Origin of the sequence: Pseudomonas sp. NFPP24 (genome assembly GCF_900112095.1) — a bacterium.
Classification (GTDB): domain Bacteria; phylum Pseudomonadota; class Gammaproteobacteria; order Pseudomonadales; family Pseudomonadaceae; genus Aquipseudomonas; species Aquipseudomonas extremorientalis.
Window position 1 is genome coordinate 55,964 of record NZ_FOKD01000008.1, and the last position, 53,939, is coordinate 109,902.

Consider the following 53,939-nt stretch of genomic DNA (forward strand, 5'->3'; position numbering starts at 1 on the left):
CAATGGCACAGTTAATCCGTGACGGTTGCGCGATGAACCCGCAAAATGCAACGATTCTGACAAATACCTGAATAACCTTCGTTCCAACAGACCGGGCCTGCTCAATCTATGCGAATGCGCCTTATGTTACTGGGCGGCGGGAATGCCCTCGGGCAGGCGCTGATTCGCCTCGGTGCAGAGGAAGACATCGGTTTCCTCGCACCCAAACCGCCCCAAGACGGCTGGGATGCCGCAAGCCTCACCCAATTGCTCGACGACACCCGTCCCGACGCGTTGATCAACCTCGCCTACTACTTCGACTGGTTCCAGGCCGAAGCGGTCAGCGAGCCCCGTCTGGCTGCCCAGGAGTTCGCCATCGAGCGCCTGGCCGAGCTGTGCCAGCACCACAGCATCACCCTGTTGCAGCCATCCAGCTACCGCGTGTTCGATGGCTCCCGCGCCACCGCCTACAGCGAAAAAGACGAGCCGGTGCCCCTGGGCCTGCGCGGCCAGGCGCTGTGGCGTATTGAACAGAGCGTGCGCGCCATCTGCCCGCAACATGTGTTATTGCGCTTTGGCTGGCTGCTGGATGACAGCGTCGACGGCACCCTCGGGCGCTTCCTGGCCCGGGCCGAGAAGCCGGATGAGTTGCTGATGGCGGACGACCGTCGCGGCAACCCGACACCGGTGGATGACGCGGCGCGGGTGATCATTTCGGTGCTCAAGCAACTCGATTGCGCGGCGCCGCTGTGGGGCACTTACCACTACGCCGGCCATGAGGCGACCACGCCGTTGGCGCTGGGCCAGGCGATCCTCACTGAAGCGCGCAACTACCACCCGCTGGCAATCGAATCCCCCACCGCCCAGGCCCACGCGGCCCGACCGGATGCGAGCGAAGAACCGCAACACGCGGTGCTCGCCTGCAAGAAAATCCTCCACACCTTCGGCATCAAGCCTCGGGCTTGGCGAGCGGGGTTACCGGCGTTGCTGGACCGGTTCTACCGCCATGGCTGACCCAACACAAAACCCAATGTGGGCATGAGCTAAATGTGGGAGGGGGCTTGCCCCCTCCCACATTGGTTTTTGTGTTGTTGGTCAGGTCGGTGTCAGAACTTGTAGCCGATACCCACCATGTAAACCATCGGGTCCACGTCCACATTGACCTTGGCGCGAGTGCCAGGGGCGACCGCGTTGTTTTCCACGGTGGCCTTGGTGCTGATGTCGATGTAGCGCGCCTGGGCGTTGATCATCCACTTGTCGTTGATCATGTAGTCGGCGCCGATCTGCGCGGCCCAGCCCCAGGAGTTCTCAGCCTTGAAGTTGCTGAAGCCTGCGCCTTGGGCACGGCTGCCGACGTGCTCGTCGTAGATCCAGGTGTAGTTGATACCGGCGCCCACGTACGGTTGGAAGGCCGACTTGTTGTCCAGCGGGTAGTACACGACGCTCAGGGTCGGCGGCAGGTGTTTCAGGGTGCCGAGCTTGCCGTTGGCGGCGCCGAGGGCGGTGCCCTTGATCTTCACGTCATGCTCGAACGGCGTGGCGGCCAGCAGTTCGATACCCACGTGATTGGTCAGCATGTAGGCGAAGTTCAGGCCCAACTGAGTGTCGCTGCTCATGGTCGCCTTGCCGCCCAGGTTGGCGCCGGCCAATGGGCCTTGGTCAACCTTGACGTGGCCGCTGTCGGCCTTCGGGTTCACGGTGATTGCACCAGCGCGAACCAGAATGTCGCCCGCTTCGTGAGCGTGTACGACGGGGGCAACGAGGGCGAGCGCGAAGAGGGACGCGCCGAGCAGAGACTTGTTCATGGGAGCTCCAAAGGACGTTTAAAAGTTGTACGTCCAATGGTAAAGATCGTTCCGTTCGGTCTTTTGACTCAGCTCAATGAAAGGGCGATAAGCGTTATTCGGGCAATTCGTACATGTAAATCTTCTCGGCCTCCATCTGGTAACCGGCATCGGCCAGTTCGCTGGTGGACGGTTTGACCTGCATCGCGCCCTCGATCCAGTACGGCTGATACAGCTCATCGAGCTTCACGCCGATTTCGCTTTTGACATGCACGATCTGGTTCGACGGCGGCGGTGGCACATGGATGCACGCGCCGAAATACGGCACCAGCAAGAACTCGGTGGTGCGGCCGTTTTCGCTGACCTCCAGTGGCACGATGTAGCCGGGCAAGCGAATGTGCTGGCCATCAAGCGCTGGCACCACCGGTGCGTTGGGCAGGTCCTGCTTGGCTGCGGGTGCCGATTCCAGTGCATCCGCCATGCTGGAGAGATTGTGCAGTGGTTGCATGTTCGGCACTTCTGGCGGGGCATCCGGCGGTATCAGTTCCGACCACGTCAGTTCTTTGGGCTCGGCTGCCCAGGCGGGCAGGGCAAGCAGCAGCAACAGTGCAAACAGGACGCGACGCATCAAAGCCTTCCTCATAAACGTATGGACAGGCCATCGGCCAGGGATTGCCGATAGGCGCGCCACGCGGGCACGCTGCCCATCAACAGCGCGGCGCCCAGGATACCGGCGAGCAGCGTCCATTCATATTCGCTCGGCCACGACATCGGTAGGTCCAGGCCGTAGTTGGCCTGCAGATACCCGCGCGACGCGGCGATGCACACGTAGAGCAAACCAACGCCCGCCACCACGCCGGACAGCGCCAGGGCGAAGGCTTCGAAGATCAGCAGCGTCGCGATATGCCAGGGCCGTGCGCCCACCGAACGCAAGATCGCCATTTCGCGGCGGCGCTCGTTGAGACTGGTGAGGATCGCCGTGAGCATGCCGATCAGGCCGGTAAGCACCACGAACAGCGAGATCACGAACAGCGCTTTTTCGGCGGTGCCCATCATGCTCCACAACTCTTGCAGCGCCACGCCAGGCAGGATCGCCAGCATCGGCTCGCCACGGAATTCGTTGATCTCCCGTTGCAGGGCGAAGGTGGAAATCTTGTTGTTCAGGCCGAGCATGAACGCGGTGATGGCCTGGGGCGTGAGGTCCATATTGCGCGCCTGGTCGGCGCTGATGCGGCCTTTGCCCTGGGCCGGTACGCCGTTGTGCCAGTCGATATGGATCGCTTCCATGCCGCCGAGGCTGATGTGCAAGGTGCGGTCCACCGGGGTGCCGGTGCGCTTGAGAATGCCGACCACGGTGAAGGGCTTGTCGTCGTGCTTGACCAGGCTGACCACTGCCACGCCATGGGCCAGCACCAGTTTGTCGCCAAGTTTGTAGTGCAACGCGTCGGCGACTTCGGCGCCCAGCACCACTTCGAATGGGTCGGTGGCGAAGGCACGACCGCTGGCCAGTTCGAGGTTCTGCTTGCGCCCGTACTGGTAGTGCTCGAAGTAGGACTCGTTGGTGCCCATCACGCGGTAGCCGCGATGGGAGTCGCCGAGGGAAATCGGAATCGCCCATTTCACCTGTGGGCTGGCGGCGAAGTGTTCGAAGCTGTCCCAGCGGATGTTGTTGGTGGCGTTGCCGATGCGGAATACCGAGTACAGCAACAGGTTCACCGAACCGGAACGGGCGCCGACGATCAGGTCGGTGCCGCTGATGGTGCTGGCGAAACTGTCGCGTGCTTCGGTACGCACCCGCTCCACGGCGAGCAACAAACAGACTGACAGCGCGATGGCGAACGCGGTGAGGATCGCGGTAAAGCGGCGGTTAGCCAGGCTGGCCATGGCTAGACGGAACAGATACATCTCAAACCTCTGCGAGCGTGGCGGCGCGATTGAGTTCGGCCAGCGACAGGTTGCGGTCGAACAGCGGAGCCAGGCTCTGGTCATGGCTGACAAACAACAAGCTGGCCCCGGCCTCGCGGCATTCGGCGAACAACAACTGAATGAACGCTTCACGGGCGTCGTAATCCAGGGCCGAGGTGGGTTCGTCGGCGATCACCAGTTCCGGTTGGCCGATCAGTGCGCGGGCTGCGGCCACCCGTTGTTGTTGGCCGATGGACAGTGAATCGGCGCGACGTTCCAACAAGCCAGGATCTTTCAAGCCCAAGTGCGCCAGCAAGGTGGCGGCGGCCTGGTCGACACTGCCGTGACGCTGCTTCGCCCGTTGTGCACGCAGCTTGGAAAAGTGACAAGGCAACTCGACGTTCTCGCGCACCGACAGAAACGGCAGCAGGTTGAACTGCTGGAAGATGTAGCCCGTGTGGTCGACGCGGAAACGATCGCGGGCGCCCGCCGACAGTTCGGTCAGCTCCTGGCCGAGCAGGCGAATGCTGCCCCGGCTGGGTTTCTGCACACCGCCCAGCAACCCGAGCAGAGTGGTTTTACCGCTGCCGCTCGGGCCTTTGAGAAACAGGGTTTCCCCTGCTTCCAGGCGGAAGGCGGGGATGTCCAGCAACTGTGGGTGACCGGGCCAGTTGAAGCCCAGGTCGGACAGTTCTATTAACGCTTGGGTCATAGGAAATCAGTGGTCTGGTGTGATTTTGATGATGACGCCGATCAAGTGTGGGAGCTGGCTTGCCTGCGATGCAAACGACTCGGTCCATCAGTAACACCGTGTTGATGCTTTCGCAGGCAAGTCAGCTCCCACAGTGATTGGGTTTTCAAATCAGAATTTGAGGGTGGCTGCCTGGTTCGTCGCTTCAACACCTTGCTGGCCGCTCGGGCCGATCAGTTGTACCTGAATTTTCTGGGTGGCGGGGAAGGTCCTGAACACCTGGGTCAGGTCCAGATTGCTCAGCGCCGTCGGTGTGGCGCAGGTGAACTGATAGTGGGCGTGGATTTCGCTGTGGTCGTGATGATGTTCGTGGGCGGCCGCGCCTTTACCGTCGGTGGCGTGGTCGTCATCGTCGGCATGATCGGCTTCAGGTTTGTCGCCGAACAGCGGGCTGTTGAGTTCCTGGGTGCTGACCACGCAGCCGGCGCCCTTGGGCAGGCTGAACAGGGCCTGTGGGTTCTCCAGCTGTTTGCGTGCGGCAGCGACCTTGGCTTTGTCGGCTGGGGTAGTGGCCTGGTGTTCGAAGCCCACGAGGTTCATGGCCGGGCTGTCAAATTCCAACTCCAGTGCCTGCCCGTCGAGTACGGCGTTAAGGCGGCCAACGCCATGTTCATGGGCGCCGAGGCTGCCGTGTTCATGCTCGTGATCGTCGTGAGCGTGGGCGACAGCCAGTGGCAGCAGGGCAAACGGCAAAGCGAGCAGCAGACGACGCATGAGAGGGCTCCAGAACATGAAAGTTTTGTTATGTGATCTTATAACAATAATGCCGGGAGTTTGAACGCCCGCTTGGCGTTGCGCAAGTCGCGTGGGAGCATGCCTGTCAGAAAAATGCAGGAGTAAGGACGATGTTGCGAATTCGTGGAACGGTCGGCGATCTGCCGGTGGATTTGACCTTGGAACTCGACGAGGGCGACTGGGCTCGGTTGGGCGCACAGTTGCAGGCTGCCCCCGCGCCAACGGCGACACCCGTTGCGCCAGTCAAACAGACCGATGATCTGTGGCAGAGCGCCCAGGAACTATTGCGCAAAGCCGGGCAGCTCAGCGGGTTGGAGTTGTTGGATCAACTGGAAGGGTTGGCCGGCGATGCTGCGTCCGGCAAGCGCTTGCTGGTGCGCTTGCGGCACAGTGCCAATGTGAAAGTGGCCAGCGGCGCCGATACGCCGCTGTACAGCTGGGTCGGCGCCTAGTACAGCGCGGCGAACAATTTGCGGCGATACACGGTGACCAGTGGATGGTCATTGCCCAGCAGTTCGAACACCTGCAGCAACGTCTTGTGCGGCAAACCTTCGCTGTAGCTGCGATTGCGGATAAACAGCTTCAGCAAACCTTCCAACGCCGCGTCGTATTGCTGGCGTGCCAGTTGTTGAATCGCCAGTTGATAGGCCGCTTCATCGTCTTGCGGGTTTTGCGCCAGGCGGCTTTTCAGCTCGGCGGCGTCGGGCAGGTCGGCAGCCTGACGCAGGAAAGTGATCTGTGCCTTGGCCCCGGCGAGCGCGGCTTTGTGATCGTCGCTTTTCACGGCATCCAGCACGGTCTGAGCTTCACCCAATTCACCGCGTTCAGCCAGGCAGCGCGCGTAGAGGATCAGCGCGGCAGCGTTGGTGTTGTCCTCGCCCAACAGCGCGACCAGCAGCGCTTCGGCATCGCTGATACGCCCATCGGCAAACAGCGCTTGAGCCTGTTCCAGTGGGTCGGCCGCAGCCGGCGGTGGCATCTGCACATGCGGCTCCAGCATCGCCCGCACCGCCGATTCCGGCTGCGCCCCGGCAAACCCGTCCACCGGCTGGCCATCCTTGAACAACACCACGGTCGGCAGGCTGCGAATACCAAAGCGCGCAACGATATCCTGCTCGGCCTCGCAATCGACCTTGGCCAGCAGCAGTTCGCCCTGATAACTCTCGGCGATCTGTGCCAGCAACGGCATCAGCGCCTTGCACGGCGCACACCACTCGGCCCAGAAATCCACCAGTACGGGCTTGTGGAACGAATTCTCGATCACCGCCTGGTCGAAGGTGGCAGTGGTGACATCGAAGATATACGGCGTGGGCTCACTCATGGGGCGTCTCGAATAAAGCGGGAATGGGGGCAACTATAAGGGCTGGCGCGGTTGGCTGAAAGCGCAAGAATCTACAGTGGGCTGATTTGTCTGGGGGGCGCCGATACCCTTTGTTGTTTTGACATGGAGTCGGGCCCTCAGGATAACTGTCTGTGTTATGAAATTACGTAAAAATTTCACAATGTAGACATAGGATTTAGGTGCGTAAAAAAATTAACTATTTACCACGATGCTCGGGAATGTTTGCGGTTCTATAAGGCTTCGTCGGTTAATGAGTTAGTGTTTATGTTTACTAAATTATCTGCATTTGTTTTTGTGGGGCTCAGTTATATATCGCAGCCTGTCAACGCTGAAATTGATATTGGCAGAGGAGTCGAGAATTTTGCGCCCGGCAGAGTACTGAATAATCAAGATGGGCTCTATGACTATTGGAGCGGTGTTGGGCGAATTCAAAGTCCCACCCGATGTGTTGGGACGCTGCTGGATACTAGAGTTGATGGAGTCGCCAAAGGTCCTGCTTATGTTTTGACGAATGGGCACTGCGTCAGTTGGGACGGGGGCGAGATTCTAAGAAATACCGACTTTGAGGGGACCATACAGTTCAAATTTTTTACAGGTCAAGAAAGTACCGCGAAAGCCTACCCGTTCAAGAAAGTCAATTGGAGCAGCATGCGCGGTGTGGATCTGGCCATTCTGGAGTTGCAGGCAAGCCTTGCCTCGGTGATTGAAGACGGTGTTCAACCTCTTTTATTTGGGCAGCGTCCTGATGAAGGCACGGATATTCTGGTGGTTGGCAGTAAAGGCATTGACCCCCTGCAGGTGGCCGCTTGCCAGTTGGAAAGCTCACCAGAAGTGGTTGAGGGTGTTTGGGTATGGCGCCATACCATGAAAAATAAGTGTAAAGGTATCGGGCCTGGCAGTTCTGGCAGCCCGATTATTGAGCGCTCTACCAATAAAATAGTAGGGCTGTTAAACACGGAGTATGATTACGGGGCGTATCAGTGTGGTATACACATGCCCTGCCAGATCAAGGATGGAAAATTTTACACGGAGATAACCAATTACGGGATTTCGACGGACAGGATCGACCGTTGCTTTGTTGACGGTGTATTTTCCGAAGACCCGGCGCGATGTGTATTGTTTCCCGCTTATTCGATTGTTGGCGATGTAGCGCGCCAACAGCAATATTATCTTCCTGAAGATTTAACTACGGGCTCGCCTGCCGTCTATCCAAAATGGAATATGCGATTCACCCTTGATAAACCGTTTTATCGCTACAAGGTGACCAGGCGGCCGAGGACGTGTGAGGTGGTGCATGGTTATAGCGACATAATAGACAGTGCTAACGCTTATATTAATGATGAGATTGGGCCGCAGGTGGGCATCCATACACTGTGTGTTATTGGTGTGGATAGTCGAGAAAGCTTGCCTTTTCCCGGGGTGATGAGAAATGCGCTGAATGCAGTGGTTGAGTTGAAGGCTGCTGATAAGAACGTTGAACCTTTGGTGCGATTTCGGAGCAATTGGTTTGGTAGATATGCTGAGTTTCGTCGTGCCCCGCCTTCGCGTAATCAATTCTTTATGAAGTACGGTCAGCCCGCGCAAGTGGATTGCACGACTCAGGATGGCTATACAGAGGTGGAATTTAAAGAGGGGCAAGGCACTTCTGTCGTTAAACTTGAGCCCCGGCCTGGCCTTGTGTGTGTCTATAGCAAAGACATCCGAGGCACTTCTTCACCGGTTGAGACTTATCCTTAGGTCCCACGTGCAAAGGCACACCGGCCTACCGTGTTAACGCCGTGAATGGTACAGGCTCACCTTGCGAAACTCCCAAGGCTCGGCCAGGTCCGGCAGGGTCAGGGCATCGAGGATGCCCAGGCGCTGATAATCCGGGTGTTGGAAGTCGCGCACGCGCGAATCCGCCACCAGCGCTTCGCGGCCACGGGTCAGGAACTGATCCAGCAGCGGCAGGTTCGCGCGGTCGTAGAGCACGTCGGCCACCAGGATCAGGTCGAAGCGATCGGCTTCGGCGAAGAAATCCGCCGAATAACCCAGCTCTACGCCATTGAGTTCGGCATTCGCCCGGCAGGACGCCAGCGCCAGTGGGTCCAGGTCGCAGGCCACCACTTCCAGGGCGCCCGCCTTGACGGCGGCAATCCCGGCCACACCGGAGCCGGCGCCAAAGTCCAGCACACGTTTACCGGCGACCCATTCAGGGTTCGCCGCCAGATAGCGCGCCAAGGCCAAGCCACTGGCCCAGCAAAAACTCCAGTAGGGCGGTTCATGCAGGATGCGCCGGGTTTCTTCGGGGCTAAAGGCGCGGTCCATGTTGTCCGCATCCAGCAGCCACAACGACAACCCAGTGCCCGGCAGCGGGCAGGGCGCCAATTGCGCGTCGCCGATCAGTTCGCTGAGGGCGGCTTGCAGGCCAAGCGGTGGTGTCATGGGGCCTTGACGAGTTGCAGGGGGCCGGTGGTCTGGGTGATCGCCTGGGTGATGCGCACGGCGGGCAGGTGCAGGATCAACTGGCCGGACTGGCTGGCGCGACCGCGCAATTCAACCCGGGCACCAGCCGGGAACGCTTCAGGATTGAAGCGCAGGCGGAAGGCCAGGGGCTTGCCGTTGCCGGTCAGCACGCTGCTGGCCAGCAGTTGTTGCGGGCGCGAGCGGTCATCGATCACCAACAGCGCCATCTCCACTTCGGCACCGGCCGGAATGTTGGTCAGGCTGCCGCTTATTTCACGCTGATAGGCGGGCAGGGGGCCGAGTTCTTCAATGCCCGGGACTTTTTTCTCTTGCGCGGGCGTCGGTTGAGGCGTGGTCGGTTTGGGGGCTTCGCTGCTGCAGGCGACCAGGAAACTGAACAGGGTGAGCAAAACAAGTGGTCGTAACTGCATGTACGGCTCCAGAAAGGACAAAATCCGTGGCTTAAAAAATATGAAACATAATAGTCAGCCTATATACCGTAAAGGCTATGGCTTGTCTTGCCACGGGGATGCGCTACCATGGCCCTCCCTTTATTTGTTGCCTGCCTACCATGCACTGTCCCTTCTGCGGTGCCAACGACACCAAGGTCATTGACTCGCGTCTGGTCGCCGAGGGCGATCAAGTGCGTCGCCGGCGCGAATGCCTGGCCTGCGGTGAACGTTTCACCACCTTCGAAACCGCCGAACTGGTATTGCCGCGCCTGATCAAATCCGACGGCAGCCGCCAGCCTTTCGACGAAGAAAAACTGCGCGCCGGTATGCAGCGTGCCCTGGAAAAACGCCCGGTGAGTGTCGAGCGGCTGGAGGCGGCGCTGGTGCATATCAAGCACAAGCTGCGTGCGACCGGCGAGCGCGAGGTCAAGAGCCTGGTGGTAGGAGAGTTGGTGATGGGCGAGCTGCAAAAGCTCGACGAAGTCGCCTACATCCGTTTCGCCTCGGTGTATCGACGCTTCCAGGACCTCAATGAGTTCCGCGAAGAGATCGACCGCCTGGCCCGGGAGCCTGCCAAAGAATGAACCCACCGTCTGCCGAACAAGCGGTGCTCGACGCCCATTACATGGCCCGCGCCTTGGAACTCGCGCGCAAAGGCTTGTACACCACCCATCCCAACCCGCGTGTAGGTTGTGTGATCGTGCGCGATGGGCAGGTTGTCGGCGAAGGCTGGCATGAGCGCACCGGCGAGCCCCATGCCGAACCCAACGCCCTGCGTGCCGCTGGTGACAAGGCCCGTGGCGCCACGGTGTACGTAACCCTCGAGCCGTGCAGCCACCATGGGCGCACACCGCCCTGCGCCGATGCTCTGGTCACGGCCGGTGTCGCCCGTGTCGTGGCCGGCATGCAGGACCCTAACCCCGAAGTGGCCGGGCGCGGCATGCAGCGTCTGGCGCAAGCCGGGATCGAGGTCTTGAGTGGCGTGCTGGAAGCCCAGGCCCGCGCGTTGAATCCGGGATTCCTCAAGCGCATGGAGCACGGCCTGCCCTTCGTGCGGGTCAAGCTGGCGATGAGCCTGGACGGCCGCACTGCCATGGCCAGCGGCGAAAGCCAATGGATCACCGGCCCTGCGGCCCGCGCTGCCGTGCAGCGCCTGCGTGCCGAGGCCAGTGTGGTGCTGACCGGCGCCGACACGGTGTTGGCCGACGGCGCCCGCCTGACCGTGCGCGCCGCCGAACTCGGCCTGGACGAAGCCACCACTGCGCTGGCCATGTCGCGCCCGCCGTTGCGCGTGCTGATCGATGGCCGTTTGCGCGTGCCGCTCAACGCACCGTTCTTCAAGGCCGGGCCGGCGCTGGTCATCACCTGCGTGACCCCGGAAAACCAGTTTCCCCGTGGCCCCGAGTGCCTGGTGGTGCCCGGCGTTGACGGCCAGGTCGACCTGCGTTCGGCGCTGGTCGCCTTGGCCGCCCGTGGCGTCAACGAAGTGTTGGTGGAGGCAGGCCCAAGCCTGGCGGGCGCCTTTGCCCAGCAAGGCCTGGTGGATGAGTACGTGATATTCGTCGCCGGCAAGTTCCTGGGCTCCGCTGCCCGGCCTTTGCTGGACTGGCCGCTTGAGAAACTGGCCGATGCCCCCCAACTCAAGATCACTGAAATGCGCGCTGTAGGCGACGACTGGCGAGTCACTGCCATCCCGCTTCCACCCGCGAGCGTATAATTCTGACCGGGCGCTCAAGTGCCCGTCCCGTTTTCCAGGAGAAGGCCATGTTCACCGGCATTATCGAATCCATCGGCAGCATCCGCGCCATGACCCCCAAAGGCGGCGACGTGCGCCTGCTGGTTGAAACCGGCAAGCTGGACCTGGGCGACGTCAAGCTGGGCGACAGCATCGCCGTCAGCGGCGTGTGCCTCACCGTCATCGACCTGCCGGGCAACGGCTTTGCCGCCGATGTCAGCCGGGAAACCCTGGACTGCACCGCGATGAACGACCTCAAGGCCGGCAGCCCGGTGAACCTGGAAAAAGCCCTGACCCCGACCACCCGCCTCGGCGGTCACCTGGTCAGCGGCCACGTCGACGGCGTCGGCGAAGTGGTAGCGCGCAGCGAAAACGCGCGTGCCGTGGAATTCCGCATCCGCGCGCCCAAAGAGCTGGCCAAGTACATCGCCCACAAAGGCTCGATCACCGTCGATGGCACCAGCCTCACCGTGAACGCCGTGAACGGCGCCGAATTTGAACTGACCATCATTCCCCACACCCTCAGCGAAACCATCATGGCGTCTTACCAGCCAGGTCGCCGGGTGAACCTGGAAGTGGACTTGCTTGCCCGTTACCTGGAGCGCCTGTTGTTGGGCGAAAAGGCCGCAGAGCCTGCAACCGGGAACATCACCGAAAGTTTTCTGGCCGCTAACGGCTACCTGAAATCCTGACCAAGGGGGTGCCGCGTGGCGCTCAATAGCATCGAAGAACTGGTTGAAGACATCCGCCAAGGCAAGATGGTCATCCTGATGGATGACGAAGACCGCGAGAACGAAGGCGACATCATCATGGCCGCCGAGGCCTGCAAGCCTGAGCACATCAACTTCATGGCCAAGTACGCCCGCGGGCTGATCTGCATGCCCATGAGCCGCGAGCGCTGCGAGTTGCTCAAGTTGCCGCTGATGGCGCCGCGCAATGGCTCGGGTTTTGGCACCAAGTTCACTGTATCGATCGAGGCCACTACCGGCGTCACCACCGGCATTTCCGCCGCCGACCGCGCCCGCACCGTGCAAGCCGCTGCTGCCAAGGACGCCAAGGCCGAAGACATCGTCAGCCCCGGCCACATCTTCCCGCTGATGGCCCAGCCGGGTGGCACCCTGGCCCGTGCCGGCCACACCGAAGCCGCCTGCGACCTGGCGCGCATGGCCGGTTTCGAGCCCTGCGGCGTGATCTGCGAAGTGATGAACGACGACGGCACCATGGCCCGTCGTGCTGAACTCGAAGCCTTTGCCGCCGAACACAACATCAAGGTGGGCACCATTGCCGACCTGATTCACTACCGCATGATCCACGAACGTACCGTTCAGCGGATTGCCGAGCAGCCACTGGACAGCGAACTGGGCCAATTCAATTTGGTGACCTACCGTGATTCCGTGGAAGGCGACGTGCACATGGCGTTGACCCTGGGCACCATTTGCGCCGAAGAGCCGACCCTGGTGCGTGTGCACAACATGGACCCATTGCGCGACCTGCTGATGGTCAAGCAACCGGGTCGCTGGAGCCTGCGCGCTGCCATGGCTGCGGTCTCCGAGGCCGGCAGCGGTGTGGTGCTGCTGCTCGGTCACCCGCTGGATGGCGATGTGCTGCTGGCGCATATCCGCGAAACGGCGGACCACACGCCGGTGAAAAAACCGACCACCTACAGCATCGTCGGGGCCGGTTCGCAGATCCTGCGTGACCTGGGCGTGCGCAAAATGCGCCTGATGAGCGCACCGATGAAATTTAATGCGATATCCGGTTTCGACCTGGAAGTAGTAGAATACGTGCCCTCCGAATAAAGGCCGGCGATTTTCGCCCCTTGTTCGCGGTTCAAATATCACTAAGGGACGCGTCATACACGCGTCCCGGCTCTTTAAGAGATTTGTCGAATGACCCTGAAGACCATCGAAGGTACCTTCATCGCCCCCAAAGGCCGCTATGCCCTGGTGGTTGGCCGCTTCAACAGCTTCGTGGTTGAAAGCCTGGTAAGCGGTGCCGTTGACGCCCTGGTTCGCCACGGTGTGAGCGAAAGCGACATCACCATCATCCGTGCCCCTGGCGCCTTCGAAATTCCACTGGTTGCGCAGAAAGTTGCTCAACAGGGTGAATACGCGGCGATCATCGCCTTGGGCGCGGTCATTCGTGGCGGCACGCCGCACTTCGAATACGTGGCTGGCGAATGCACCAAGGGCCTGGCCCAGGTGTCCATGGAGTTCGGCGTACCGGTTGCGTTCGGCGTGCTGACCGTGGATTCCATCGAGCAAGCCATCGAGCGTTCCGGCACCAAGGCCGGCAACAAAGGCGCTGAAGCTGCCCTGTCCGCCCTGGAAATGGTCAGCCTGCTGTCGCAGTTGGAGGCCAAGTGATTTCCGACGAGAGCGACAACTTCAACCCGCGCGAGCCACGTCCAGCCGATGCTGGCAAGCCTTCGAAGAACGAGAAGCGTCGCGCTGCTCGTCAGTTGGCGACCCAGGCGCTGTATCAGCGTCACCTGGCGGGCGCGTCGTTGAACGAGATCGAAGCACAGTTTCGCGTCGACAACGATTTCACCTTTGCCGACCTGCCGTATTTCCACGACATCCTGCACGGTGTGCACGCGCACCTGACCGAGATCGACACCGCCCTGGCGCCTTGCCTGGACCTGACCATCGAAGAGCTGGACCCGGTTGAGCTGTGCGTGATGCGCCTGTCGGCCTGGGAGCTGCTGTATCGCGTCGACGTGCCGTACCGCGTGGTGATCAACGAAGGTATCGAACTGGCGAAAGTCTACGGTTCGACCGACGGTCACAAGTTCGTCAACGGCGTGCTCGACAAGCTGGCCCCGCGCCTGCGTGAAGCCGAAGTGAAGGCGTACAAGCGCTGAATCGCGCTTGAAACCTGAATGGGCGAGTTTGAGCTGATCCGCAACTACTTCGCCGCCGCGCCTTGTGCGCAGGGCGGCGAAGGCATTGCCTTGGGTATCGGCGATGACTGCGCCTTGCTGGCGCTTCCCGTTGGGGAGCAGTTGGCAATCTCCACCGATACCTTGGTCGCCGGGGTGCATTTTGCCGACCCCTGTGACCCGTTCCTGCTGGGCCAGCGCTCGTTGGCCGTGGCGGTGAGCGACCTGGCGGCGATGGGCGCCACCCCCCTCGCATTTACCCTTGCCCTGACCACACCAACCGTCGATGCCGATTGGCTGCAACGCTATGCCCAGGGGTTGAACCTCATGGCGCAAAACTGTGGTGTGGGTCTGGTGGGCGGCGATACCACCCGTGGCCCCCTGAGTTTGACGCTGACCGTGTTCGGTCGCGTGCCGGCCGGGCAAGCCTTGACCCGCAGCGGTGCGCAGCCGGGTGACCTGCTGTGTGTCGGCGGCGAGCTGGGCAATGCCGCCGGCGCCTTGCCGTTGGTATTGGGCCAGCGCAGCGCCGACGCAGCCATCGCCGAGCCCTTGCTCGCTCATTACTGGTCGCCGCAACCGCAGTTGGCCCTGGGTCTGGCGCTGCGTGGCAAGGCTACGTCTGCGATGGATATTTCCGACGGGCTCCTGGCCGATTGCGGGCATATCGCGATGGCGTCAAAGGTCAGCCTGTTGATCGAACGCGAGCGGTTGCCAATGTCCCAGGCACTGTTGGCGTTTGTCGGCGATGATGACGCGCGCGTGGCAGCCCTGAGTGGGGGCGACGACTATGTGCTGGCGTTCACCCTGCCACCTGTCGAACTGGCACCGTTGCTGGCCGATGGCTGGCCGATCCATGTGATCGGCCGGGTCGAAGCGGGGCAGGGCGTCACGTTGCTCGATGGCAGCGGGCAGGACATCACCCCGGCCATCCGTGGTTATCAGCATTTTCGCGAGACACCCTGAATCGGCAAGCTGCGCTACCCTGTGTAGCGTTATCACGCATGCAAGGCCCTGTAGGAGGTCGTCACCATGGATGTGCGCCGTTGGCTGCTGATCGTACTGTGTGTCTTCACAGCGGTGGTCCAGGCGCAGGAGGTGCCCGGCAAGGTCATGCTGGCGAGTGAGGAATGGAGCGACTACACCAACAAAGACGGCACGGGCCTGGCCTGGGACGTACTGCGTCAGGTCTTCGAGCCGGCCGGCATCAACTTGCAGACCCGTTCCGTGCCCTACACGCGCTCGGTCGGCCTGGCCCAGCGCGGCGAGGTGGATGGTTGGGTCGGTTCCTACCGCGATGAAGCCGAAGGTGTGTTGTACCCCCACTGGAACTTCGATTCCGACCACATCTACGCCCTGGGGCTGGCCAGCACACCGACGCCCACCATCGCCACGCTGGGTAACTACCGCCTGGCCTGGGTGCGCGGCTACAAGTACGAGGAGTACTTGCCCAATGTGCGCCGTTTCAACCAGGTCGAGCGTCGCGATGGCATTTTGGCAATGCTGCTACATGGCCGTGCGGACTTCTACATTGATGCGTTGGCCGAGGCCAAGTACGTGCTCAGTCAGGCGGATGATCCCTCGAAGTTCACGCTGACGCCGATTGCCGAACTGCCGTTGTACATCGGGTTTGCCGATAACGAGCAGGGCCGGGGCTTGATGGCTGTCTTTGACCAGCGCATGGCGGCCCTGGTGAAAAGCGGTGAGTTAAAGCCGATATTCGAGCGCTGGAAACAACCCTATCCGTTCTGACGTGCATAGAACCAGGTCGAAGGCCAATCGAACCTATTGATCTTTATCAGCGATAATTCAGCTTAAGCGTCTGTAGGAACCTGCTGTTACAATGGCCGCCTCTGTAAAAACTGAAATCAGGAGCACACGGTGCCCGTCGTTTTCGTCGCCGCTTCCAAGCTGCCTACCCCTTTTGCCACGTTCACCATGAACGGCTTTCTCGAAGAAGCCACCGGGCGCGAGCACGTCGTGCTCAGCCTGGGCGATATCGCCGATGGCGCACCGGTGCTTGGCCGGGTGCACTCCGAATGCCTGACCGGTGATGCGTTGTTCAGCCAGCGTTGCGACTGTGGTTCGCAACTGGAGGCCGCCATGCGCGCGATCGCCCGTGAAGGCCGTGGTGTGCTGTTGTACCTGCGCCAGGAAGGCCGTGGCATTGGCCTGATGAACAAGATCCGCGCCTACGAGCTGCAAGATGGCGGCGCCGATACCGTCGAGGCCAACGAGCGCCTGGGCTTTGCCGCCGATCAGCGTGACTACGCGATCTGCCTGCCGATGCTCGAGCACCTGGGCGTCAAATCCCTGCGCCTGATGACCAATAACCCGCGCAAGGTCAAAGCCTTGACCGAGATGGGCATCACTGTGGCCGAGCGTGTGCCGCTGCACACCGGGCACAACCCGCACAACAAACTCTACCTGGCCACCAAGGCCAGCAAGCTCGACCATATGATGGGCAACGAGCACCAGGGCGAGGTCGACCGCGCGTGACCCGAGGCCAGGTGAAACGGCGACTGTCCTTCAATTGGTGGCAGTACCTGGCCCTGGCGCTGCTCCCCCTGTTTGTGCTCAACCTGGTGTTCGGCCAGGCCGAATCCCTGCTGCCGGTGCTGGCCATGCCGTTCTTCATTGCCGGCGTGGCCTCGATGTTCCTCAGCCTGCGCTACTTCAACGGCTATAAACACGCGTTGATTGCCACCTCCAAAGCCCTCGATACCCCCGAAGAACCGGCTGCCTGGATCACCCTGGCGGCGCGTCGGCGCACGGCGTTGCTGGTTGCCGCCGTACCGGCCTGGGTCGGTGCGTTGTCGGTCTTCGTCGGGTTGGAAGCGGTGCCACTGTTTCTGTTGGCGCTGTCGACCGTGGTGCTGTACTACCTCTACCGCATTCCCCGTCAACTGGGATGATTCGCCACTGGCTGGCCGTGTTGCTGGTATTCAGTGCCCAGGCGCTGGCGGCCGAGCGAGTGGTGAGCCTGGCGCCGTCCCTGTCTGAAATCGTGGTCGAACTGGGCGCAGCCGATGTGCTGGTGGGCGTGCTCGACGGCGGCGAACGCCCGGCGGCCTTGGCGCAGGTGCCGTCAGTGGGGCATTACGGTCAGTTGGACATGGAGCGCCTGCTCAGCCTCAAGCCCGACCTGATCCTGCTCTGGCCCGGCAGCGTCGGCCCGGCCCAGCGCGAGCAATTGCAGCGCCTGAATATCCCGGTGTACGTCGCCGAACCCCATAGCCTTGAACAGCTCACCACCCAGGTCCAGGCCATTGCCGAGCAATTGGGCCGCGCTGACGCGGGTCGACAGTTGGCCGCGCAGTTGCGCCAACGCCTGGCCGAGCTGCGACAGCGCTATCAGCGCGCCGAGCCATTGCGCGTGTTTTACCAGGTATGGAATAAGCCGCTGTACACCGTGGGTGGCGGGCAGATCATCAGCGATGCGTTAAAGGTATGCGGCGCGCGCAATGTGTTTGATGACCTCAAGCTGCCGGCCCCGCAGGTGAGCATTGAGTCGGTGTTGCAGCGTGATCCCGAGATGATTCTGGTGGGCGACCAGGCGCAGAAGGAGGCCTGGAAGGTCTGGCCGACGATGGCTGAGCGGGTGCGACTGGTGCCGGATAAAGGCCTGGAGCGGCCCAGCGGGCAGATGCTGGAAGCCGTAGCCCGATTGTGTGAGGTAATCGCGTCCCGCTAGAGGTCCGGCGTCCAGGTCACGCCAACCATCAGCGCCCGGCCTTCTTCCCGGTAGCCATATTGCTGGCCTTGGTACTGATACAGCGCCCGGCTGTAGGCCTTGTCCAGCAAGTTATCGAGCTTCATGCTCAGCGTGACTTCACGGTTCAGCGTCCAACTGGCGCGCAGCCCGAGCAATCCATAGCCAGCCAACGGTTGCTGGTTCTTCGCGTCGTCGTAGCTGCTGCTGACCGCTTGCCAGCTGGCGCCGACGCCGAATTGGTCGAATTGGCGATCCAGGTCCAGGCTCACGGTGCGCCTGGCGCGACGCGCCAGCGTATGTCCGGAATCGCGGTCTCGTGGATCAATCAGTGCCAGTCCCAGGCTGCCTTGCCAGCCGAACAGCTCTTGCTTGAGCGCGGCTTCGAAGCCGTTGATGCGCGCCGAACTGACGTTTTGCGGGCCGTCGCTGCCGAACACGATCGCATCCTGGATATCGGTACGGTACAGCGAAGCTTCCAGGCGGCTGGTATCGCTGAGTTGGCTACGCCATTGCAGTTCGTAGCTTTTCGAGGTTTCGGGCTTCAGGTTTGGGTTGCTGTTCTTGAAGCCGTACTCGTCCGGGTAATACAGGTCATTGAACGTCGGGGCGCGGAAGCCCTCGCTGTAGCTCAGCAGCAGGTCGTTGTCCGGGTTGACTGGCAACGTGAGCGTGCCGCTCCAGCTGTTCTGCCCGCCAAACTGCTGGTTCTGGTCACGCCGCAGCCCCAGCTCGGTGGAAAACCATTCGCCATGGAAGCGATGCTGCACAAAGGCTGCGCGGTTCCAGCGACTGTTTTCGGTGAGGGTGGTGGAGCCGTGGAAGCGGTCCTCGTACCAGTCGCCGCCGAGAATCAGGCTGTTCTGCTCATTCAGCGTCAGGTCGTTCTGCCAGTTGACCGAGTCGCGGTAAGTGTTGAACACACTGAAGTCATCACTGAGGGTGTCGCGCTTGGTGTCGCGGTTCTCGCTATGGCCCAGTTCCAGGCGCGATTGCCAGCGCTCGTTGAGCGTGGCGTCGACATAGCCGCTGGCGCTGCTCACGGTGTAGTCGGTGTAGGGCTTTTGCCCCACCGTTTGCCCGGTGGCGACGTCGTAGCGGCCAAAGCTGTTGTCGTACTCCGACTTGCCGCGGTTATCCAACAGGTTGAACCCCGCCTCCAGCGCATCGCTGAAGGAATGGCTGAGGTTCAGGCTGAGGGACTGGTTGCGGTAGGCGTCATGATCGCCATCGCTGGGGAATGAGGTGTGCGTCGAGTTGATGCCGGCGGTCTCATCCAGGCTCGCGCCGAGGTTGAAGCGCGTGTATTCATCGCCACCGGACAGGCCGAGGCTGCGCTCCCAGGTCTTGTTGCTGCCAAACCCGAGCTTCAGACGCGGTTGCAGGCCTTGCCCGGCATTGCGCCGGGTAAACACCTGGATCACCCCGCCAATCGCATCGCTGCCGTAGATTACCGAACGTGAACCGCGCAGCACTTCCACCCGTTCGATCTGGTCGACGTTCAGGTAGTGCAAGCCGCCGTCGCCGGAGGTGCTATTGGCAATGCGCTGGCCGTCCACCAACACCAGGCTTTGTGCGGATTTGGTGCCACGGATATAGACCCCGGGCAAGCTGCCACGGCCACCGGTGGGCGCTATTTGCACGCCGGGCACACGGCTGAGCAGGTCAGTGAGGCTGGTGGGTTGCAGGCGGTCGATGTCGTCGCGGGTGAATACGGTGTTGGCGGCGCTGCTGTCGTTGCGCGCCTGGACCTGGCGGTTGGCGCTGATGACCACGTTGGGGAGCTTCAGCGCGTCGTCGCGGGTGTCGGCTAGCAATTCCGAAGAGGGCAGGAGCAGCAGGGGCAGGGCGAGGCGAAGGCGATTCATGGGCTGTCCATAGCATTTGAAGGTGATGCAAATCAAATGTGGGAGGGGGCTTGCCCCCGATAGCGTCGTGTCAGTCAGCAAAATTTTGGCTGATCCACCGCTATCGGGGGCAAGCCCCCTCCCACCTTTTGATCCGGTTTCTACCGGCCGATCAACGCCATGCGCTCACGCACCGACGCCTCGATACCGGCCTCGTCCAACCCACACTCGGCCAGCATCTGCGCCGGCTTGGCGTGTTCGACGTACACATCCGGCAAGCCCAGGTGCAGCACCGACTTGAGGATATTCTCCCGCGCCAGGAACTCGCTGACCGCCGCACCGGCGCCACCCATTATTGCGTTTTCTTCGACGGTCACCAGCAGCTCATGGTTGCCGGCAATCTCGTGTACCAAGGCTTCGTCCAATGGTTTGACGAAACGCATGTCGACCACGGTGGCGTCGATCTTCTCGGCGACTTTCAGCGCTTCGGCCAATTGCACGCCGAACACCAGGAAAGCGGTCTTGCTGCCTTGGCGACGCACGATGCCCTTGCCGATCTCGATAGGCTCCAGGTCCTTTTCGATCACCGCATTCGGGCCATTGCCGCGCGGGTAACGTACGGCGGCCGGGCCGTTATACAGGTGGCCGGTGCTGAGCATCTTGCGCAGTTCGTTTTCATCACTTGGTGTCATCACCAGCATGCCGGGGATGCAACGCAGGTAGGACAGGTCGAAGCTGCCGGCGTGGGTCGGGCCGTCTTCGCCCACCAGGCCGGCGCGGTCGATGGCGAACAGTACGTCGAGGTTCTGCACTGCCACGTCATGCACCAACTGGTCGTAGCCACGCTGCAGGAACGTGGAGTAGATCGCCACTACTGGCTTGGCGCCTTCGCAGGCCATGCCGGCGGCAAACGTGACCGCGTGCTGCTCGGCAATTGCCACGTCGAAGTAGCGCAGCGGGAAACGCTCGCTGAACGCCACCAGGTCGGAGCCTTCCTTCATCGCCGGGGTAATGCCCACCAGGCGCGGGTCGGCGGCGGCCATGTCGCACAGCCATTCGCCGAACACACCGGAGTACTTCGGCCCGCTGGCCTTTTTCGGCGCGGCGGCAGGAGCGTCCAGGGGTTCCAGCTTGGTGATGGCGTGATAGCCAATCGGGTCGACTTCCGCCGGGGCGAAGCCTTTGCCTTTCTTGGTGACGATATGCAGGAACTGCGGGCCCTTGAGGTCACGCATGTTGCGCAGCGTGGCGATCAGGGTCGGCAGGTCGTGGCCATCGATGGGGCCGATGTAATTCCAGCCCAACTCTTCGAACAGCGTGCCGGGCACCAGCATGCCCTTGGCATACTCTTCGGTGCGCCGGGCAATTTCCCACGCGCCGGGCAGGCGCGAGAGCACCTTCTTGCTGCCTTCGCGCATGCTCGCGTACGTGCGGCTGGAAAGGATCTTGGCCAGGTAATTGGACAGGCCACCGACGTTGCGCGAGATCGACATATCGTTGTCGTTGAGGATCACCAGCATATTGGCGTCCACTTCCGGTGCATGGTTGAGCGCTTCGAACGCCATGCCAGCGGTCAGCGCGCCATCACCGATCACCGCGATCGCCTTGCGGTCGCTGCCTTGCAGGCGGGCGGCAATCGCCATGCCCAGCGCGGCACTGATGGAGGTGCTGGAGTGGCCGACGCCAAAGGTGTCGTACTCGCTCTCGGCGCGGCGCGGGAAGGCGGCAATGCCGTCCTTCTGGCGCAGGGTGCCCATTTGCTCGCGGCGGCCCGTGAGGATTTTATGCGGGTACGCCTGATGGCCCACGTCCCACACCAGCCGGTCGTCCGGGGTGTCGAACACGTAATGCAGGGCGATGGTCAGCTCGATGACGCCCAGGCCGGCACCAAAATGCCCACCGGTCTGGCCGACCGTGTAGAGCAATTCCAGGCGCAACTCATCGGCCAGGGTTTCCAGCTCGGCTTCACCGAGTCGACGCAGGCCGGCCGGCGTGACAGCACGGTCGAGCAGGGGCGTGGACGGGCGCTTGCGGGGAATCTCTTGAAACGTCGTGGGCATCAGGCGAATCGTTATAGGTATAGAAGAGGCGGCAGTTTACCTCAAGCATCGCAAACTGCCCACGCGGAGCGCCGAACTTGGCCGATATGCGGCCGCAAAGGCCGCCGTTATCAGTGCCGACGTTCGACGATATACCGCGCCAGGTCACGCAGTGGCTCGGCCGCCGCGTCGAAAGGTCGCAGGGCATCCAGGGCCTGGTCGCGCAGTTCCAGGGCATAGGCCTTGGCGGCTTGCAGCCCGAGCAGCGCAGGATAAGTCGGTTTGTCCCGAGCGATATCGGCGCCCTGGCGTTTGCCCAGGGTGGCGGTGTCACTTTCTACGTCGAGAATGTCGTCCTGCACCTGGAATGCCAGGCCAATGGCCCGCGCGTAGGTCTTCAGCGCGGCCAACTGAGCGGCTTCGGCCCGCCCACTGGCAAGTGCTCCCAGGTGTACGGCAGCTTCGATCAGGGCACCGGTCTTGTGGCGGTGCATGTATTCCAGCGCCTGTTGATCAAGCTTCCGGCCGACCGAGCCGAGGTCGATGGCCTGGCCGCCGACCATGCCGGCCGGGCCTGCCGCCATCGCCAGGGCGGTGACCATGCGCAAGCGGATCTCGGCATTCACGCTGCTCAATGCCGGGTCCAGCAGTGCGCTGAACGCCAGGCTTTGCAGGCCATCACCGGCGAGGATCGCGCAGGCTTCATCGAAGGCTTTGTGGGTGGTGGGCTGGCCGCGACGCAAATCGTCGTCGTCCATCGCCGGCAAATCGTCATGCACCAGGGAGTAGGCGTGGATCAACTCCACCGCACAGGCCGCGCCGTTGGCCTGTTCGGCGTCTGCGCCCAAGGCTTCGCACGCTGCATAGGCCAGCAACGGACGCACGCGCTTGCCGCCATTCATCACGCTGTAGCGCATGGCTTCATAAAGACGCTTGAGTTCGGGGCTTGGCGCAACAAACAAGGGTTCCAACGCCGTATTGACCCGGGCTTGGCTACTGGCCTGATACGCGTCGATCATTCGGGCTGTTCCGCATCGAAAGGTTCTTCGGCCAACTCCCCGTCACGTTCCAGCAACACCTGCACCTTCTGCTCCGCCTGCGCCAGCGCGCTCTGGCAGTCACGGGTCAGGCCGATGCCTTGCTCAAACGCCGTCAGCGAGTCTTCCAGCGACAACTCGCCGTTCTCCAGCCGCTCGACCTGGGTTTGCAGGTCGGCGAGGGATTGTTCGAAATCGAGTGCAACTTTTTTGCGGGCCATGGCGGCTATTCCGGTAGACGGTAAACCGGCGGGACACTAGCAGACATGGGGATTCTGGGCAAATGAGCGGGGGAGGGTGTTCAGGCGGTGAGCCGAATAAGCGCCCTATTCGGCTCATCAAATGAGCCGTATACCCATTTTATTCGGCTCACCGCCGGTCAGGATCTTTGCGCCATTGACGAGCATTGTTCTTGTGATGTTTTCAACTGTGCTTCAAATGTCTGCAATCCCACGTGCATTTCCTGTAGCGCGGCAATTTTCAGGGCTAGTTCCTGCTTCTTGTCTGCGATTGCCTGGTCCGCCCGCTCCCAGGGCAATACATCGCCTACGTGACCTGCAAGAATCTCCTGCAACTCCTTGAGTTTGAACCCCAATTGCTGCGCGCACTTGATAAACATCAACAGCTCAATGTTCTGCGCCGAATAGACCCGGTATTGGCCCTGACGCCGCGGTTCTGGCAGCAGTCCGATCGCCTCATAGTGACGAATCGCCTTGATGGTCGTGCCCGACAACTGCGCGGCTTTGCCGATGTACATGAAAACTCCTTTTTTCCGTTAAAGCGCCGGCCTGTTTCAGCCATGTATCCCGCTGCGCCGCAGTGGAGCCCAGCACCGGCCCGAACAGCAGTGTCTTTGCAGTCTTGACACCACAAAGCCCCAGCGTGGTCTTGCGCATCTGGTGAATGCCCGGCATGCGATAGAACCAACGGTAATACCATGGCGGCGTGTCCAGGGTCACCAGTAGATGTGCCGTTCGGCCGTGGAGCAGTTTGTCAGGAAAAGCCCTGCCCGCTCGGTATTTAAAGGCAAAACCGGGTAAGAAGATTCGGTCGATAAAGCCCTTCATCAACGCCGGGATGCCACCCCACCAGATCGGGAAAACAAATGTCAGGTGAGTGGCCCAGAGGATGTCGGATTGCGCGCTGAGCAGGTCGGGCTCCAGCGGCTGAATCTGGGTGTAACCGTGATGAAGGACGGGGTCGAAAGCCAGGTCGCCCAAGCGTACGACACGTACTTCATGGCCGGCGGTTTTTGCCGCCTGGATGTAGGTATCGGCCAGGGCTGAACAAAAGCTGGAGGCGGAAGGATGGCCGAGGATCACCAGGGTACGCGGGGTCATGGGGAGGTCCTGAACAGGGCGTTCCAGGGTAAAGGCTGCTGTATAGGGGAGAGTCAAGTCAGTAGTCCGCAATGGCCAGCAGGACGTTTCTGTGGTTATTGAAGGGGCCTTCCTGGAACGACCTTCGCCCCTTGTGACCGTCAATGCGCCTGACTAGCCTGCCTCAAAACTCCAGAGTGACATGGCATGAGCGAACCCTGTATCGGCTTGACCGCACCACCAGCGGGCTACAGTGACTGGCTGACCGACCTGAAAGGCCGTATTCATGCGGCGCAACAGCGCGCAACACTGGCGGTGAATCGGGAATTGGTGTTGCTCTATTGGCAGATTGGCCACGACATTTTGACCCGCCAGGCGGAGCAGGGTTGGGGCAGCAAAGTCATTGATCGACTTGCCCAGGATCTGCGTGCGGTCTTTCCCCGAATGAAGGGTTTTTCGCCGCGTAATCTCAAGTACATGCGTGCTTTTGCCGAGGCGTGGCCAGATGCTGAATTTGTGCAAGAGGTGCTTGCACAATTGCCCTGGTATCACCATTTGGCATTACTGGACAAACTCCCCGGCCCCGAAACCCGCCGCTGGTACATAGCCCAGGCGATAGAGAACAACTGGTCGCGTAACTCGCTGGTGATGCACATCGAAAACCGCTTGTTGGAGCGCAGTGGCAAGGCGGTCAGCAACTTCGAGACCCACCTGCCCAAACCGCAATCCGATCTGGCGCGTGAGTCGCTGAAAGACCCTTACCGATTTGACTTCCTCAGCCTGGCCCTGGACGCGCAGGAGCGCGACATAGAAAACGCCTTGATCAAGCACGTCACCGACTTTTTGTTGGAGCTGGGCGCCGGTTTCGCCTTTGTCGGCCAGCAAGTACTGCTGGATGTCGGAGGCGATGAGTTCTTTGTCGACCTGCTGTTCTATCACGTGAAGCTACGCTGCTACGTGGTCATCGAACTGAAAGCCGGCAAGTTCAAACCCGAGCATCTGGGGAAACTGAGCTTTTATCTGGCTGCCGTCGATGCCCAGCTTAAACATCCACAAGACGGGCCCACCATCGGCCTGCTGTTGTGCAAGAGCAAGAACGAAGTCGTCGCCGAATATGCGTTGCGCGATAACAATCGACCGATTGGTGTAGCGGAATATCAACTGGTTGAGTCGTTGCCCGCAGAGCTGCGAACCAGCCTGCCAAGCATCGAGCAGATCGAGCGGGAACTGGCGGGTTAAAACCGACTGATAGCCTCAAAAGCCCGGCGGAATATACCCCGGCACAAATGGCACATTCAGGCATTTGCCATGCAGGATCCGGCCATCCTCAATCCTGAACAGCACGATCTTCTTCGTCTTATCCACCGTGGCTTCCAGCTTGCAATCCGAACTGTGTCCGACCTGCTGGTAATACTCCGTGTACACCATCCCGTTCCCGGTGTGATTCATTGAAGTCCCGGCGGCTTCAGTGGTCGTCCATGAAGAGGATTTGTGCCAGGTCATCACCACCTGCGTGTCGCCATTGGGCGCATTCTGCTTTTTCATCGAGTCGGGCTTGCCGAATAAATCAAAGGCCTCTTGCACGTCCCGGCCTTCCCAGCGCGATTGTGCAATCAGGTGGCACCCGTTTATAAACAGCACTGCGGGCAACAAAAGCCCAGCCAGCAACAGCCTTGTCAATGTAGGCATGGTGAATCCTTCTTGTAGGTGAGTGTTGCTCAGCGCTTGTTGCCCAGCATGTCGTCGAGGTCATCGATCATCTGGCTCTTCTCCTGAGTCGGCCCCAATTGCTGGAACATGGCCTTGGTGGTCTGGATCATCTGCAGGTGGGTCATCTTGCCCATGGCGATGGTGTCCTTGCTCTTGCCCGGTTCGCAGACATACGCGAGCGTGCGGTCGAGCCAGAACTCCTTCGGCGTCTGCCACGTGTTGGAGACCTTCAAGTGCGTAAGGGTGTAGGAAAATGGCGCAACCGACTGCCCGTTAAGAAAGCGCAGCTTGCGCGTGGAGCACTGCACTTCGATGTTGTACACATCGATCATGGGCTTGCCCGGTTCTTCATACACCACCGTGACGGCCACCAGTTTTGCGCCCTTGTTGTGGTTCGACGGCACCACCGAAGTGCGATCGGCCACATACATCACGTTTTTATGGGCCCGACCGCTGCCGTAGATGATCGACCAGTCGCCGATCGGTGTTTCTTCATCGGCCAATACCGACGGTGTGCTGGTCAGCAAAATGGGCAACAGTGCCAGGCAGCGCCCGATTTTGGTTAAGGTATTCAATAGCGTCCTTCCTTGAGACTCGAAATAAGCGAAGGACTTTAGTGGTGAGGCGGTGCCGTCTCAATTAGGGCGAGTGTGCTAATGGCGCATTGCTAGTTAACCAAAAAAGCCTGCGTTTCAAGGCAGGCTTAGTGTGTGCAGCGGTTGAATTAGTCCTTACGCGCCGTCAACGCCGCATACCCATTCATCAAGTTGCGATAGTTGGGAATGCGCTGGGACAACAGATTCCCCAGGCCTTCGATATCGTTGCGCCAGTCGCGGTGCAGCTCACACGCCACCGAGAACCAGTTCATCAACTGCGCACCTGCTTGCGTCATCCGGCTCCACGCCGCCTGCTGCACCGTGGTATTGAACGTGCCCGACGCATCGGTCACCACAAACACCTCAAACCCTTCCGCCAGCGCCGACAGGGTTGGGAACGCTACGCACACATCGGTGACCACGCCGGCAATGATGATCTGCTTGCGACCGGTGGCCTTGATTGCCTTGACGAAGTCTTCGTTATCCCACGCATTGATCTGACCAGGGCGGGCGATGTAGGGCGCGTCCGGGAACATCTCTTTCAGTTCCGGCACCAGCGGGCCATTGGGGCCTTGCTCGAAGCTGGTGGTGAGGATGGTCGGCAGGTTGAAGAACTTGGCCAGGTCAGCCAGGGCGAGCACGTTGTTCTTGAACTCGTTGGGCGAGAAGTCCTGTACCAGAGAAATCAGGCCGGTCTGGTGGTCGACCAGCAGGACGACGGCGTCGTCTTTGTTCAAGCGGTTGTAGGTTGCAGTGCTCATGGTTGAATCCTTTTTTGTTCAGGTTGGTTGGGCGTTGCGTTCAACATGGGCACAGATTAATGGGTGGTCTGTGGGGGATAAATCGGTTGGGATAGGTAATACTGTCAACTCCAAGGAGACGATTGTTTATCTGTGGTTTATCGCAGAAATTGTCTCAAGGGTGGTTTAGTATTTATGGAAAATATTGCCTTATAGGTTCTTATTTATCATGAAAATAAACCGCCTGCTGGCTGGTTGGGCACCGGGTTCCGTTGCGACGCAAGCCTGGCTGCATAGCCATGGCGTCGGCCCCAGCCTGATCCAAAAGTATCAGCGCAGTGGTTGGGTAGAGCGGGTGGGCCATGGCGCGTGGAAACGCTGCGGCGATGACCTGGATTGGCAGGGCGGGGTATTCGCTTTGCAGCAAGATGCATCGGCACGTATTTGGCCGGGCGGCGCGACGGCGTTGAGTTTGCTCGGCTACAGCCATTACCTCGCCTTTGGAAAACAGACCGTCGATCTGTTCGGAACACCGGGCGCTGTGCTTGCGGGCTGGTTCCGCAAGTACCCTTGGGATGTCGACGTGAACTTCTATCCCGGTGGCCTCTTCGCGGAAATGGAAGATATGGGGTTACAAGTTTTCCAGGTCCCTTACAGCCGATTTGAGTTAAAAATCGCAACCCCGGAACGCGCCGTACTCGAGCTTATTCATCAAACCGCTGACGAGATGCTCTTCAGTCATGTCGCTGATGTGTTCACTGGTTTGGGCTCACTGAGCCCCAGGCGCCTGCAGAAGTTGCTTGACGCGTGCAACTCGATTCGCGTCAAACGTGTTTTCCTCCTGCTGGCGCGAAACGCGCGGCACGTGTGGTACGAGCGAATAGACCTTTCCAGTATTGATCTAGGTAAAGGCAAGCGCCAAATCATCCGGGGTGGTCGACTCGATAAAGAGTTCCTAATCACCGTGCCGGAGAGTTTTGCCAGTGGCGCTTGATGCCCGTTATGCCGCTCAGGTTCGATTGTTGGTCCAGGTCATCCCTCACGTAGCGGCAGAGCGGTGTTTTGCCCTGAAAGGGGGGACGGCCATCAATCTGTTCATACGTGATCTCCCTCGTCTGTCGGTGGACATAGACCTGGCGTACCTGCCCAGTTCTGATCGCCAACAGGCATTAGGCGATGTCCGTCTGGCGCTCCAACGCATCGCTGATGCGGTTGGGCAAGGCTTACCTCACGTCGGTGCGACGGTCCAGGCAAATCGAGACGATGAACTGCGAGTGCTGGTACGCAGCCCGTCTGCTCAAATCAAGATCGAAGTTTCGCCTGTGATGCGGGGTACTGTTCACGCGCCGCAAGAGCGTGACGTCGTGGCGTTGGTTGAAGATCAATTCGGGTTCGCTGCTATCCCGGTGGTCTCGTTGCCCGATTTGTACGGTGGCAAGATTTGCGCTGCGCTGGATCGACAGCACCCCAGGGATCTTTTTGACGTGATGCTGATGCTTCGCGAGGAGGGGCTGACGCGGGAAATCTTCGAGGGTTTTCTGGTGTACCTGATCAGTCATCGAAGGCCGATGAGCGAGTTGCTCGCTCCACGGTGGAAACCGCTCGCGGGCATATTCCAAGCGGAGTTTGCCGGCATGACGCGTGAGCCTGTCACGCTTGAACAGTTGGAGAGTACCCGGCATGGGTTGCTTGAGGCCATACGGCAGCAGTTTTGTGCGCAAGATGCTGCTTTTTTGCTTTCACTCAAGCGTGCAAAGCCTGATTGGGCGCTGCTGGCCCTGGACGGTATTGATAAGCTGCCGGCGGTGCAATGGAAGCTACGCAATATTGCTGGAATGTCTGTTGAAAAGCGTGAAGAGGCATTTGCAGTGCTGGACCGTGTAGCCGGACAAATGTTGGTCGGGTCACCGTTTTAACAGTGGCCTGCGCACAGCAACAAAAGCCTGCTTTTCAGGGCAGGCTTGTTGCGAGGTTCGGTTGATTTACTTCTGATGGGCCGTCAGCGCCGCATACCCATTCATCAAGTTGCGATAGTTGGGAATGCGCTGGGACAACAGGTTCCCCAGGCCTTCGATATCGTTGCGCCAGTCGCGATGCAGCTCACACGCCACCGAGAACCAGTTCATCAACTGCGCACCTGCTTGCGTCATCCGGCTCCACGCCGCCTGCTGCACCGTGGTATTGAACGTGCCCGACGCATCGGTCACCACAAATACCTCAAACCCTTCCGCCAGCGCCGACAGGGTCGGGAACGCTACGCACACATCGGTGACCACGCCGGCAATGATGATCTGCTTGCGACCGGTGGCCTTGATTGCCTTGACGAAGTCTTCGTTATCCCACGCATTGATCTGACCAGGGCGGGCGATGTAGGGCGCGTCCGGGAACATCTCTTTCAGTTCCGGCACCAGCGGGCCATTGGGGCCTTGCTCGAAGCTGGTGGTGAGGATGGTCGGCAGGTTGAAGAACTTGGCCAGGTCAGCCAGGGCGAGCACGTTGTTCTTGAACTCGTTGGGCGAGAAGTCCTGTACCAGGGAAATCAGGCCGGTCTGGTGGTCGACCAGCAGGACTACGGCGTCGTCTTTGTTCAAGCGGTTGTAGGTTGCAGTGCTCATGGTTGAATCCTTTTTTGTTCAGGTTGGTTGGGCGTTGCGTTCAACATGGGCACAGATTAATGGGTGGTCTGTGGGGGATAAATCGGGTGAAACCGGTAATACCGTCAACTCACAGGGGACAATAGTGGCTGCGTCGAAGGTGCTTGGGGAGCCGCTGGGTGCGCCGCAGAGGGCGGTGATGTATTTGATGGAGATGGCGAACAGGATGGTGAATCGGACTGTAAGCCGCCCGCTTTTGGTCATTCAATTGTCCAGCAGCTTGTTGGACAATTGAATTGGGATTTTCACGGGCATTAAAAAGCCGGCTTGTGGCCGGCTTCTCGGGGACTGCCTCAGCTTGTTTTTGACAAACCTCACCAGCCTTCAAATCGCTCAGCCCACAACACGTCTGGCTGAATAGTAGGGGCATCCGCGGGAACTCCTCCGCTTCGCCAGGCAAGGTGGATAGCGTAAAGCCACCCCCTGCCAAATGTGCGGCGCATGATACCCATATTCACCTCAGTTGCCCACCTCCGGATCCGATTTAGAGCCTTCCCAGCCCAGCAGATGCTCATCCAGTGGCACGGGCGGGCGGCGGTTATTCAGGGTGGACCACCAGAAAACCCACCCCACAATCTGGAAGTTCTGCTCAAAGCGTTGTTCGTAGGTGAGGTATTCGTCGGGATGCTCGCCGGCATTGTGACTGCGCATGCGCAAACCTCCGCCGGGCCTGTTGTAGAGGTATTTGATGCGCAGCATGCCGTCGTGTTCTACCGCGTAGATCTCGCCGTCGATGATTTGCGTGCGGCCTCGGTCGATGGCGAGGGTGGCGCCTTGTTGGATGATGTCGATCATGCTGTTGTCGACCATGTAGGCGCCCAAAGCGCGGTCGGGGTTTACGTTCAGGGCCTGAAGGGTGTGCTGCGAGAGGCGGATGCGCTCGTTGGAGGTGAATGAAGGGTGGAGATCGATCTCCACGTCGGTTTTTTCCGGGAGGCAGGCGGGGCCTGTGAGGTATTTGCCGCTGGCTTCGCGGGTGGTGGGCAGTCCTTTTCGTGAGCTCGGGCCATCCAGCAGGAAGTTGGCCGGTGGGTGTTTGGGGCCTTCGCCGGTGCGCAGCCAACGGCTGGAGATGCACAGCAGTTCTGCGATCTCGTTGAGTCGGCCCATGGGTACACCGCGCTTGAACCAGTTGTTCACGTGCTGGGGCGTGACACCGCGGTTCTTGGCGAAGTCGGAGGCGGAAAGATGAACTTCCTGTAGTAGCGCTTTTAAACGATCACCTGATGTATTCATAAACGCAGAGTTTACTGGCCGGAATTACAGATCAAATAAACCATGCGTTGAGTTGCGCTTGTAGGGATTTACTTAGTTGTAGCCTGATACTTCGGATTTTGATTTAAATTAAACGTTATTTATAAAACATTGAACTTTTCGTTTAATTTTTCCCACAAAAAAAAGCCCCGAATAATCGGGGCTTTTTCAATTGCCGGGGCAATGAGGAGCGGGTATCAGCCTTTGTAGGCGGCAACCGACTTCAGGATCTCGGCGCGGGCGGCGTCTGCGTTGCCCCAACCGTCGATCTTCACCCATTTGCCTTTTTCGAGGTCTTTGTAGTTCTCGAAGAAGTGTTTGATCTGCTCCAGCAACAGTGGCGGCAGGTCGGTGTATTCCTTCACGTCCACGTACAGCTGGGACAGCTTGTCGTGTGGAACCGCGATCACTTTAGCGTCGCCGCCGCCGTCGTCGGTCATGTTCAGGATGCCGACTGGACGCGCACGGATAACCGAGCCTGGGGTAACCGGGTAAGGGGTTACCACCAGCACGTCGAGGGGGTCACCGTCGTCAGCCAGCGTGTTGGGGATAAAACCGTAGTTGGCCGGGTAGAACATCGGGGTGGCCATGAAACGGTCAACGAACAGGCAGTCGCTGTCTTTGTCGATTTCGTATTTGATCGGCGCGTGGTTGGCCGGAATCTCGATGGCGACGTAGATGTCGTTCGGCAGGTCTTTGCCAGCCGGAATCTTGCTGTAGCTCATTGGGCGTTGCCCCCGTTAATTGGCCATGAAACATGGCCGGATTGGCCTAAAAGTGGCGGCGATTATAGGCACATTCTGACGCCGATGCCATGCGCCAGACGTCGTACGGTCATTCGCCCAGTGGCTGATAGCGCGGGTCGCTGGCTTGCAGTTGACTGAGGCGGGCCAGGGGATCCTGGCGATAAAAGCGGCTGAGTTGGGCGTACACCTGTGGATAACTGCTGACCAGCAAATCCGGGGCGCTGAAAAAATATTCGCTGGTGACGGCAAAGAATTCAGCGGGGTTTTCGGCGGCGTAGGGGTCGATCTCGGTCTCGGCATCCGGGTTGGCATCGAGTTGGCGATTGAGATCGTCGTAGGCGCTCTGCATCACGTTGGCCCACTCCTGCACGCGCATGTCATGGTGCAGTGGCGGCAGGCCGTTGGCGTCGCCGTTGAGCATGTCGAGCTTGTGGGCCAGTTCGTGGATGACCAGGTTGTAGCCTTCCCACTGACCGCTGGCCAGCACGCCGGGCCAGGCGAGGATCACGGGGCCTTGTTGCCAGGCTTCGCCGCTGTGTTCGCCGTCCCACTCGTGTTCGACGCCGCTGCTGTCGCGGTGACGCTGGGGGCTGAGGAAGTCGTCGGGGTACAGCACGATTTCGTGGAAGCCCTGGTACCAGTCGAGGTCGCCCAGGTTCATCAGCGGCAATTGCGCCTGGGCGGCGAGCAGCAGGCGTTGTTCCTGATGCAATTCGACGCCGGGCAGGGCGGTCAGGTGTTTTTCGGCGAGGAACAGCACGCAGGCTTCGCGCAGCCACTGGTCCTGCTCGGTGCTGATGCCGTCGAGGAAGGTCAGGTGATGGCGCACCCGTTGCCAGGTGTCATCGGCAATCGGGTGTTTGGCCAGCAAGCGCCGGCGACGCCAGGCGCTGAGGGACCACATCGCAGGTTACTGCGGCTTGGCTTCGGAGGATGTGCGGCCAAACCGGCTGCGGAACACCCCAATGATCATCGGCACGAGCGACAGCAGGATGATGAACACCACCAGCAGCGACAGATTTTTCTTGATGAACGGCACATTGCCGAAGAAATAGCCCAGGGTTACCAGGCCGCCGACCCAGAGGATGGTGCCGAATACGCTGAAGCCGAAGAAGCGCGGGTAGGGCATTTTCGCGATGCCGGCAACGAACGGCGCGAACGTGCGCAGGATCGGCAGGAAGCGCGCCAGGGTCACGGTTTTGCCGCCATGTTTGTCGTAGAAGTCGTGGGTCTTTTGCAGGTAGTCGCGACGGAAGATCTTCGAGTTCGGGTTGCTGAACAAGCGCTCCCCGGCCGTTCGCCCGATCACATAGTTGGTGCTGTCGCCGAGGATTGCCGCCAGCATCAGCAGGCCGGCCAACAGCACCGGGTCCATGCCGCCACCCGCAGCGACTGCGCCGGCGATGAACAGCAATGAATCGCCTGGCAGGAACGGCATGACCACCAGGCCGGTTTCGCAAAAGATGACCAGGAACAGAATGGCGTAGATCCACGGACCGTAATTGGTTACCAGCAGGTCGAGGTAGACGTCGAGATGCAGGATAAGGTCGAGCGGGTTGAAATCCATGGATGGCACCTGTGTGAATGGCCCGGCTCAGCAGGCCTGTGCGGAAGCTCGGGTAATAAGGCTACAAGTGTATGCCGCATTTCTTACAACCCTGAAAGGTCCGCATTATACGGATTGAGAGGTGAAAAGCGTGTTGGTTTTGTAGCGAAGGATGTCGTGGTAGTTTCAGGCAAACATCCAGTCTGAACGTGGGAGGGGGCTTGCCCCCGATGGGGTAGTGTCAGTCAACACATCTGATACTGACCCAACGCAATCGGGGGAAAGCCCCCTCCCACAGCGGATTTGTGGTGTTTTTGATAGCGGTGATCAATCCTCGCTGATCGGCAGCGTGTAGTTCTTGAACTCCGTGTCTTCCCGAAACCCAATGGACTCATAGGTCTTCTGCGCCACTTCGTTGTCGCTGCTGGTCGACACGCGCAGTCGCACCGCGTGGGTCTCCTTGGCCATTTTCTTCGCCGTGCGCATCAGGTTGTCCGCCACCAATTGCCGGCGGGCGTCTTCAGCCACATAGATGTCATTGAGGATCCACACCCGCTTGAGCGACAGCGACGAAAAGCTCGGGTACAGCTGGCAAAACCCCAGCAGCTTCTTGTCATCATCATCCGCCAGGGCCAGGTAGATCACCGACTCCTTGCGCCGCAGGCGCTTCTCCAGGAAGGCCCGCGACGAATCCGGGAACGGCAACGCCCCGTAGAACTCACGGTATTTGACGAACAGCGGGGTCAACAGGTCCAGGTGTTCCAGGGTCGCTTGAGTAATCCGCATGCCAGGCCTCAACTTCCAAATGGGGGATGACCACACAAGCGGCCGTGACTCGATGCTGCCTAATGGCGCGAAAAAGCGCAATCGTGCAGCGTTCAGTCATCCGGTGAACTGAGCAGGAAATTGCCGTTCATCAGGTCAGGATCATCCGACTCGAGGGTCTGCACCTGCGCCTCGTCCTTGAGATTGACCCCCGACAGCTGCCGGCGACACGCCTCTCGCATCAAGTAAAGCAGGCGGTGGGCGGCCATGCCGTAGCTCAGGCCTTCCAGGCGCACATTGGAGATGCAGTTGCGGTAGGCGTCGGTGAGGCCGACCTTGGGGTTGTAGGTGAAATACAGGCCCAGGCTGTCCGGCGAGCTGAGGCCGGGCCGTTCGCCGATCAGAATGACGGTCATCTTGGCCCCGAGCAACTGGCCCACTTCATCCGCCACCGCCACGCGGCCCTGTTCCACCAGGATGACCGGCGACAAGGACCAACCGTCTGCGCTGCTCTGTTCTTCCAGGCGCGTCAGAAACGGCAAGGTGTGTTTATGCACCGCCAGTGCCGACAGGCCATCAGCGACCACCACCGCCAAGTCCACGCCGCCGGGGTTGGCCGATGCATGATCGCGCAGCAACTGGGCTGACTCATCGCTCAGGCGCCGCCCCAGGTCCGGGCGTTGCAGGTAGAGGTGACGGTCAGTGGCAGCACTGTGCAGCAACAGGCTGTCACGCCCGCGTTCGGCCAACTGACCGCGCAGGCCCGCATGGTCGAAGGGCAAGTGCACCGCATCCCGCGCCTGGGCGTGGGCAAACTGGAAATCCAGCTGCGCGTTAGTGGGGATGCTGGTGCCGGTGCGGCCCAGGGCTATTCGGGCTGGCGTCAGGCGGCGCAGTTCCAGCCAAGGGTTGTCAGGCAGGTCGAGTTGCACAGGCGGCTCCTTCATCCCAATTGCGCCAAGGCTTGGCGAAACGCCGGTGGCAGGCTGTTGCCGAAGTGCACCTTGCCGTCGGCTTGCGTAAAGATGCCCATTTTCGCCAGCCACTGCTCAAACTCCGGCGCTGGCTTCAAGCCCAGGGTCTGGCGGGCGTACAAGGCGTCGTGGAATGAGGTGGTCTGGTAGTTGAGCATGATGTCGTCGGAGCCGGGAATGCCCATGATGAAGTTGATCCCGGCCACTCCCAGCAGGGTCAGCAGAGTGTCCATGTCGTCCTGGTCGGCTTCGGCGTGGTTGGTGTAACAGATGTCGCAACCCATCGGCACGCCGAGCAGCTTGCCGCAGAAGTGGTCTTCGAGGCCGGCGCGGATGATCTGCTTGCCGTTGTACAGGTACTCGGGGCCGATAAAGCCTACGACGGTATTCACCAAAAATGGTTTGAAATGTCGCGCCACCGCGTAGGCGCGGGTTTCGCAGGTTTGCTGGTCGACGCCAAAGTGCGCGTTGGCCGACAGGGCACTGCCCTGGCCGGTTTCGAAGTACATCAGGTTCTGGCCCAAGGTGCCGCGATTGAGGCTCAGGCCTGCTTCGTAACCTTCCTGCAGCACACTCAGGCTGATGCCGAAGCTGGCGTTGGCCGCCTCGGTGCCGGCAATCGACTGGAACACCAGGTCCAGCGGCACGCCACGGTTGATCGCCTCGATGGAGGTGGTGACGTGGGTCAGCACGCAGGCCTGGGTGGGGATTTCATAGCGTTGGATGATCGCGTCGAGCATCTCCAGCATGGCGCAGATCGAGGCGATGCTGTCGGTGGCCGGGTTGATGCCGATCATGGCATCGCCGTTGCCGTACAGCAGGCCATCGAGAATGCTCGCGGCGATGCCGGCCGGCTCATCTGTAGGATGGTTGGGCTGCAGCCGCGTGGACAAGCGCCCGCGCAGGCCCAGGGTGCCGCGAAACTGCGTGACCACGCGGATCTTCTGCGCCACCAGCACCAGGTCCTGCACACGCATGATCTTCGACACGGCGGCGGCCATTTCCGGTGTCAGCCCTGGCGCCAGGGCGCGTAGGGAATGTTCATCGGCCGCGTCGCTGAGCAGCCAGTCGCGCAAGCCGCCGACGGTCAGGTGGCTGACCACGCTAAACGCCTGTTTATCGTGGGTGTCGATGATCAGTCGGGTGACTTCATCGCTTTCATAGGGGATCAGCACTTCGTCGAGGAAGTGTTTGAGCGGGATATTCGCCAACGCCATCTGCGCCGCCACGCGTTCACCGTCGTTCTGTGCGGCGACGCCGGCGAGAAAGTCACCGGAGCGTGCGGGGCTGGCCTTGGCCATCACGTCCTTGAGGCTGTCGAAGCGGTAGGTCTGTGCACCCACCGCGTGGGAAAAACTTGCCATACAGTGTCTCCTGGGCGACGCAGGCACGTGCCTGCGTCGAGGTTTACGGCTATCAGTGCAAGGCGGCCTCTGCGGCCTGGATCGCCGCGAATTCCTCTTCGGGCGTGCCTGCTACCAAGTGATGCCGGCTGTAGAAAGCAAAGTAAGCAATTAATACTCCATAGATGATCGCGGCGCCAATCACCACCCGTGGATCCACCAGAAAGCCCGCCACCACGGCCACGCAGGCCAGCACGAGGGCAACGCCGGAGGTGAAGACGCCGCCCGGCGTGCGGTACGGACGGTCCATTTTGGGGCGACGGATGCGCAGGGTGATGTGCGCGGCCATCATCAGCACGTAGGAAATGGTCGCGCCAAACACCGCCACCAGGATCAGCAGGTCACCCTGGCCGGTCAGCGACAGGCCAAAGCCGATGATGCCGGGGATCACCAACGCCAGCACGGGCGCCTTGCTTTTGTTGGTTTCGGACAGTTTGCGTGGCAGGTAGCCGGCACGCGACAGCGCGAAGATTTGTCGTGAATAGGCGTAGATGATCGAGAAAAAGCTGGCGATCAGGCCCGCCAGGCCCACCAGGTTGACGAAGCTGCCCATCCAGGTCGAGCCGCCATAGGACAAGGCCAGCGCCTCCACCAGCGGGTTGCCGGACTTGATCAACGCGTACGTGCCGGCGCCGCCCGGTGCTATTACCAGGATCAGCAGGGCAAAACTGGTCAGCACCACAATGGCGCCAATCAGGCCGCGCGGCAGGTCGCGCTTGGGGTTCTTGGTTTCTTCGGCGGCCAGCGGCACGCCCTCGACGGCCAGGAAAAACCAGATGGCATAGGGGATTGCCGCCCACACACCCACATAACCGAACGGCAGGAAGGTGCTGGCACCCTTGGCCTCGGTCACCGGGATGTCCAGCAGGTTGGCGACACTGAAGTGCGGCACCATCGACACCAGGAACACGCCCAGGGCAATCGCAGCCACGGCGGTAATCACGAACATCAGCTTCAAGGCTTCGCCGACACCCAAGATGTGGATGCCGATAAAGATGATGTAGAACGCCAGGTAAATCATCCAGCCGCCAATGCCGAACAGCGACTCGCAATACGCGCCGATAAACACCGCGATGGCGGCGGGGGCGATGGCGTATTCGATCAGGATCGCGGTGCCGGTGAGAAACCCGCCCCAGGGACCAAAGGCGCTGCGGGCGAAGCCGTAGCCACCGCCGGCGGTGGGGATCATGGAAGACAGCTCGGCCAGGGAAAAACACATGCACAGGTACATGGTGGCCATCAGCAATGTGGCCAGGAACATCCCGCCCCAGCCACCTTGGGCCAGGCCGAAGTTCCAGCCGGCGTAGTCGCCGGAGATCACGTAGGCAACGCCAAGGCCGACCAGCAGTACCCAGCCGGCGGCGCCTTTTTTCAGTTCGCGTTGTTGGAAGTATTGGGAGTCGACTTTTTCGAAGTCGACAGAAGATCCAGTCGGTTCGCTAGGCATGGGAAAGTACCTTTCATTCTTATTGTTTTTAATTTGGCGTCTTTGTGTCGAATGCAAAATGTGGGAGGAGATAAGCCCCTCCCACATTTGATTGCATTTCAAATGTGCGAGGGGGTAATTAGAAGAAGCCCAGCGGATTAATGTCGTAGCTCACCAGCAAGTTCTTGGTCTGCTGGTAGTGATCCAACATCATCTTGTGGGTTTCACGGCCAACGCCGGACTTCTTGTAACCACCGAACGCGGCATGGGCCGGGTACAGGTGGTAGCAGTTGGTCCACACGCGGCCCGCCTTGATCGCGCGGCCCATGCGGTAGGCGCGGTTGATGTCGCGGGTCCACACACCGGCGCCCAGGCCGAATTCGGTGTCGTTGGCAATCGCCAGGGCTTCGGCTTCGTCCTTGAAAGTGGTGATGCTCACCACCGGGCCGAAGATTTCTTCCTGGAACACACGCATCTCGTTGGTGCCCTTGAGCAGGGTCGGCTGGATGTAATAGCCGCCGGCCATGTCACCGCTAAGCTTCTCGACCTTGCCGCCGGTCAGCAACTGCGCGCCTTCGCCCTTGGCGATTTCCAGGTAGGACAGGATCTTGTCGAACTGCTGCTCGGACGCCTGGGCGCCGACCATGGTGTCGGTATCCAGCGGGTCGCCGCGTTTGATCGACTCGATCTTCTTCATCACCACTTTCATGAAGTCGTCGTAGATCGATTCTTCCACCAGCGCACGGGAAGGGCAGGTGCACACTTCGCCCTGGTTGAAGAATGCCAGCACCAGGCCTTCGGCTGCTTTTTCGATGAACGAAGGTTCGGCTTTCATGATGTCGGCGAAGAAGATGTTCGGCGACTTGCCGCCCAGCTCAACAGTCGACGGAATAATGTTCTCGGCCGCCGCATGCATGATGTGCGAACCCACCGGGGTGGAGCCGGTGAAGGCAATCTTGGCGATGCGCTTGCTGGTCGCCAGGGCTTCGCCGGCTTCCTTGCCGAAACCGTGCACCACGTTCAGCACGCCCGGTGGCAGCAGGTCGCCGATCACTTCCAGCAGCACGTTGATGCCCAGCGGGGTTTGTTCGGCGGGCTTGAGCACCACGCAGTTACCGGCGGCCAGCGCCGGGGCGAGTTTCCACGCGGCCATCAGCAGCGGGAAGTTCCACGGGATGATCTGGCCAACCACGCCCAGCGGTTCGTGGAAGTGGTAAGAGGCGGTGTGTTCGTTGATCTCGGCGCTGGTGCCTTCCTGGGCGCGAATGCAGCCGGCGAAGTAGCGGAAGTGGTCGGCCGCCAGCGGGATGTCGGCGTTGAGGGTTTCACGCACGGCCTTGCCGTTGTCCCAGGTTTCGGTGATGGCCAGCAGTTCGAGGTTCTGTTCGATGCGGTCGGCGATTTTCAACAGGACCAGCGAACGGTCCTGGGCCGAGGTCTTGCCCCAGGCGTCGGCGGCGGCGTGGGCGGCGTCCAGGGCTTTGTCGATATCTTTGGCGGTGGAGCGCGGGAATTCGGCAATTGCCTTGCCGTTGACCGGCGAAGTGTTGGTGAAATAGTTGCCATCGACCGGTGCAACGAACTCGCCACCGATGTAGTTGCCGTACTTGGCCTTGAACGAAACGATGGCGCCTTCAGTACCGGGGTGTGCGTAACGCATGGTGGGTATCTCCTGGCTTTTATGTTTATTGGGAGCGCAGCGCAACGAGCGCTTGATAAGCGTAGAGCAAAGGTTGGGCCACCGCTGTGTGAGCCAGCTAAATCAAGGGGTTGGGCATTGTTGCAAGGCGTTGCTGTGGCAGGGTTGATACAGCCTGTGTGACAGTTTGTGCCGTAAACGGTACAGCCCGTGACCGGCGGGTCGGCACGGGATTGCATTGCCTGGATGGCTGGGGGATGCTGGTGGTTCTCACGCAGGGAGAATAATAAGAAATGCACAACGATCATTTCAGTCGCCATGCCCAGCAAGTGCTCACCGTGGCGCATGGCCGCGACCCATCCAGCGATCCCTCCATCGCCCGCTCCTGGCTGCGCTGCCTGGAGGACTATCACCTCGACCCTGCGCAAACCATTGCCCCCACCGTGCTTGAACACGGGCGCCTGCTGGAAAGCCGCGAGCGCCTGCAACAGGTGCTGCATATCGCCGGCAGTGAGATGAACAGCCTGCACCAGCAGCTGTCCGGCGCCGGGCATGCGGTACTGCTGACCGATGCGCGAGGCGTGATCCTCAACTGTGTCACCGCGCCGTCCGAGCGCAAGATCTTCGAACGCGCCGGGCTTTGGCTGGGCGCTGACTGGAGCGAAGCGTGCGAGGGCACCAACGGCATCGGCACCTGCCTGGTGGAGCGCCAGTCCCTGACCATTCATCGTGATGAACACTTCCGTGGCCGGCATACCGGGCTGACCTGTTCGGCTAGCCCGGTGTTCGATCCCCATGGCGATCTGCTGGCTGTGCTGGATGTGTCCTCGGCCCGCGAGGCGGTGTCGCGTCAGAGCCAGTTTCACACCATGGCGCTGGTCAATCTGTCGGCGAAGATGATCGAGAGTTGCTATTTCTTGCGCCACTTTGAAAACCACTGGTTGCTGCGCTTTCACCTGCAGGCTGAGTCGGTGGGGTTGTTCAGTGAAGGATTGCTGGCGTTCGATGGCGACGGGCGCATCTGCGCGGTGAACCAGAGTGCGCTGAACCTGTTGGGGCAGTTGCGTGGCGGTCTGCTGGGCCAGCCGGTGGAGGCATTTTTCGAATGCACCCTCGATCAGTTGCTCGGCCGCGCCAGCGCCAATGCCACCGCCAGTTGGCCGTTGCGTACCCGCGATGGTCGGCATTTGTTCGCGGCGCTGCGCGGTCAGGTGCGCAGTATTCCCACACCCGTTGCCAAACCTGCGGTAGTGGAACGGCCGCGCCTGCCCGGCATCTGCCTGGGCGATCCGGCCCTGCAACAGGACTTCAGCAAGGCGTTGCGGGTTTTCGAGCGCGATGTGCCGTTGCTGATCAATGGCGAAACCGGTTCCGGTAAAGAGGCCTTTGCCAAGGCCGTGCATCAGGCCAGCCAGCGGGCCGACAAGGCATTTGTGGCACTCAACTGTGCCGCCATCCCGGAAAGCCTGATCGAAAGTGAATTGTTCGGCTATCGGGGAGGCAGCTTTACCGGTGCGCGCAAAGAAGGCATGCAAGGCAAGTTGCAGCAAGCCGATGGCGGCACCCTGTTTCTCGACGAAATCGGCGATATGCCCCTGGCGCTGCAAACCCGTCTGCTAAGAGTGCTGGAGGACCGGCTGGTGGTGCCGCTCGGCGGTGAGCCCGAGGCGGTAAACGTACGAATTATCAGCGCCACCCATCGCAATTTGCTGGCGCGTGTGCAGGACGGCACCTTTCGCGAAGACTTGTACTACCGGCTCAATGGTCTGGAAATTTCCCTGCCGGCACTGCGTGATCGCGCGGACAAATCCCAGTTGCTGGATTTTCTGCTGGGCCAGGAGGCGGGTGAGCAACAGGTCGCGCTGGATCCTGCTGCACGCCGTGTGTTGTTGGCGTTTGCCTGGCCGGGCAATGTGCGTCAGATGCGCATGGTGCTGCGCACGCTGATCGCGCTATGTACGGACGGTCTTGTTCGGCTTGAAGACGTGCCCGCCCGTGTTCGTGGTTCGCAGACCGCACAGGCAAACAGTGTCATGCCATCGGTTGATTCATCGCTTGATGTCGCCGAACGTGGAGCGTTGCTGGCCGCCTTGGCGCAGCAACACTGGCACATGAGCCAGACCGCGGTTTTATTGGGCATCAGTCGAAATACGTTATATAGAAAGTTGCGCAAGTACGGAATCGCTCGTCAATTGCGCCAGGAATGTTAGTTGCCGGTCGCTTATTAACTGCGGCGTGTAAGTCACGGTTATCGCTCACCGTCCGAGGGGTCGGCTTTGTTTGCGCGGCATTGGTTTTCTGGAACTGGTGGTTGGTTTTTCAAGACGCAAAGGATAAGGCCAATGTGCAATTTGGCCTTGCCTGTCTCAACAACCATCCGTTTCAGAAGTTATCAGGGTGAAGGTTATGCGTATAACAGGTCAGACTCCGGCAACACCTATGCAAACTGAACAACCGTCCACCGAGTCATCAAAAGAGCCCACGGCACCGCCCATTAATTATCCCAGTGATGAAGCCCAAAACGGGCAAGAGGTACACAGTCGTCGCAAGAGAGACTTGTTTTTCAACCCGTTCAGGCGGCGTCCGCCATCACCACCGACACGGGGAAGCAGCGTTGGAGGCTCACGGCCACGCCTCAATCCCCCGCCTGCAAGCCCAGCGCCGCCGACGGGGTCTGCGGGAAGTGCCTTCAAGAGTATTTTGCCAAAGATCACTGGCCAGCCGGTGACCAATGTGATTCCGTCCCAGAGCCATGCTGCTCCCAAGAGCTTGGCCGAGGTGACGCAAAACCTGATCGTTGCAGACCGATTGCACAAGGCCGGTGTGTTTTCTACTTCCCCCAAACTCGGCACGGTGGCCCGTGATGCCTTTGTAAATGCGGGTGTCAATGGGCTCGTCAGTGCGCCACTCAGTATTGCAACCTACGCAGGGTCCGCTTGGACAGGAGAGGCGATCAAAGGCCAGTACGCCGCACAGACCCCGGTACTGCCACCGGTGCACCAACCGGCCCCCAGCACTCAGGGGACGACGCCCACGGGCAGTATTTCGACGCAGAATGCCAATGTGGACACGCGATTGGCCCTGGCCGAACTGCGTATCGAGGTCGTGGCGAATAACATCATGGCAATACGGGAGGGGACGGATGCGACGGCCCTCAAATTGGTTGAACGTGATTCACAGTCTCCGGGTGAGCGACTGGCCGCGCTTGAGGCCTTGTACGACGTCGCCGAAAATCAACTCAAGATGATCGGTGATGAAAACGACATGATCTTTCGACCTTACAAAGAAGCTTCCGGCGCAACGACCGGTACCGACAGCAGCCGGCTGGACAGCCTGGACAAGCGTTTTGAGGCGGTGAACAAGTTCATCGGCAAACTCATCGTACTCAAGGCCACCGAGTTACCCGTCGAAACAACAGCTGATACGGCGACCGTCTGAGTCCCCGGGCGGCCCTCCGGGGCCGCTTCCTGACAGCTAAAGAGTGCGATTTTCGCCCCCCTGCGCTAACCTGCCTCGATGTTTTACGAGGTCGACTATGCACATTCATATTCTCGGTATCTGCGGCACGTTCATGGGCTCGATGGCGGTGCTGGCCAAAGAGCTGGGCCACCATGTCACCGGCTCCGACGCCAACGTCTATCCGCCCATGAGCACGCAACTCGAGGCCCAGGGCATCGAGCTGACCCAAGGCTACGACCCGGAGCAATTCGACCCGGTCCCTGACCTGGTGGTGATCGGCAACGCCATGTCCCGTGGCAACCCAGCGGTCGAATATGTGCTCAACAAAGGTTTGCCTTATGTGTCTGGCCCGCAGTGGCTGGCCGACCACGTGCTGCAAGGCCGCTGGGTACTTGCTGTCGCCGGCACTCACGGCAAGACCACCACCAGCAGCATGCTGGCCTGGGTGCTTGAGCATGCGGGCATGAGCCCGGGCTTCCTGATTGGCGGCGTGCCGCAGAATTTCTCGGTGTCGGCGCGCTTGGGCGACACGCCGTTCTTCGTGATCGAGGCGGATGAATACGACAGCGCCTTCTTCGACAAGCGCTCAAAGTTCGTTCACTACCGTCCGCGCACGGCAATCCTGAACAACCTGGAATTCGATCACGCCGACATCTTCCCCGACCTGGCGGCCATCGAGCGCCAGTTCCACCACTTGGTGCGGACCATTCCAAGCGAAGGCCTGGTGATCCACCCGACCACCGAGCCTGCCTTGCAGCGCGTGATCGAGATGGGCTGCTGGACCCCGGTACAAACCACCGGCGCGGGCGGGCAGTGGCAGGTCAAGTTGCTCAGCGAAGACGGTTCCCGCTTTGAAGTGCTGTTCGAGGGCGAGGCCCAAGGCATCGTCGAGTGGGACATGACCGGCCAGCATAACGTCGCCAACGCTTTGGTGACCCTGGCGGCTGCGCGGCATGTAGGCGTAGTGCCGTCCATGGGTATCGCCGCGCTGAGTGCATTCAAGAGCGTGAAACGGCGTATGGAAAAGGTCGCCGACGTGAATGGGATTACCATCTACGACGACTTTGCCCACCACCCGACGGCGATTGCCACCACCCTGGATGGCCTGCGCAAGCGCGTTGGCGATGCGCCGATCATTGCGATTGTCGAGCCGCGCTCCAACTCCATGAAGCTTGGCGCGCACCGCGACGGCCTGCCGGAAAGCGTCACCGATGCCGACCAGGTGGTCTGGTACGCACCGGCCAATCTCGGCTGGGACCTGCCGGCGATTGCCGCCCTGTGCACGGTGCCGTCCAGCGTCTGCGACTCCATCGAAGGCATCATCGAACACGTCAAGCACCAGGCCAAGCCCGGCACTCACGTAGTGGTCATGAGCAACGGCGGCTTTGGCGGCCTGCATGGCAAGTTGGCCGAGGCGCTGAAATGAGCGGCCCGGAGCGCGTCACCCTGGCGATGACCGGTGCATCCGGCGCACCCTATGGCTTGCGTCTGCTCGATTGCCTGGTGCGTGAAGACCGCGAAGTGCATTTCCTGATCTCCAAGGCCGCGCAGTTGGTGATGGCCACCGAGACCGACGTGGCGCTGCCGCCCAAGGTGCAGGCCATGCAGGCCTTCCTCACCGAATACACCGGTGCGGCGGCGGGGCAGATCAAGGTCTACGGCAAAGAGGACTGGATGTCGCCGGTGGCGTCCGGCTCGGGAGCGCCGGCGGCGATGGTGGTGGTGCCGTGTTCCACGGGCACCTTGTCGGCGATTGCCACGGGGGCCTGCAACAACTTGATCGAACGGGCTGCTGACGTGACCTTGAAGGAGCGCCGCCAGTTGATCCTGGTGCCACGAGAAGCGCCGTATTCGAGCATTCACCTGGAGCACATGCTCAAGTTGTCGAACATGGGCGTGACCATTCTGCCGGCCTCGCCGGGTTTCTATCACCAGCCGCAGACCATCGATGACCTGGTGGACTTTGTGGTGGCGCGCATTCTCAACCTGCTGAACATTCCCCAGGACATGCTGCCACGTTGGGGCGAGCACCATTTGAGCAGCGATGAATAAGGCGCTGCTGGTCCTGCTGGCGCTGCAACTGACGGGCTGCGCCACCGCGCGTACGTTGGACGCGGCGCAACCGGGTGCGCCGGTGGTGTATGCCGGCACGCGGTTGGATTTGTATGCGATGAATGGTGGCTGCTGCGCCAAGGACAGGTTTGGTGCCGAGGCGCCGGGTTATCCTGGGGTGGATCTGCCGGCGAGTGCGTTGCTCGATACCTTGTTGTTGCCACTGTCGGTGTTGACGGTGTTGGGCGTTGGTTTCAACGCCACGGGCGGCCTGTAACCCTGGGGCAAGCCAGCTCGCCACGAAAAAGCCCTTCAGTGGGAAGGGACCGGTTATTTGCCGAGCTTGCGCAACTCGTCCGACTCCACCACCCGCACCCCATCCTGCTCTTCCAGCGCCAGGCGCCACATGGCGCGGGCCAGTTCGCACACTTCAATGCCGTGGTATTTGCCCGGAATCAACCGCGACAGCGGCCCGGCCAATTGCTCCGCCAAGCGCGGTTGCAAGCGTTCCCCCAGCAACAACGAAGGCCGCACGATGGTCAGCTGTGGCCAGTCCTGGGCCCTCAAGGCTTGTTCCATTTCCCCCTTGACGCGGTTGTAGAACACCGAGGATTTCGGGTCGGCGCCAATCGCGCTGATCACGATCAGGTGCCGCGCGCCCATTTCCCGCGCACGCTTGGCGAACGCCACGACCATGTCCAGGTCAACCGCGCGAAAGGCGGCTTCGGAACCAGCTTGTTTGAGGGTGGTGCCCAGGCAGCAGAAGGCGATATCCACCCGGCCGCTCAGTTGTGGCAGGAGCACCGCCGGGTCGCCCACCGGGTTTTCCAAATGCGGGTGTTCGGCCAGCGGCTTGCGGCTGGGCGCAAGCACGCGGGTCACGGTGGGTTCGTTGAGCAGGCGGTCGAGCAGGTGTTCGCCGGTAAGGCCGGTGGCTCCGGCGAGCAAGATATGCTGAGGCGTCAGGTACATGGTGTTTCCCCCTTGTTACACGTTACAGCTTAGTTGCCTTTGGCTTCCTTGCTATTCATTGAGACGCTTTCCAGCGCCTTTCGTGCCTGCTGTTTGCGTAATAATTGCCAGTGGGCGATCACACCCTTGGGGGCCCAGATCTGCGGTTCGGAGGCTTCGAAGTTGTCCGCCTGTTCGCGTTCGGCCACATGCAGTTGCGCCAGCTTGAAGGCTTGCTGCAAGTCGTCGGTCTGGTTGAGGGCTTGGGCGAAGAGGGCGTCGCCGAAGTAGGTGAAGTCGGCTTCCTCGGAGCAGCCGAAGGACACGCGGTCGGCCCGGGAGGCGGTCATGATCAGCGTGTGCTCATCCTTCAAGGCCGGGATGAAGCCGCCGGAGTAGCAGGCCGAAATCACCACGATCTTGTCGCGGTTCTTCAGCGGTGCCAGCACGGCCGCCAGCTCATCGGCTGGCAGGTCGGCCAGCTCCATGCGCGGCTGGTCCAGCACCAGTTCGTGTTCGTGGGTACCGTGGCTGGTCATGTAGATGAACACCAAGTCTTCCGGGCCGGTGCGCTCGGCCAGGGTTTGCACGGCGCGACGCAAGCTTTCGCGGGTGGCCAGGGGGCGATCGGTGATGTGGTCGCGGTGATTGACCAGGCGAATCTGCCCGCGTGCGCCGAAGCGGGTGGCGAGCATATTGCTGACGTAATCGGCTTCGCGCAGGAACACGCTTTGTTTACCGTCGCCAGCCACGGCCAGGGTGTACAGCTCCACGGCGGGGGTGGAGGCGGGCACGGCGGCGAGGGCTGCATCCAGCAGGCGGCCTTGGGCCAGCACGCCGATTTCCAGGGGGTCGGGCAGCAGCTTGCCGTCGGCGTCACGCACGCGCATGCCATTGACCCAGGTACCGGCCTGCACGGTGCCGTCGGTGAGGACCAGGGTACCTTTGCCTTGATAGTTGTCGCCGTCGAAACCGCCGATATAGAAGCTGCCATCGGTGAGGTTGAGGCGACCTTCGCCGCTAAAGCGCCAATCAGCGAACTGGCCGACGTAGTGGCTGCCATCCACACCGATCAACTCGCCCTTGCCGCTGAGCGCGCCTTCCTTGAATTGGCCGATCCACACGTCGCCATCGGCGTTCTCGTAGCGGCCCTTGCCGTTGAGTTGGTTCTGCTTGAACTGGCCGACATAGATGTCACCGTCGGCGCTGTTGAAGGTGCCGTTGCCTTCCAACTGGCCATCGACGAAATGGCCGCTGAACTGGTTGCCGCTGTCGTCGTTACGCTGGCCTTCGCCATTGGGCTTGCCGTGGGCGAACTGGCCCTGGTACTGGCTGCCGTCCGCCAGCTCCAGGCGACCAAGGCCGGAATACTGGTCGTCCTTGAATTCGCCGCGATAGGTCATCTGCCCCTCTTTGAGGGTGCCTTCGCCATTGCGTCGTCCGTTCTTGAAGCCGCCCACATAGTGGCTGCCCGCCGTGGTCAGGCTGCCCTGGCCATCGAACAGGCCTTGCTGGAACCGGCCTTTATAGACTTCGCCGTTGCTGCCATGCCATTCGCCCTGGCCGTGCCACTGGCCCTTGTCGAACTGCCCGGCGTACCAGCTGCCGTTGGGGTAGTCCACGCGGCCCTGGCCCTGCAGCAAGCCATCGACCACATCACCCCGGTAGCGGCCGCCATCAGGCAGGCGCGCATCGGGCGGCAACAGCGATTCGCCATCTCCGCAAGCGGTGAGCAACAGGGCAAGGGCGAGGGGAGCGAGTGGGCGCATAGCGGGATCCGGATAATTGAGCGCCGAGTATGCCGCAGCTGCGAGTTTCATACATAAATTTACATACCCTGTGGTGAGGTTTATTTCCCCACCACAGGCACGGCCTTATACAAAGCAGAGTGACAACGACTCGGCAATGTAAGCCGGTTTTTCCTGGCCTTCGATTTCCAGGGTGCAGGTTGCCTTGAGCAACCACTGGCCGGGCTTTTTCTCGGACACGTCGGTGAGGGTGACCGCCAGGCGCACGTTGGAGTTGACCTTCACCGGCTGGATGAAGCGCACGCTGTCCAAACCATAATTGACTGCCATCTTCAGGCCTTCGGGCATGATCAGGATGTCTTCGATCAGCTTGGGAATCAGCGACAACGACAGGAAGCCGTGGGCGATGGTGCTGCCGAATGGCGTTTGCGCGGCCTTGACCGGGTCGACGTGGATGAACTGATGATCGCCCGTGGCCTCGGCGAACAGGTTGATGCGTGCCTGGTCGATGGTGAGCCATTCGGAACGTCCCAGTTCCTTGCCGACATAGTCTTTGAGCTGCGCTACGGGTACATGGGGCATTGCGTCTCTCCTTGGTTCATCGGTGCTGTTTTTATCGATTACAGAGAACCAATGTAGATCATCATGGCCAATCGGCCCGGTCAACCCACCATGCTTTTGGCGAATGCCGGTGCATAGGGCGGGCATGCTTATAATGCGGGCGAGTTTCGAGGGGGAAGAACGGATGCTGTTACGGGGCCTGACCTGGCTGGTGCTGTTTCAATTGATCGGCACCGCGATCAATCATTTGCTGTTGCCGGTACTGCCGGGGCCGATCATCGGGCTGCTGCTGATGCTGGGTTTCCTGGTCTGGCGTGGCGAAGTCGGCGAGCCATTGAGCCTGGCCGCCAGCAGCCTGTTACGGTACCTGCCGTTGCTGCTGGTGCCGCCGGCGGTAGGCGTGATGGTGTATGCCAAGGACATCGCCGCGGACTTCTGGGCCATTGTCGGTGCGCTGGTGTTGTCACTGGTGATTGCCATGGGCTTTGTCGGCGTGTTGATGCAGCAGATGGTCAAGCGCAAGGAGAAGGATCAATGACCTTCGACTGGCAGGGCGCCTGGGCGGCGGTGATCCATCACCCGTTGTTCGGTATCGGCATCACCCTGGGTGCCTATCAACTGGTACTGGCCGGTTTCGAGAAAACCCGCTGGATCTTCCTGCAGCCTGTACTGGTTTCCATGCTGCTGGTGATCGGCGTACTGATCAGCTGTGGCCTGAGCTACGCCGAGTACCGCAAGAGCACCGAGATCATGGGCATCCTGCTGGGCCCGGCGACGGTGGCCCTGGCGGTGCCGCTCTACTTGAACCTGCGGCGCATTCGCCAATTGTTCTGGCCGATTTTTACTACGCTGGTGATAGGCGGAGTGTTGGCCACCGGCCTGTGTGTACTGCTGGGCTGGTGGTTTGGCGCCGAACACAGGATGTTGATGACCATGGCGCCCAAGTCGGTGACCTCGCCGATCGCCATGCTGGTGGCCGAGCAGATTGGCGGTGTGGCGGCATTGGCGGCGGTGTTTGTGCTGATCACCGGGGTGATCGGCGCGATGATCGGCCCGGCATACCTGTCGCGCCTGGGCGTGCACAGCCCTGAGGCGCGGGGCATGGCCCTGGGCATGACCGCCCACGCGGTCGGCACCTCAGTGGCGTTGCAGGAAAGCGAAGAGTGCGGCGCCTTTGCGGCGCTGGCCATGAGTCTGATGGGCGTGGCCACGGCAGTGTTCCTGCCGCTGGCTGTGTCGGTGATCGTTTAAACCGGGTTTAAGGAAACCTTTATGAGTCTGGCGCTGTTCCCACTCAATACCGTGCTATTCCCAGGCTGCACCCTCGACCTGCAATTGTTCGAGGCGCGCTATCTGGACATGGTCGCCCGCTGCATGAAAAAGGGCGAAAGCTTCGGCGTGGTGTGCATCCTCGACGGCAAGGAAGTGGGCCTGGCCCCGGACGGCTACGCGCTGATCGGCTGTGAAGCGCTGATCCGCGACTTCAAGCAGCAGGACAATGGCCTGCTGGGGATTCGTGTCGAAGGCGGTCGCCGGTTCCGGGTGCGTGACGCGGGCGTGCAGAAAGACCAGTTGCTGGTGGCTGATGTGCAGTGGCTCGAAGAACTGCCGGATCAACCGCTGGAAGAAGAGGACGCCGACCTGCTGGCATTGCTCCAGGCGTTGGCCGAGCATCCGATGGTGGCCTCGCTGGACATGGACGCCCACGCCGACGGGCAGCAAGCCTTGGGCAATCAACTGGCGTATCTGCTGCCATTCACCGAGGCCGACAAGATCGACCTGCTGCAACTCGACGACCCGCAGCAGCGCCTGGATGCGATCCAGATGCTGCTCGATGAGTTGCAGGGCGAGTTGTTCACTTAATAGGCATAACGCAGCAGGGCGTGGGGCGTGCCGGTGAGGGCGATAAAGCTGAGCACCGCCACCAATGCTGGCAGCAACAGCCACCAGGCTTTTTGCGGCATCGCCGGCAGCGGGCTGCGGTACTGGCTGACCCCCAGGCTGAACGCACATACCGTCATCGCCAGCAGCGTGCCGGCCAGGATGTCTGTGGGCCAATGCGCGCCCAGGTAGACCCGCGACAATGCGATAAAGGCGGCGGGAATGCAGCCCAGCAGCATCCAGGTCAGGCGTAGCCGGATGGGTTGCCCGCGCCCGGCCAGGACCGCGAGGGCCAGGAAAAACGCAAACGCGCCGGATGCATGGCCGCTGGGCATACTGAAACTGGTCAGTGGGTCTGTGAGGATTTCCGGGCGGCCACGGGCGAAAAACAACTTGGTTCCGGTGTTGATCACCGCCGCACCGGCGAGGGTCGCGCCGACAAACACCGCATGGCGCCATTGCCGAGCCACTAGCAGCAAGCCGGTAAACACGGCGCTGGCGACGAACATCTTCTTGAATTCGCCCAGTTGGGTGATGCGCACCATCACTTCGTCCAGCCAGGGGCTGCGGTGCTCCTGCACCAGGGCGCTCAGGCCCTGGTCAAAGTCATTGAGGTGGGGGTAGCCGATAAACAAGGCGATCAACATCGTCAGGCTGGCGCAACCGATCCAAAGGGTAGCGCGACGATGGCCACGCAGGCTGCTGTTCAGGCTCAGGCCCAGCACCACCGCGATACAGGCTGCTACCACTCCCGCTTCAGGCCAGAAACCCTCCGGCAATGGCAGGCGGAATGCGGCGCCGGTCGCCCAGCCTGGCAGCAGGTACGCCACCGACCATCCCGCCGCCGCCACGAGGCTGACAATCGCAAAACGCGGGAAGGGCATGTCGCACATCCCAGCCACCATCGGCAGCATGGGCCGCAGCGGGCCGATGAAGCGCCCGACCAGCAGGCTGGCAATGCCGTACTTGTGGAAGTAGGTTTCGGCGCCGTTCATCCATTCCGGGTGATGACGCAAGCCGGGCAAGCGCCGGATGTTCTGGTGGAAATGTCGCCCCAAGTAGTAGGAAACCCCGTCACCCAACAATCCGCCGAGGAAGCCCAGCAGCAGGGTCTCGCTCAGTGACAGCGCACCGCTGCCGGCGAGGGCGGCAATGGCAAACAACAATACCGTGCCCGGCACGATCAGCCCGGCGATGGCCAGGCACTCCACGCAGGCGACGATAAACACCGCGACCGCCAGCCATTCGGGGTTCAGGGTCAACCAGCCGGTAATGCTATCGAGCCATTGGCCCATACAATCCACTCCATGCTCAAATCAAAAAATAATCGCGGCCTTCGACCTGGCCCTTGCGCAGCGGGTTCCGCGTGCAATAAGGCGCGTAGCCAGCATCGACGAAGCGGTACATCAGGTGTTCATCACGCCCGCTGGGGATCCCCAGGCGGGTGGTCTGGATGATCTGGGTCGGGGTCTGCCCCACATCTTCCACATAGAGCCGTTCCTGATCGAAGCGCTTGGCATCCCACATCGGCACCTTCAGACCCAAGGCCTTACACAGCAGGGTCTGGCCGGCGCACAGTTTTTGCGAGGCGCGGGGACTGCCGTCAGGGGTCGGGTTGTTCAACAACATCTGTGCCAGGCTGGCCGGGCCTGATACGTCATCGACCCATGGATAGGCCGATTTGATCAACACGGCATTGCCTGGTCCATGGGCGCTGAAGTTCAGCGAATCGCCACCCCGGGCGTAGTACATGTAGATATGCCCGCCATCCAGAAACAAAGCCTTACGCTTTTCTGTGTAGCCCAATGAGGCGTGACTGCCTTTTTCCGCCACGTAATAGGCTTCGGTTTCAATAATCCGCGCCGAAAGCCAGGTTTCACCGACGCGATGGCGGATGACTTTGCCGAGCAATTCCTGCGCAAGCAGTTGCGCGTCACGGTCGAAGAAGCAGTCGGGCAGGGCGCTGGCGGGGAGTTGCGGCGATGAACTGGGCATGGCGGTCAGGGTAAATACGGCTAAATGTGACGGAATCATAACAACTCCCACCTTAATTACCGCTGAACCCCAGGTTTTTACAGTTCATTTCGACCATCCGCCCCTCACCGCTGTCAGTCGGGCGGCGTCACAGCTATAATCTGCCGCTTTCCTCCCTGCCAAGACTCCCTGACCATGACTGAGTCCGTTCTTGACTACATGACCCGCCTGGGTCGCGCTGCCCGTCAGGCCTCGCGGTTGATCGCCCGTGCGAGCACTGCGCAGAAGAACCGTGCCCTGCTGGCCGCCGCCGATGCCCTGGATGCTTCGCGCTCCGAGCTCAGCGCCGCCAACGAGCAAGACCTGGCCAACGGCCGCGCCAGTGGCCTGGAGCCGGCCCTGCTGGACCGCCTGGCACTGACTCCGGCACGTATCGACGACATGATCGAAGGCCTGCGTCAGGTGGCCAAGCTGCCTGACCCCATCGGTGAAATTCGCGACATGCGTTACCTGCCGTCCGGCATTCAGGTCGGCAAGATGCGCGTGCCCCTGGGCGTGATCGGTATCATTTACGAGTCGCGTCCGAACGTGACCATCGACGCTGCGAGCCTGTGCCTGAAGTCTGGCAACGCCACCATCCTGCGCGGCGGTTCCGAGGCGATCAATTCCAACCGTGCCATCGCGGCCTGCATCCAGCAGGGCCTGGCCGTGGCCGAGTTGCCCGCCGAAGTGGTGCAAGTGGTGGAAACCACCGACCGCGCCGCCGTGGGTGCGCTGATCACCATGCCGGAATTCGTCGACGTGATCGTGCCGCGTGGCGGCAAGAGCCTGATCGAACGCGTCAGCCGCGATGCCAAGGTGCCAGTGATCAAGCACCTGGACGGCGTGTGCCACGTGTACATCGACATCGCCGCTGACATCGACAAGGCGATCCGCATCGCCGACAACGCCAAGACCCACCGCTACGCCCCGTGCAACACCATGGAAACCCTGCTGGTGCACGTCGGCATTGCCGAGCGCGTGCTACCGCCGCTGGCTGCCATCTACCGCGACAAGGGCGTTGAACTGCGCGGTTGCGAGCGCACCCGTGCGCTGCTGGGTGCGGACGTGATCGAGGCGACCGAGCTGGACTGGTACACCGAATACACCGCGCCGATCCTGTCGATCAAGATCGTCGATGACCTCGACGAAGCCATCGAACACATCAACACCTACGGCTCCAAGCACACCGACGCCATTGTCTCCGAGCATTTCAGCGATGCCCGGCGCTTCCTCAACGAAGTGGATTCCGCCTCGGTGATGATCAACGCTTCGACACGCTTTGCCGACGGCTTCGAATACGGCCTGGGCGCAGAGATCGGGATTTCCACCGACAAGCTCCACGCCCGTGGCCCGGTCGGGCTGGAAGGCCTGACCAGCGAGAAGTACGTGGTGTTCGGCGACGGTCATGTGCGCACTTGATGGGTAAACGCATCGGGCTGCTCGGCGGTACCTTCGACCCCGTGCACATCGGCCATTTGCGCAGTGCCCTGGAAGTTGCGGATGCCCTCGCGCTGGACGAGCTGCGCGTGATGCCCAATGCGCGGCCGCCCCATCGCGATACGCCGCAGGTATCGCCGCAGCAACGCCTGGAAATGGTGCGCCTGGCGGTGGAAGGCATAACGCCGCTGGTGGTGGACGACCGCGAGCTCAAGCGCGATAAACCGTCCTACACTGTTGACACCCTGGAGCTGATGCGCGCCGAGTTGGCCGCGGATGACCAGTTGTTTTTGCTTCTGGGCTGGGACGCTTTTTGCGGCCTGCCCTCTTGGCATCGCTGGGAGGAACTCCTCCAGCATTGCCACATCCTGGTTCTGCAACGCCCGGATGCCGACAGCGAACCGCCGGATGCCTTGCG

At 60.8% G+C, this 53,939-nt stretch carries 59 protein-coding genes (1 of these 59 cut by a window edge); 27 read left to right on the plus strand and 32 right to left on the minus strand.

The window, feature by feature from the left end:
* The first annotated feature begins 108 nt into the window (after nt 1-108).
* Complete coding sequence (locus BM026_RS18235) at nt 109-993, plus strand: sugar nucleotide-binding protein (RefSeq protein ID WP_093529624.1); 885 nt, start codon at nt 109-111, stop codon at nt 991-993.
* A gap of 92 nt (nt 994-1,085) precedes the next feature.
* Here BM026_RS18235 and BM026_RS18240 read toward each other — a convergent pair whose 3' ends face one another.
* From BM026_RS18240 to BM026_RS18260, 5 genes are all read right to left on the minus strand, one after another.
* Nucleotides 1,086-1,784 carry an OmpW/AlkL family protein gene (locus tag BM026_RS18240; RefSeq protein WP_093125571.1) on the minus strand — a complete coding sequence of 233 codons (699 nt, stop codon included), beginning with the start codon at nt 1,782-1,784 and terminating at the stop codon, nt 1,086-1,088.
* A 94-nt stretch (nt 1,785-1,878) separates the two neighbouring features.
* Entirely contained in the window at nt 1,879-2,391 is a 513-nt protein-coding gene (locus tag BM026_RS18245) for a DUF3299 domain-containing protein (protein ID WP_071493720.1), read from the minus strand.
* Nucleotides 2,392-2,402: 11 nt separating this feature from the next.
* Nucleotides 2,403-3,668, minus strand: a complete 1,266-nt coding sequence (locus BM026_RS18250; RefSeq protein ID WP_093529626.1) for an ABC transporter permease — start codon at nt 3,666-3,668, stop codon at nt 2,403-2,405.
* A 1-nt stretch (nt 3,669) separates the two neighbouring features.
* Nucleotides 3,670-4,380: an ABC transporter ATP-binding protein gene (locus BM026_RS18255; RefSeq protein WP_092250550.1), complete on the minus strand. Its 711-nt coding sequence runs from the start codon at nt 4,378-4,380 to the stop codon at nt 3,670-3,672.
* Nucleotides 4,381-4,530: 150 nt separating this feature from the next.
* Nucleotides 4,531-5,133: a DUF2796 domain-containing protein gene (locus BM026_RS18260; RefSeq protein WP_093529629.1), complete on the minus strand. Its 603-nt coding sequence runs from the start codon at nt 5,131-5,133 to the stop codon at nt 4,531-4,533.
* 131 nt (nt 5,134-5,264) lie between these two features.
* On the opposite strand from BM026_RS18260, the gene BM026_RS18265 reads away from it, so the two are divergent.
* A complete protein-coding gene (locus BM026_RS18265) occupies nt 5,265-5,606 on the plus strand; it encodes a hypothetical protein (RefSeq protein ID WP_092250554.1) in 342 nt (113 codons plus the stop codon).
* Here BM026_RS18265 and trxA read toward each other — a convergent pair.
* Entirely contained in the window at nt 5,603-6,475 is an 873-nt protein-coding gene (trxA, locus tag BM026_RS18270; RefSeq protein WP_092250557.1) for a thioredoxin, read from the minus strand. The two genes, BM026_RS18265 and trxA, sit on opposite strands and share 4 nt — an antisense overlap.
* Nucleotides 6,476-6,760: 285 nt before the next feature.
* Here trxA and BM026_RS18275 point away from each other — a divergent pair, with 285 nt between their 5' ends.
* Nucleotides 6,761-8,233 carry a trypsin-like serine peptidase gene (locus BM026_RS18275; protein ID WP_092250560.1) on the plus strand — a complete coding sequence of 491 codons (1,473 nt, stop codon included), beginning with the start codon at nt 6,761-6,763 and terminating at the stop codon, nt 8,231-8,233.
* Nucleotides 8,234-8,266: 33 nt separating this feature from the next.
* Here BM026_RS18275 and BM026_RS18280 read toward each other — a convergent pair whose 3' ends face one another.
* Nucleotides 8,267-8,920, minus strand: a complete 654-nt coding sequence (locus BM026_RS18280) for a class I SAM-dependent methyltransferase (protein WP_092250563.1) — start codon at nt 8,918-8,920, stop codon at nt 8,267-8,269.
* The gene (locus tag BM026_RS18285; RefSeq protein ID WP_093125597.1) at nt 8,917-9,372 is read right to left on the minus strand and encodes a YbaY family lipoprotein; all 456 of its coding nucleotides are present in this window, start codon (nt 9,370-9,372) and stop codon (nt 8,917-8,919) included. The genes BM026_RS18280 and BM026_RS18285 overlap by 4 nt, the downstream gene beginning before the upstream one ends.
* A gap of 140 nt (nt 9,373-9,512) precedes the next feature.
* Here BM026_RS18285 and nrdR point away from each other — a divergent pair, with 140 nt between their 5' ends.
* The 11 genes from nrdR to BM026_RS18340 all read left to right on the plus strand — a co-directional run bounded on the left by nrdR (nt 9,513) and on the right by BM026_RS18340 (nt 17,703).
* Nucleotides 9,513-9,977, plus strand: coding sequence for a transcriptional regulator NrdR (gene nrdR, locus BM026_RS18290; protein ID WP_010206843.1), 465 nt, complete (start codon nt 9,513-9,515; stop codon nt 9,975-9,977).
* Nucleotides 9,974-11,110 carry a bifunctional diaminohydroxyphosphoribosylaminopyrimidine deaminase/5-amino-6-(5-phosphoribosylamino)uracil reductase RibD gene (gene ribD, locus BM026_RS18295; protein ID WP_071489858.1) on the plus strand — a complete coding sequence of 379 codons (1,137 nt, stop codon included), beginning with the start codon at nt 9,974-9,976 and terminating at the stop codon, nt 11,108-11,110. Before nrdR ends, ribD begins: the two co-directional genes overlap by 4 nt.
* 47 nt (nt 11,111-11,157) lie before the next feature.
* Entirely contained in the window at nt 11,158-11,820 is a 663-nt protein-coding gene (locus BM026_RS18300; protein WP_071489859.1) for a riboflavin synthase, read from the plus strand.
* A gap of 15 nt (nt 11,821-11,835) precedes the next feature.
* A complete protein-coding gene (gene ribBA, locus BM026_RS18305; protein WP_092250569.1) occupies nt 11,836-12,927 on the plus strand; it encodes a bifunctional 3,4-dihydroxy-2-butanone-4-phosphate synthase/GTP cyclohydrolase II in 1,092 nt (363 codons plus the stop codon).
* 90 nt (nt 12,928-13,017) lie between these two features.
* Nucleotides 13,018-13,494 carry a 6,7-dimethyl-8-ribityllumazine synthase gene (gene ribE, locus BM026_RS18310; RefSeq protein WP_003176356.1) on the plus strand — a complete coding sequence of 159 codons (477 nt, stop codon included), beginning with the start codon at nt 13,018-13,020 and terminating at the stop codon, nt 13,492-13,494.
* Nucleotides 13,491-13,991, plus strand: coding sequence for a transcription antitermination factor NusB (gene nusB, locus BM026_RS18315; protein WP_010206836.1), 501 nt, complete (start codon nt 13,491-13,493; stop codon nt 13,989-13,991). Before ribE ends, nusB begins: the two co-directional genes overlap by 4 nt.
* 18 nt (nt 13,992-14,009) lie before the next feature.
* Complete coding sequence (gene thiL, locus BM026_RS18320; RefSeq protein WP_093529631.1) at nt 14,010-14,975, plus strand: thiamine-phosphate kinase; 966 nt, start codon at nt 14,010-14,012, stop codon at nt 14,973-14,975.
* A gap of 66 nt (nt 14,976-15,041) precedes the next feature.
* The gene (locus BM026_RS18325; protein WP_092250575.1) at nt 15,042-15,761 is read left to right on the plus strand and encodes a substrate-binding periplasmic protein; all 720 of its coding nucleotides are present in this window, start codon (nt 15,042-15,044) and stop codon (nt 15,759-15,761) included.
* A 129-nt stretch (nt 15,762-15,890) separates the two neighbouring features.
* Nucleotides 15,891-16,508: a GTP cyclohydrolase II gene (gene ribA / locus BM026_RS18330; RefSeq protein ID WP_016978544.1), complete on the plus strand. Its 618-nt coding sequence runs from the start codon at nt 15,891-15,893 to the stop codon at nt 16,506-16,508.
* Nucleotides 16,505-16,924: a nuclear FMR1 interacting 1 family protein gene (locus BM026_RS18335; protein ID WP_093529632.1), complete on the plus strand. Its 420-nt coding sequence runs from the start codon at nt 16,505-16,507 to the stop codon at nt 16,922-16,924. Before ribA ends, BM026_RS18335 begins: the two co-directional genes overlap by 4 nt.
* On the plus strand, nt 16,921-17,703 hold the full coding sequence (locus BM026_RS18340) for a cobalamin-binding protein (RefSeq protein WP_093125614.1): 783 nt from the start codon (nt 16,921-16,923) through the stop codon (nt 17,701-17,703). Before BM026_RS18335 ends, BM026_RS18340 begins: the two co-directional genes overlap by 4 nt.
* On the opposite strand, the gene BM026_RS18345 is transcribed toward BM026_RS18340, so the two are convergent.
* From BM026_RS18345 to BM026_RS18370, 6 genes are all read right to left on the minus strand, one after another.
* Nucleotides 17,700-19,589: a TonB-dependent receptor domain-containing protein gene (locus BM026_RS18345; RefSeq protein WP_093529634.1), complete on the minus strand. Its 1,890-nt coding sequence runs from the start codon at nt 19,587-19,589 to the stop codon at nt 17,700-17,702. The genes BM026_RS18340 and BM026_RS18345 overlap by 4 nt on opposite strands.
* A 140-nt stretch (nt 19,590-19,729) precedes the next feature.
* Nucleotides 19,730-21,628: a 1-deoxy-D-xylulose-5-phosphate synthase gene (gene dxs, locus BM026_RS18350; RefSeq protein ID WP_092250587.1), complete on the minus strand. Its 1,899-nt coding sequence runs from the start codon at nt 21,626-21,628 to the stop codon at nt 19,730-19,732.
* Between the two features lie 110 nt (nt 21,629-21,738).
* A complete protein-coding gene (gene ispA, locus BM026_RS18355; protein ID WP_093514299.1) occupies nt 21,739-22,626 on the minus strand; it encodes a (2E,6E)-farnesyl diphosphate synthase in 888 nt (295 codons plus the stop codon).
* Nucleotides 22,623-22,865, minus strand: a complete 243-nt coding sequence (locus BM026_RS18360) for an exodeoxyribonuclease VII small subunit (protein ID WP_093529637.1) — start codon at nt 22,863-22,865, stop codon at nt 22,623-22,625. The genes ispA and BM026_RS18360 overlap by 4 nt, the downstream gene beginning before the upstream one ends.
* Before the next feature lie 158 nt (nt 22,866-23,023).
* On the minus strand, nt 23,024-23,401 hold the full coding sequence (locus BM026_RS18365) for a MerR family transcriptional regulator (protein ID WP_093514300.1): 378 nt from the start codon (nt 23,399-23,401) through the stop codon (nt 23,024-23,026).
* Nucleotides 23,340-23,984 carry an NAD(P)H-dependent oxidoreductase gene (locus tag BM026_RS18370; protein WP_093125629.1) on the minus strand — a complete coding sequence of 215 codons (645 nt, stop codon included), beginning with the start codon at nt 23,982-23,984 and terminating at the stop codon, nt 23,340-23,342. Before BM026_RS18370 ends, BM026_RS18365 begins: the two co-directional genes overlap by 62 nt.
* Before the next feature lie 186 nt (nt 23,985-24,170).
* Between BM026_RS18370 and BM026_RS18375 the strand changes: the two genes are divergently transcribed.
* On the plus strand, nt 24,171-25,202 hold the full coding sequence (locus BM026_RS18375; protein WP_093529639.1) for a PDDEXK nuclease domain-containing protein: 1,032 nt from the start codon (nt 24,171-24,173) through the stop codon (nt 25,200-25,202).
* 15 nt (nt 25,203-25,217) lie between these two features.
* Here the strand turns inward: BM026_RS18375 and BM026_RS18380 are convergent, their stop codons facing one another.
* The 3 genes from BM026_RS18380 to ycaC (BM026_RS18390) all read right to left on the minus strand — a co-directional run bounded on the left by BM026_RS18380 (nt 25,218) and on the right by ycaC (BM026_RS18390) (nt 27,030).
* Entirely contained in the window at nt 25,218-25,652 is a 435-nt protein-coding gene (locus tag BM026_RS18380) for a hypothetical protein (protein ID WP_093514303.1), read from the minus strand.
* A gap of 29 nt (nt 25,653-25,681) precedes the next feature.
* Nucleotides 25,682-26,248 (minus strand): hypothetical protein, encoded by a 567-nt coding sequence (locus BM026_RS18385; RefSeq protein WP_093125643.1) that lies wholly within the window; start codon nt 26,246-26,248, stop codon nt 25,682-25,684.
* Between the two features lie 149 nt (nt 26,249-26,397).
* Nucleotides 26,398-27,030, minus strand: coding sequence for an isochorismate family cysteine hydrolase YcaC (gene ycaC, locus BM026_RS18390; RefSeq protein WP_071489873.1), 633 nt, complete (start codon nt 27,028-27,030; stop codon nt 26,398-26,400).
* Nucleotides 27,031-27,238: 208 nt separating this feature from the next.
* Between ycaC (BM026_RS18390) and BM026_RS18395 the strand changes: the two genes are divergently transcribed.
* Complete coding sequence (locus tag BM026_RS18395; protein WP_093514304.1) at nt 27,239-28,003, plus strand: type IV toxin-antitoxin system AbiEi family antitoxin; 765 nt, start codon at nt 27,239-27,241, stop codon at nt 28,001-28,003.
* Nucleotides 27,993-28,925, plus strand: a complete 933-nt coding sequence (locus BM026_RS18400) for a nucleotidyl transferase AbiEii/AbiGii toxin family protein (RefSeq protein ID WP_092250899.1) — start codon at nt 27,993-27,995, stop codon at nt 28,923-28,925. Before BM026_RS18395 ends, BM026_RS18400 begins: the two co-directional genes overlap by 11 nt.
* 66 nt (nt 28,926-28,991) lie before the next feature.
* Here the strand turns inward: BM026_RS18400 and ycaC (BM026_RS18405) are convergent, their stop codons facing one another.
* The 10 genes from ycaC (BM026_RS18405) to BM026_RS18455 all read right to left on the minus strand — a co-directional run bounded on the left by ycaC (BM026_RS18405) (nt 28,992) and on the right by BM026_RS18455 (nt 39,437).
* On the minus strand, nt 28,992-29,624 hold the full coding sequence (gene ycaC, locus BM026_RS18405; protein ID WP_093514305.1) for an isochorismate family cysteine hydrolase YcaC: 633 nt from the start codon (nt 29,622-29,624) through the stop codon (nt 28,992-28,994).
* Nucleotides 29,625-30,122: 498 nt separating this feature from the next.
* A complete protein-coding gene (locus tag BM026_RS18415) occupies nt 30,123-30,899 on the minus strand; it encodes a LexA family transcriptional regulator (protein ID WP_092248102.1) in 777 nt (258 codons plus the stop codon).
* Nucleotides 30,900-31,114: 215 nt separating this feature from the next.
* Entirely contained in the window at nt 31,115-31,642 is a 528-nt protein-coding gene (gene ppa / locus BM026_RS18420; protein WP_003219382.1) for an inorganic diphosphatase, read from the minus strand.
* A gap of 109 nt (nt 31,643-31,751) precedes the next feature.
* A complete protein-coding gene (locus tag BM026_RS18425) occupies nt 31,752-32,567 on the minus strand; it encodes a M90 family metallopeptidase (RefSeq protein ID WP_093529641.1) in 816 nt (271 codons plus the stop codon).
* A 6-nt stretch (nt 32,568-32,573) separates the two neighbouring features.
* A complete protein-coding gene (locus BM026_RS18430) occupies nt 32,574-33,230 on the minus strand; it encodes a DedA family protein (protein WP_028618093.1) in 657 nt (218 codons plus the stop codon).
* Nucleotides 33,231-33,536: 306 nt separating this feature from the next.
* Nucleotides 33,537-33,995: a GNAT family N-acetyltransferase gene (locus tag BM026_RS18435; protein ID WP_017528964.1), complete on the minus strand. Its 459-nt coding sequence runs from the start codon at nt 33,993-33,995 to the stop codon at nt 33,537-33,539.
* A 92-nt stretch (nt 33,996-34,087) separates the two neighbouring features.
* Nucleotides 34,088-34,921, minus strand: a complete 834-nt coding sequence (eutC, locus tag BM026_RS18440) for an ethanolamine ammonia-lyase subunit EutC (protein ID WP_093529643.1) — start codon at nt 34,919-34,921, stop codon at nt 34,088-34,090.
* Nucleotides 34,918-36,312 (minus strand): ethanolamine ammonia-lyase subunit EutB, encoded by a 1,395-nt coding sequence (locus BM026_RS18445; RefSeq protein WP_093125660.1) that lies wholly within the window; start codon nt 36,310-36,312, stop codon nt 34,918-34,920. The genes eutC and BM026_RS18445 overlap by 4 nt, the downstream gene beginning before the upstream one ends.
* A gap of 52 nt (nt 36,313-36,364) precedes the next feature.
* Nucleotides 36,365-37,798: an ethanolamine permease gene (gene eat / locus BM026_RS18450; RefSeq protein ID WP_092248114.1), complete on the minus strand. Its 1,434-nt coding sequence runs from the start codon at nt 37,796-37,798 to the stop codon at nt 36,365-36,367.
* A gap of 118 nt (nt 37,799-37,916) precedes the next feature.
* Nucleotides 37,917-39,437: an acetaldehyde dehydrogenase ExaC gene (locus BM026_RS18455; protein ID WP_093125664.1), complete on the minus strand. Its 1,521-nt coding sequence runs from the start codon at nt 39,435-39,437 to the stop codon at nt 37,917-37,919.
* Between the two features lie 272 nt (nt 39,438-39,709).
* On the opposite strand from BM026_RS18455, the gene BM026_RS18460 reads away from it, so the two are divergent.
* The 5 genes from BM026_RS18460 to BM026_RS18480 all read left to right on the plus strand — a co-directional run bounded on the left by BM026_RS18460 (nt 39,710) and on the right by BM026_RS18480 (nt 45,204).
* On the plus strand, nt 39,710-41,626 hold the full coding sequence (locus BM026_RS18460; protein WP_093514306.1) for a sigma-54-dependent Fis family transcriptional regulator: 1,917 nt from the start codon (nt 39,710-39,712) through the stop codon (nt 41,624-41,626).
* 490 nt (nt 41,627-42,116) lie between these two features.
* Nucleotides 42,117-42,854 carry a hypothetical protein gene (locus tag BM026_RS18465; protein ID WP_256575456.1) on the plus strand — a complete coding sequence of 246 codons (738 nt, stop codon included), beginning with the start codon at nt 42,117-42,119 and terminating at the stop codon, nt 42,852-42,854.
* Nucleotides 42,855-42,951: 97 nt separating this feature from the next.
* A complete protein-coding gene (mpl, locus tag BM026_RS18470) occupies nt 42,952-44,301 on the plus strand; it encodes a UDP-N-acetylmuramate:L-alanyl-gamma-D-glutamyl-meso-diaminopimelate ligase (protein ID WP_092248123.1) in 1,350 nt (449 codons plus the stop codon).
* Nucleotides 44,298-44,927: a flavin prenyltransferase UbiX gene (gene ubiX / locus BM026_RS18475; protein ID WP_093125672.1), complete on the plus strand. Its 630-nt coding sequence runs from the start codon at nt 44,298-44,300 to the stop codon at nt 44,925-44,927. Before mpl ends, ubiX begins: the two co-directional genes overlap by 4 nt.
* Nucleotides 44,920-45,204, plus strand: coding sequence for a YceK/YidQ family lipoprotein (locus tag BM026_RS18480; protein ID WP_071493681.1), 285 nt, complete (start codon nt 44,920-44,922; stop codon nt 45,202-45,204). The genes ubiX and BM026_RS18480 overlap by 8 nt, the downstream gene beginning before the upstream one ends.
* 53 nt (nt 45,205-45,257) lie before the next feature.
* Here BM026_RS18480 and BM026_RS18485 read toward each other — a convergent pair whose 3' ends face one another.
* The 3 genes from BM026_RS18485 to BM026_RS18495 form a co-directional block, all read right to left on the minus strand.
* A complete protein-coding gene (locus tag BM026_RS18485; protein WP_092248126.1) occupies nt 45,258-45,899 on the minus strand; it encodes an oxidoreductase in 642 nt (213 codons plus the stop codon).
* A 29-nt stretch (nt 45,900-45,928) separates the two neighbouring features.
* On the minus strand, nt 45,929-47,647 hold the full coding sequence (locus BM026_RS18490) for a C13 family peptidase (protein ID WP_092248130.1): 1,719 nt from the start codon (nt 47,645-47,647) through the stop codon (nt 45,929-45,931).
* Between the two features lie 105 nt (nt 47,648-47,752).
* Nucleotides 47,753-48,208: a MaoC family dehydratase gene (locus tag BM026_RS18495; RefSeq protein ID WP_071489885.1), complete on the minus strand. Its 456-nt coding sequence runs from the start codon at nt 48,206-48,208 to the stop codon at nt 47,753-47,755.
* Nucleotides 48,209-48,371: 163 nt separating this feature from the next.
* Here BM026_RS18495 and BM026_RS18500 point away from each other — a divergent pair, with 163 nt between their 5' ends.
* Genes BM026_RS18500 through BM026_RS18510 form a run of 3 tightly spaced genes read left to right on the plus strand, consistent with a single transcriptional unit; the run spans nt 48,372 to nt 50,050 of the window.
* Nucleotides 48,372-48,725 (plus strand): CidA/LrgA family protein, encoded by a 354-nt coding sequence (locus BM026_RS18500; RefSeq protein ID WP_015886074.1) that lies wholly within the window; start codon nt 48,372-48,374, stop codon nt 48,723-48,725.
* Entirely contained in the window at nt 48,722-49,438 is a 717-nt protein-coding gene (locus tag BM026_RS18505) for an LrgB family protein (RefSeq protein WP_092248136.1), read from the plus strand. The genes BM026_RS18500 and BM026_RS18505 overlap by 4 nt, the downstream gene beginning before the upstream one ends.
* A 21-nt stretch (nt 49,439-49,459) precedes the next feature.
* Nucleotides 49,460-50,050 (plus strand): LON peptidase substrate-binding domain-containing protein, encoded by a 591-nt coding sequence (locus BM026_RS18510; RefSeq protein ID WP_058427778.1) that lies wholly within the window; start codon nt 49,460-49,462, stop codon nt 50,048-50,050.
* Here BM026_RS18510 and BM026_RS18515 read toward each other — a convergent pair.
* Both BM026_RS18515 and BM026_RS18520 read right to left on the minus strand, forming a co-directional pair.
* Nucleotides 50,047-51,363: a bifunctional DedA family/phosphatase PAP2 family protein gene (locus BM026_RS18515; RefSeq protein ID WP_093529645.1), complete on the minus strand. Its 1,317-nt coding sequence runs from the start codon at nt 51,361-51,363 to the stop codon at nt 50,047-50,049. The genes BM026_RS18510 and BM026_RS18515 overlap by 4 nt on opposite strands.
* Nucleotides 51,364-51,379: 16 nt before the next feature.
* Entirely contained in the window at nt 51,380-52,063 is a 684-nt protein-coding gene (locus BM026_RS18520; RefSeq protein WP_093529767.1) for a DNA-3-methyladenine glycosylase, read from the minus strand.
* A 174-nt stretch (nt 52,064-52,237) separates the two neighbouring features.
* Between BM026_RS18520 and BM026_RS18525 the strand changes: the two genes are divergently transcribed.
* Together BM026_RS18525 and nadD are read left to right on the plus strand one after the other, a co-directional pair.
* Nucleotides 52,238-53,503, plus strand: coding sequence for a glutamate-5-semialdehyde dehydrogenase (locus tag BM026_RS18525; RefSeq protein ID WP_092248139.1), 1,266 nt, complete (start codon nt 52,238-52,240; stop codon nt 53,501-53,503).
* Nucleotides 53,503-53,939: the 5' portion of a nicotinate-nucleotide adenylyltransferase gene (gene nadD, locus BM026_RS18530; RefSeq protein ID WP_071489888.1), read on the plus strand. Its footprint extends 208 nt past the window's final position; 437 of the gene's 645 nt are visible here — the first part of the coding sequence; its start codon is at nt 53,503-53,505; the stop codon falls past the right edge of the window. Before BM026_RS18525 ends, nadD begins: the two co-directional genes overlap by 1 nt.

What these genes read in the sequence shown, in the direction of transcription:
- BM026_RS18235 (WP_093529624.1), top strand. Translation starts at nt 109, where the DNA reads ATGCGAATGCGCCTTATGTTACTGGGCGGCGGGAATGCCCTCGGGCAG.
- BM026_RS18240 (WP_093125571.1), bottom strand. Translation starts at nt 1,784, where the DNA reads ATGAACAAGTCTCTGCTCGGCGCGTCCCTCTTCGCGCTCGCCCTCGTT.
- BM026_RS18245 (WP_071493720.1), bottom strand. Translation starts at nt 2,391, where the DNA reads ATGCGTCGCGTCCTGTTTGCACTGTTGCTGCTGCTTGCCCTGCCCGCC.
- BM026_RS18250 (WP_093529626.1), bottom strand. Translation starts at nt 3,668, where the DNA reads ATGTATCTGTTCCGTCTAGCCATGGCCAGCCTGGCTAACCGCCGCTTT.
- BM026_RS18255 (WP_092250550.1), bottom strand. Translation starts at nt 4,380, where the DNA reads ATGACCCAAGCGTTAATAGAACTGTCCGACCTGGGCTTCAACTGGCCC.
- BM026_RS18260 (WP_093529629.1), bottom strand. Translation starts at nt 5,133, where the DNA reads ATGCGTCGTCTGCTGCTCGCTTTGCCGTTTGCCCTGCTGCCACTGGCT.
- BM026_RS18265 (WP_092250554.1), top strand. Translation starts at nt 5,265, where the DNA reads ATGTTGCGAATTCGTGGAACGGTCGGCGATCTGCCGGTGGATTTGACC.
- trxA (WP_092250557.1), bottom strand. Translation starts at nt 6,475, where the DNA reads ATGAGTGAGCCCACGCCGTATATCTTCGATGTCACCACTGCCACCTTC.
- BM026_RS18275 (WP_092250560.1), top strand. Translation starts at nt 6,761, where the DNA reads ATGTTTACTAAATTATCTGCATTTGTTTTTGTGGGGCTCAGTTATATA.
- BM026_RS18280 (WP_092250563.1), bottom strand. Translation starts at nt 8,920, where the DNA reads ATGACACCACCGCTTGGCCTGCAAGCCGCCCTCAGCGAACTGATCGGC.
- BM026_RS18285 (WP_093125597.1), bottom strand. Translation starts at nt 9,372, where the DNA reads ATGCAGTTACGACCACTTGTTTTGCTCACCCTGTTCAGTTTCCTGGTC.
- nrdR (WP_010206843.1), top strand. Translation starts at nt 9,513, where the DNA reads ATGCACTGTCCCTTCTGCGGTGCCAACGACACCAAGGTCATTGACTCG.
- ribD (WP_071489858.1), top strand. Translation starts at nt 9,974, where the DNA reads ATGAACCCACCGTCTGCCGAACAAGCGGTGCTCGACGCCCATTACATG.
- BM026_RS18300 (WP_071489859.1), top strand. Translation starts at nt 11,158, where the DNA reads ATGTTCACCGGCATTATCGAATCCATCGGCAGCATCCGCGCCATGACC.
- ribE (WP_003176356.1), top strand. Translation starts at nt 13,018, where the DNA reads ATGACCCTGAAGACCATCGAAGGTACCTTCATCGCCCCCAAAGGCCGC.
- thiL (WP_093529631.1), top strand. Translation starts at nt 14,010, where the DNA reads ATGGGCGAGTTTGAGCTGATCCGCAACTACTTCGCCGCCGCGCCTTGT.
- BM026_RS18325 (WP_092250575.1), top strand. Translation starts at nt 15,042, where the DNA reads ATGGATGTGCGCCGTTGGCTGCTGATCGTACTGTGTGTCTTCACAGCG.
- BM026_RS18340 (WP_093125614.1), top strand. Translation starts at nt 16,921, where the DNA reads ATGATTCGCCACTGGCTGGCCGTGTTGCTGGTATTCAGTGCCCAGGCG.
- BM026_RS18345 (WP_093529634.1), bottom strand. Translation starts at nt 19,589, where the DNA reads ATGAATCGCCTTCGCCTCGCCCTGCCCCTGCTGCTCCTGCCCTCTTCG.
- dxs (WP_092250587.1), bottom strand. Translation starts at nt 21,628, where the DNA reads ATGCCCACGACGTTTCAAGAGATTCCCCGCAAGCGCCCGTCCACGCCC.
- ispA (WP_093514299.1), bottom strand. Translation starts at nt 22,626, where the DNA reads ATGATCGACGCGTATCAGGCCAGTAGCCAAGCCCGGGTCAATACGGCG.
- BM026_RS18360 (WP_093529637.1), bottom strand. Translation starts at nt 22,865, where the DNA reads ATGGCCCGCAAAAAAGTTGCACTCGATTTCGAACAATCCCTCGCCGAC.
- BM026_RS18365 (WP_093514300.1), bottom strand. Translation starts at nt 23,401, where the DNA reads ATGTACATCGGCAAAGCCGCGCAGTTGTCGGGCACGACCATCAAGGCG.
- BM026_RS18370 (WP_093125629.1), bottom strand. Translation starts at nt 23,984, where the DNA reads ATGACCCCGCGTACCCTGGTGATCCTCGGCCATCCTTCCGCCTCCAGC.
- BM026_RS18375 (WP_093529639.1), top strand. Translation starts at nt 24,171, where the DNA reads ATGAGCGAACCCTGTATCGGCTTGACCGCACCACCAGCGGGCTACAGT.
- BM026_RS18380 (WP_093514303.1), bottom strand. Translation starts at nt 25,652, where the DNA reads ATGCCTACATTGACAAGGCTGTTGCTGGCTGGGCTTTTGTTGCCCGCA.
- ycaC (WP_071489873.1), bottom strand. Translation starts at nt 27,030, where the DNA reads ATGAGCACTGCAACCTACAACCGCTTGAACAAAGACGACGCCGTCGTC.
- BM026_RS18395 (WP_093514304.1), top strand. Translation starts at nt 27,239, where the DNA reads ATGAAAATAAACCGCCTGCTGGCTGGTTGGGCACCGGGTTCCGTTGCG.
- ycaC (WP_093514305.1), bottom strand. Translation starts at nt 29,624, where the DNA reads ATGAGCACTGCAACCTACAACCGCTTGAACAAAGACGACGCCGTAGTC.
- BM026_RS18415 (WP_092248102.1), bottom strand. Translation starts at nt 30,899, where the DNA reads ATGAATACATCAGGTGATCGTTTAAAAGCGCTACTACAGGAAGTTCAT.
- ppa (WP_003219382.1), bottom strand. Translation starts at nt 31,642, where the DNA reads ATGAGCTACAGCAAGATTCCGGCTGGCAAAGACCTGCCGAACGACATC.
- BM026_RS18425 (WP_093529641.1), bottom strand. Translation starts at nt 32,567, where the DNA reads ATGTGGTCCCTCAGCGCCTGGCGTCGCCGGCGCTTGCTGGCCAAACAC.
- BM026_RS18430 (WP_028618093.1), bottom strand. Translation starts at nt 33,230, where the DNA reads ATGGATTTCAACCCGCTCGACCTTATCCTGCATCTCGACGTCTACCTC.
- BM026_RS18435 (WP_017528964.1), bottom strand. Translation starts at nt 33,995, where the DNA reads ATGCGGATTACTCAAGCGACCCTGGAACACCTGGACCTGTTGACCCCG.
- eutC (WP_093529643.1), bottom strand. Translation starts at nt 34,921, where the DNA reads ATGAAGGAGCCGCCTGTGCAACTCGACCTGCCTGACAACCCTTGGCTG.
- BM026_RS18445 (WP_093125660.1), bottom strand. Translation starts at nt 36,312, where the DNA reads ATGGCAAGTTTTTCCCACGCGGTGGGTGCACAGACCTACCGCTTCGAC.
- eat (WP_092248114.1), bottom strand. Translation starts at nt 37,798, where the DNA reads ATGCCTAGCGAACCGACTGGATCTTCTGTCGACTTCGAAAAAGTCGAC.
- BM026_RS18455 (WP_093125664.1), bottom strand. Translation starts at nt 39,437, where the DNA reads ATGCGTTACGCACACCCCGGTACTGAAGGCGCCATCGTTTCGTTCAAG.
- BM026_RS18460 (WP_093514306.1), top strand. Translation starts at nt 39,710, where the DNA reads ATGCACAACGATCATTTCAGTCGCCATGCCCAGCAAGTGCTCACCGTG.
- mpl (WP_092248123.1), top strand. Translation starts at nt 42,952, where the DNA reads ATGCACATTCATATTCTCGGTATCTGCGGCACGTTCATGGGCTCGATG.
- ubiX (WP_093125672.1), top strand. Translation starts at nt 44,298, where the DNA reads ATGAGCGGCCCGGAGCGCGTCACCCTGGCGATGACCGGTGCATCCGGC.
- BM026_RS18480 (WP_071493681.1), top strand. Translation starts at nt 44,920, where the DNA reads ATGAATAAGGCGCTGCTGGTCCTGCTGGCGCTGCAACTGACGGGCTGC.
- BM026_RS18485 (WP_092248126.1), bottom strand. Translation starts at nt 45,899, where the DNA reads ATGTACCTGACGCCTCAGCATATCTTGCTCGCCGGAGCCACCGGCCTT.
- BM026_RS18490 (WP_092248130.1), bottom strand. Translation starts at nt 47,647, where the DNA reads ATGCGCCCACTCGCTCCCCTCGCCCTTGCCCTGTTGCTCACCGCTTGC.
- BM026_RS18495 (WP_071489885.1), bottom strand. Translation starts at nt 48,208, where the DNA reads ATGCCCCATGTACCCGTAGCGCAGCTCAAAGACTATGTCGGCAAGGAA.
- BM026_RS18500 (WP_015886074.1), top strand. Translation starts at nt 48,372, where the DNA reads ATGCTGTTACGGGGCCTGACCTGGCTGGTGCTGTTTCAATTGATCGGC.
- BM026_RS18505 (WP_092248136.1), top strand. Translation starts at nt 48,722, where the DNA reads ATGACCTTCGACTGGCAGGGCGCCTGGGCGGCGGTGATCCATCACCCG.
- BM026_RS18510 (WP_058427778.1), top strand. Translation starts at nt 49,460, where the DNA reads ATGAGTCTGGCGCTGTTCCCACTCAATACCGTGCTATTCCCAGGCTGC.
- BM026_RS18515 (WP_093529645.1), bottom strand. Translation starts at nt 51,363, where the DNA reads ATGGGCCAATGGCTCGATAGCATTACCGGCTGGTTGACCCTGAACCCC.
- BM026_RS18520 (WP_093529767.1), bottom strand. Translation starts at nt 52,063, where the DNA reads ATGCCCAGTTCATCGCCGCAACTCCCCGCCAGCGCCCTGCCCGACTGC.
- BM026_RS18525 (WP_092248139.1), top strand. Translation starts at nt 52,238, where the DNA reads ATGACTGAGTCCGTTCTTGACTACATGACCCGCCTGGGTCGCGCTGCC.